The organism is Streptomyces synnematoformans (assembly GCF_039531005.1).
Classification (GTDB): Bacteria; Actinomycetota; Actinomycetes; order Streptomycetales; family Streptomycetaceae; genus Streptomyces; species Streptomyces synnematoformans.
In genome coordinates this window covers 1-57,671 of the sequence record NZ_BAAAPF010000006.1, presented here as the reverse complement: position 1 = coordinate 57,671, position 57,671 = coordinate 1, and the positions used below count along the sequence as shown (strand labels likewise).

Below are 57,671 nucleotides of genomic sequence, written 5' to 3'. Positions count from 1 at the left end.
GCCGTTGCCGGACCCTGCTCACCCCGGTCCGGGACGGATCCTGGTGGTGCGAGCGCGACCGCTGCCGCCGCCACGGTCCCCCGCCGGTCGGGCGGCTGCTGCTTTCCGAGGAGGCCGGCGAGGTGCTCCAGCTCGAGCGCCCGCTGCGGCAGTTCGTGACGGGGCCGGGTCGAGCCGAGACCGAGCTGGAGTCGGCGCTTGCCCGTCTCGGCCTCGCCGTGCGCATGTGGCCCGGCTACGACGCCTATGACCTGCTGGTCACCTTCCCCGACGGCCACCGCTGGGCCGTGGACGTCAAGGACTGGGCCCACCCGGCCTTCCTCGGCCGCGCGGCGCAGCCGATCCCACACGAGCCCCCGTACGACGAGAGCTTCTGGGTAGTGCCGCGGCACAGAACGCGGGAGCACCCCGACTACGTGGCCGTCTTCGAGCGCCACCGGCCCGCCGCCGCCCGGGACTTGCCCCTGCTGATCGATACCGATCTGGTCGCCCTCGCCCGCCGCCGGCTGAACTCCGGCCACCCGACTGAAGACGGAGCCCCACATGCGTGACCCCGAGAGCTGGCACCGCTCCGTCAGCCGGGCGCTGAGCCGGCACTCCGCCGAGCTGGGCGGCGTCAGGCCGGCGCAGCTCTGCCAGATGGAACTGGCCCTGCACCTGCTCGCCCGAATCGCCCCGGGCGAGAGCGCGGCAGGCGCCCACACGCTGCTCAGCGGCTACCCGTACGCCCGAGCCGCCGGCCTGGCCGTCACCGAAGCGCACGAGACGATGCTCACCGCGGCCCGCCATCTGCTGTGGCCGCTACGCAGGCGGCGCATGTGGCAACAGTCGCTGGAGAGCTACTTGCGGATCCCCACGCGGCTGCGCGCCTACGACGTCGCCGGGCCCGGCGGCCCGCCGGTCGCGCTCCAGGCCACCGTTGCTTCCTGGCGCCTCGCCGAGTACGACGCCGCACTGGCCGGCCTTCCCCCGCACGCCCGCCGCCCGCTGCCCGTGGCGCCGCCGGGACGCAGTACCTTCACCGACCGGCGCCGGGACACTTCCGTCACCTTCCCGGACACGCTGCGGCCGGGCCCGGCCACCGGCCACAACGTGGCCGCCGGACGGCCCGGCGACGGTTCTGCGCTCACGGTCACCCGCCAGGAGCTGCTGGCCACGGCCCGCTGGATGGACTCCACCGAGCGGGAGTTCGATGCGACGGACCCCGGCCACTGGGAGGCCCGTCTGGCGGAGGTGCGGCTGGCCCCGCGGGACGCAGACGGCTGCGGCTTCACCGACAGCGACGCTCTCACCCTCGACGGGCTGCTGCATCTCGTCGGTATGGTCGGCGCGGGCAAGAGCACCCTGATGATCCTCATCGCCGTGTGGGCCGCCCGCCGGGGCCTGCGCACCACGCTCGTCGTCGGAGACGTGGCCGAGCAGCTGCGGCACACCGCGCTGCTGCGCTCCCTCCGTCTGCCCGCGACCCCGGTGGTCGGCTCCAGTACCCGCGAGCAGCATGCGCAGCGGCTGCACCGGCGCGAGGCGGCGCAGGGCCTGGAGAACATCCTCGACCACGACCTGCCCGCCTTCGACGACCTCAGCACCGTCTGCGTCGTCGACGCCCTCCGGGGCACCGAAGCCCCGGAACCGCTGCGCTACGGCGACGCGCCGTGCGAGTCGCTCCATCCCGAGAAGCGGAACACGGCGAGTCGTACGACCGACGTCGAGGACGAGACGCCGCAGCCGTACCGGCCCGGCCGCGATGACGCGCCTCCTCCAGACCGGCCGTCGTTCCCCGTCCTCAGCGAGCCGCACGGCTGTCCGCTGTGGAACGCCTGTCCGCGGCACCGCGCGGACCGCGAGCTCGTCGACTCCCTGGTCTGGGTCGCCAACCCCGCCAGCTTGGTGCAGACGGCCGTCCCCCGCCACCTCGGCGACGAGCGGCTTCGGTACCTGGAACTCGTCTGCCTGCGCAGCGACATCGTCATCGTCGACGAGGCGGACGCCGTACAGATGAAGCTCGACGACATCTTTGCGCCGTCTGCCACGCTGATCACGCCGGCCGAGGACTCCTGGCTCGACCGGCTGCATGCCCACAAGATCCAGGAGCTGTCGCGCACCGGGCGGCTACCGCTCACCGACCAGGAGATCGAGCGCTGGTCGGCCGCCATCAGCGTGGCGTCGTTCGCCGCCGACCGGCTCTACAAACTGCTGATCGCCGACGAGGGCCTGCGCGAGTGGGTCGACATCGAGTACTTCAGCCCGTGGACCCTCCAGGACAAGCTACTCCGTGACTGGTTCGAGCCGCGCCCTGCCGACGACGAGAACGGCACCGATTCCGACGGCGTGCCCGACGAGAGACATCTGTACGAGGCGTACGAGGAGGACGCCCCCGAAACCGAGTCCGTCGCGGCGGACGAGCAGTCCCGCCGGGACGTTCTCACCTCGCTCTTCGACGCCTTCCGGGATGATCCGCTCGGTGCCCGCGGGCCGGCGGCCGAGCTGGTGGACGTCACCCACGAACTCCTCACCACCTTGTCCCCGACCACCGCCGCGGACAGTGTCGCAGCCGTCCTCGCCCGGCTGCTGGAGGACACCCCGGCGGCCGGCGACGATGAGGCCACGCGGGCCGGGTACGTCCGCCGGCTGGAGTTCATGCTGCTGCTGTCGGCCCTGCACCACCGACTCGACCGCCTCACGTTCCTGCTGCCAAGGGTGGAGGCCGCGCTGCGGCTGCCCCGGGACGGCAGCCGGCTCACCCGGCGGCCGCCCCTGGACTACGCGCCGCTCGTCCCCGAGGCCCCGATGGGAAACGTCCTCGGTTTCCAGTACCTCCCCGACGACCGGGAGCGCGACGACGACGGGCGGCACAGTGGCACGCTCCGGTTCTTCCGCTGCGCGGGGGTCGGGCGGGAGTTGATGCTCCGCCTACCGGAGATCGGCGCGGACCGCGGCGTCGGACGCCCCGGTCCGCACGTCGTGCTGATGTCCGGAACGAGTTGGGCCGGCACCTCGACCCGCGCCCACGTGGTCGCCCCCGTCGGGGCGGTGCTCAAGCCCTCCGAGGAGGCGCTGGCCGGCGTCGGCCGCACCGTCTTCAGCACGCGCTTCCTGTACGACGACGACCGGAAGCCGCTCAATCTCTCCGGCCTGGACCCGAAGGTGCGCCCCGCCGCGGTACGGCAGATGATCTCCCTGCTCGGCAGCCCGGGTCCTGGAGGCTCTCCCAGCCCGCTGCAGGAGGAGCTCGCCCTGGTCGACGACGACGGGCGGCACCGGGCGCTGCTGCTGGTGGGCAGCTACCGGGAGGCCGCCGTTGCCGCCGACGGGCTGCACCGGATCGAGCGCTGGCACGGCCGTGTCCGTGTGCTGGTCCCCGACGCGGCCGAGCTCGACCCGGGTGGGCGCGGCGGCGGCCCCGACGTCGTCCATGCCGAGTACGCCGCCGCGCTGCGCCGCGGTGACCTGGCCTCGTTCGCTGCCGATCCCTCGGCGGAGGTGCTGGTCGCGCCGCTGATGGCGGTCGAGCGCGGCCACAACATCCTGAACGACCGGCGTGCGGCGGCCTTCGGTACCGCCTTGTTCCTCGCCCGGCCGCACCCTCGGCCCGACGACCTGGACCTGGCGGTCTTCGCCATCAACGACTGGGCCACCCGCCTGGTCCGCGACGAACCCGATCCCGACCGCGGCACCTTCAGCGAGCTGGTCGCCAAGGAAGGGAGCCTTGACGCCGCGGGTCTCGCCCTCCGCCACCGGGCCCGCGGCGAGTGGCGCAAGCTGCTCGCCCGCCGCTACGTCTACTCCCGGCTGTCCCCGAAGGAGAAGCGCGCGTACGCCTGGGACCAACTGGTCGCCATGTGGCAGGTCATCGGCCGGCTCGTGCGCGGCGGAGTGCCCGCGCGGGTCGTCTTCGTCGACGCCCGCTTCGCACCGGTAACCGCCGCCCGCCTGGCGCCGGGAGCGGACGGGCGCCCGGCGGCCGTCCCGCCGCCGTCGGACAACGGCCTGCTGGCCGTCCTTGAGGGCGTCCTCGCCCCCTACTTCTCCGACAGCGTGCCCGCCGACGCCTTTCCCGACCCGGCCGACCCAGCGCTGGTCCGACTGCTCTACGCGCCCTTGTACGGCGCTCTGCGCGGACTCACCCACACTCCGCCCACCGCCCGCTGACACACCGAAACGCCCTGGGAGACGACCGTGCCCGTCAACTACCGCTCCGTCCGCGCCGCAGCCTGGCTCCCGACGTCTGCCGACTCCTCGTATACGGCTCCCTACCGCATCCTTCCGTTCCCCGAGGAGTGGCACGCGCCGCTGCTGGAACTGTGCAACACCGGCCGCCACGAGAGTGCCGAACCCTACCGGACTGTGCCCACATGGCGGATGGACCAGGTGCTCCAGGCTCTCGCGCCGGACATCCTCGTCCGGCCCCGCACCCACCCGCGCCCCGCGGGCGGGCAGGACTTCTGGCTCTGCGTCCCCGCGGAGCTGCCGGATCCGCTCCCCGCCCCGGCCTTCCGGTCGCTGCTGAACGTCTGGCTGCGCGACCTGCGTCCCGAACCGGAACACGCCGCCGTGCGGCGACGGGCCGAGGCCGCCCTTGCCGAGAATGTCCCGCGGTGGGAGACCCGGGACCTGGAGCTGGTGCGGTGCCCGGCGACCGACGGGGGCACCGCCGCGCCGCAGGCACACCAGTACCAGCTCACCAGCGACTGGCTGGCCCGGCGTGTCCTTGCTCTCGGCCCGTACGACTACGGTGCCGGGCAGCTGGCCTTCCGGGCCGCCCCGCGTGGCCCGCGCGACCAGGGCGCCGAGCTGATCTCCGAGCCCGTGCCGTACGAGGAGGACGGGCGGACCTCGTACTTCTCGATGGTGCTCAACATCACCGTGCAGACGGTGCCGTTCGAGCCGCTGCCCCGCTTCCACCTGCACACGCACGTGCGCCGCTGGGCCACCCGCATCCACGCCGGGACCGGACGCCTCTGGCTGCCCCGCCGCCGGATGGCGACGGTGTTCCTGCGCCCGCGGGTACCTTGGTTGCCCGGCGCCCCGGCCAGTGACCGGTTCGCGGTCGCCCGGCTGGGCTGGGCCGGCAGGGGCGTCGACTGGGACGGCCGCGGCCCCGCCAGCATGCTGCGGAGCATGTCCATCACCGAGTCGTTCCCGGACGCGGCCGGCATCCTCCAGGCACCGGTGGAATGGCTCACCGACGACATGCGCGCGGCCGTCGTCCACAGCACCGCGATGGGCAGCCACGGCGTCGGTCCCGGCTGGATGTCCGACCAGCGCTCCCGGATCGTCCACTGGGCCGAGCAGGCGCTGCCGGAGCAGCTGCGCCCTCTGCCGGAGTTGCGCCGCAGTGACAAGGCCCCGCCCACCCCGGCGAACGCCCGCCCCGGCTCGGTCAAGCCGGCGGAGAAGCAGGCGGTGGCGCTGCGGGAGGCCACGGAGCGCCGGGCAGCAGCCGCCTACGCCCTGCGCTCCCTGGACACGTCGATGGAACACGGAGACCTGCCGGTGCTCCGGGCCCGGCTGCTCTGGCAGACGGAGGCGATGCGCCGGGCCGCCATCGCGGCCCTCGCGGAGCACCTCGGCCTCAAGGGAGACGGGCAGGCCCCACCCGAGCGGGAGTTCGAGGCCGCGGCGCCCGGCCGCGCGGCGATGCTGGAGTGGCAGACGCCCGAACTCGTGGTCCGGCTGCGCTGCCTGAAGCTCGGCGGATCCCTCGGCGACGACCTGCCGCTGCCCGACGGCACCCGGCCCGGCCGGGCCGCGGTGACCGCGGCCGCCGCGGTGCGCCGGGCCGAGACAGCCGCGTTCCTGCGCGCCGATGGCGGCGAAGGGCCGCCGTCTCTCGCGCTGGTCGAGATCGACCGCCGCCAGGATTTCACCACGCCCGGCCACGACCCCAAGTTCGCGCTCCGGCTGGGCTGCGCCGACGCCGGTGTGCTGACGCAGTTCATGGTGGTGCCTAAGAAGGCCCACGGCCACAACTCGCAGAAGAACGTCGGCCATCGCGCGCTGAAGGCATGGGATGACGGCCTCCGTCAGCTCGGCGTGCGTGTGCACCCGGAGCACAGCCTCGGCGGGCTGGTACCGCCGGGACTCGGCTTCGCGGCCGTGTGGCGGGTGCAGAAGAACCGCGGCACGAAGACCCACTGGCCTGCCTACGAGCCCGTGGCGGTACGGGTCGTCCCGGAGCCGTCCGGCGACGGACTGGCCCGCGTCGAGGGCTGGGACCGCGATGCCGACGGCGGCGCAGGCGCCTGGGTTCCGTATCCGCGCCTTCTGCTGCGGCTGACGCGGCTCGCCGAGGTCCCGAAGGCCGCCGTCCCGGCCGGCCGCACGGGGCCGGAGGCCGCCGAGGCCGCCCCGGAAGCGGCCGGAAGGCGCCCGTCCTGGCAGCAGGACCGCGAAGTCCAGCGCCGCCGAACCGAGGAGTGGCTCCAGGAAGTGCTGGCCTCGCTGCGCGGCACCCCCACCCTGCTGCTTGCGCACGCGCAGAACTTCCGGTCGCACTGGACCTGGCTGCAGGACGGCCGCACCATACGCGACAAGCTGCGCACCGGGCTCGCCCCGGCCCGCCGCCTGCCGCCGGACCTGCGCCTGGTGCGGGTGCGCACCGCCCGGGGCCGGGAAACCGCCCAGTGGTGGGGCGTGCACCCGAAGGGCGGACCCAACGGGGTACCGGCGGGCATGTGGTGCGCGGGACCCGTCGCCGGGTCGGACGAGTCCTCCGGACCGGCCGGCGGTGACCGGGTGTTCTGGAGCACGACGCCCAAGCCTCCGCAGGGCCGCACGTCGTCCGTCGAGGGCGACAAGCTCACCCCGCGTCCGCTGCGCGCCGGGAAGCGCAAAGGCGAGCTGACCATCGACACCGGCGTGGCGGCCTGGAACCCGGCGCTCGTCGAGCTCGCCGTGCTCGGCTGCCACCCCGGGGACGGCGACAATCCCGAGGCGCTGGCGCTGGCGGTACACCAGCTCCGCCAGGCACCCGACTATCCGCCCGCGCTGAGCCTGCCGCTGCCCCTGCACCTGGCCGAGCGGGCACAGGAGTACGTGCTGCCCACGCTTGCCGACGAGGGGGAGAGCGAGCAGCCCGAGGACGCTGACGTGATACCGGCGTCCGACGCCGACCCGGACGGAGAGGCAGCGGGCGCACTGGAGCCCGAGTCCGAGGAGTGAGCCGGCCGGAACTCCCGTCGCCAGGGTCGGGGTTCACCGAGCAGACGACAGTTTAGGTTCGGGCATCGAAAACCGCGGGTCGGCGGTGGCTCTAGGATCGGGTGGGCCGGCCCGCGGCCGTGGCAACACCGCGGTGCCGGACCGGTTTTTCCGGCCCAGCCATCCACGGCTCTCACAGGAGTGTCATGCATCCGGTCGGCCGCGGCACCGTACTGCGCGACCGCTATCGCCTCCTGGCACCGCTCGGCCGCGGTGCCATGGGCCAGGTCTGGGAGGGGCTGGACACTCACCTGGAGCGTTCGGTGGCCGTGAAGCTACTGGTCGCCGACCTGCTTGCGGACGATGCGGAAGGTTCCCGCGTGCACCAGCGCTTCGAGCGCGAGGCGAAGGCCGCCGCCGCGCTCGATCACGTCAATGTCGCCACCGTCTACGACGCTGACATCACCTCCGGTACGTACTGGCTGGCCATGCAGCTCGTCCGTGGCGCCACCCTGGGCGACCTGCTCGGCGAGCACGCGGCGTTCGGTGTCGACGCGGCGACGGCCGTCGCCGCCCAGCTCTGTGCTGGTTTGTCCGCCGCGCACGCGGTCGGCCTGGTCCACCGGGACCTCAAGCCCGCCAACGTCATGGTGCGCACCGACGGAGTGGTCAAGATCCTTGACTTCGGCCTGGTCAAGCCGCTCGCTGCCGACGCCACACGGCTGACCGTGACCGGCGAGGAGATGGGCACCGCCGCGTACTCCGCACCCGAGGTCCTGACCGGGGAGCACGAAGCGGATGTCCGAAGCGACCTCTACAGCCTCGGCTGCCTGCTGTATCAACTGCTGACGGGAGCGCCGCCGTTTCCGGCGGAGCAGCCTGCCCGCCTGCTGCGCCAACGGCTCACCGGACCTCCGCCGGCACCCGAAGAGCACGGCGTGACCGTGCCCGATGCGGTGGCGCGACTCCTCGCCCGCCTGATGGCCCCGGCGGCACGCGACAGGCCGGAATCCGCAGCCTGCGTCTACGACGCCCTGCGGCCTTTCCTCCCGCGGCAGCAGGACGGAAGCTCACCGGCGACGCACAGTGGTCCGGAAGATCCCCGTCGCCCGTTCACGCTGCCCATGAGTCCGTATCCATATCCTTCTTGACCACTCCGCGCCACTTGCTCGTCACGCAGTGACAGGATGTGCGGCAGCAGAAACCGATGAAGCGATCGAGCCCGAGGCGGGGGCGATGGCATGGCGCAGGCGGACCAGAAGATCCTTGAACGCTACGAGCTCACCCACCGGCTGGGAGCCGGAGGCATGGGCGAGGTGTGGGCCGGCTACGACAAGCGGCTGGATCGGCGCGTGGCCGTCAAGTTCCTCCGGCCGCACGCCTCGCCCGGGACGCTTCGCCGGCTGGAGCGGCGCTTCATGCGCGAGGCCCGGCTGACCGCACGTTTGGAACACCCCGGGGTGCCGGTGCTGCACGACGCCGGCCGGCTGCCGGACCAGCGCCTGTACCTGGTCATGCAACTCGTCACCGGGCACACGCTCGCGACCGTCCTGCGGCGCTGCGAGCGGCTGCCGGCCGACTGGGCCCTGGCGGTCACCGCCCAGGCCGCAGACGTCCTCGCGCACGCTCACGTGGGCGGCGTCATGCACCGCGACCTGAAACCGGCCAACCTGATGCTGACTCCGACCGGAACCGTGAAGCTCCTGGACTTCGGTATCGCCGCGGCTCTCGACCCCGAACCGCATGAGCCGCGCCTGACCGCGGCCGGCGAGATGGCCCCGGGCACCCCCGGCTATATCGCGCCCGAGCAGATGCTGGGCCATCGGGCCACGGCCCGCAGCGACCTCTATGCGCTGGGCTGTGTGCTGTACCAGTTGCTCACCGGTGCCGAGGTGTTCACCGGTGCCACCCCCTGGGTGCTCTTCGACCGGCACCTCAACGACACCCCCCGCCCGGTGACGGAACTCGTGCCGCAACTCCCGCAGGAGGTTGCCGGTCTCGTGACCCGGCTGCTCGCCAAGAACCCGGACGACCGTCCCGCCTCGGCGGAGCGCGTCGCGTGGGAGGCCGCTCACCTTGTTGCCCGGCTGCATCCGGCCGGGAACCAGGCCGCCGAGGACATCGGCGCGGTCATCGGCTCCTTGCCCCTGCCCGCGGGGCCGACCGCCGCCACACCTGATGCGTCCTGGCGTCCGTACGACCCGACCCGGCCCTATATCCGCGTCCCTCCCGAGCCCCGCCCCGTACCGGAAACGGCACCGGAGCGACCGCCCGGTGGGCCCGCCGCGACGGCTCCGGTCGGCCCGGCGGAGCCGCTGCCGGAGAGCGCCGCGGCGCAGGCGCAGGCCGACCGGCTGGCCGCCGAAGGGCGCTTCTCCCAAGCCGCGGCACTCCTCGAAGAACTTCTGGGGAAAGAGACCGGGCCCGCGGGTCGGCCGATCGACGACCCGTGGACGGTCCCGGTGCGCCTGCAACTGTACGACTTCCTCGGCAAGGCGGGATCACTGGCGCGGGCGCGCGACGGCTTCGCCGCTCTCGGAGAGGCACTGCGGCGCACCCGGCTCACCACCGACCGCGACGTCCTCGTCTGCCGCGCCGGCGAAGCGCGCTCGCTGGCAGGTCTGGGGCAGACCACCGAAGCGCTACGGGAGTACGACCGGCTTCTGCCCGACCTCGTTACTGCTTGGGGACCTGCGCACGAGACGGTCTTCGACGTCCGCTACGAGGCCGCCGCGCTGCGCGCGGGCGCCGGTGAGCACCGGACGGCGAGAGACCTCCTGATGCGGCTACGCGACGAACAGCGCGCCGCCCTCCCCGTTGCGGACCCGCGGCATGCGGCGGTCGAGAATCTGCTGATCCGCCTCGACCGGTTGCTGATCCAGAGCCGTTCCACTTTGCCGTGAACTCTGTTCACGCTCGAACTGGGGTAGTAGGTTGACCCACCCGGCAGAGCGGGTGAGGTCCTCCCGTATTGTCTCTTCGGCCCGGTGTGCGTATCCGAGGGAAGGCGTGTCATCGATGACGACCACAGCGCGACGCGACCGCACCGGAACCGCGCCCGACCAGTTGCCGAAAGAAGGCGACCTGGTGGAGGTCCGCGGCCAGACGTGGGTCGTCGCCCGCGTCGAGCACTCCCCGCACCGTGCGGACGTGACCGCTGACCGGGACCCGGCCCGCGCCACCCTGGTCCACCTGCAGTCCGTGGCCGACGGCCGCTTCGGCGACACCCTCACCGTCATCTGGGAGGTCGAGCCGGGTCGCCGCGTGCTGCCGGCCGGCTCCCTCCCCGACGCCTCCACCGGACGGTACGACCCACCCGGCCGCCTCGCCGCCTTCCTTGACGCGATCCGCTGGTCCGCGGTCGCCTCCGCCGACACGAGAAACCTCCAGGCGCCCTTCCGGTCCGGAGTGGCCGTCGAGCCGTACCAGCTGGAGCCGGTATCCCGCGCGGTCGGCGCCCCCCGCGTCAACCTCCTCCTCGCCGACGACGTCGGCCTCGGCAAGACCATCGAAGCGGGCCTGGTCGTCCAGGAACTCCTGCTGCGCGGCCGGGCCCACCGGGTGATGGTGGTCTGCCCGGCGGGCCTCACCCTCAAGTGGCGGGACGAGATGGCCGAGAAGTTCGGTCTGGACTTCACGATCGTCGACTCCGAGCACTGCGCGCGGCTGCGCCGCACCCACGGCAACGCGGCCAACCCCTTCCGCGTCTACCCGCTCACCATCGTCTCCCTGCCCTGGCTGCGCGGCCCCAAGGCCCAGCGCCTGCTCGACGAAATCCTCCCGGCGGGCGAAGCCGAGCCCGGCGCGGCGGCCGGTGGCGGCCGGCGCTTCTTCGACCTGCTCGTCCTCGACGAGGCGCATCACGTCGCACCCGCCGCCCCCAAGCAGGTGTACGCCGTCGACTCCCAGCAGACCAGGCTCGTCCGCCGCCTCGCGCCGCATTTCGAGCACCGCCTCTTCCTCTCCGCCACCCCGCACAACGGCTACCCCGAGTCCTACACCGCGCTGCTGGAGCTCATCGACAGCCAGAAGTTCGCCCGCGGCATGGAACCGGACCAGCAGTCCCTCAAGGGCACCGTGGTGCGCCGCCTCAAGTCGCAGGTCGTGAAGGCAGACGGCACGCCGTACTTCCGTATCCGCCGCACCCACACCCTCGAAGTCGAGTACGCGAACGCGGAACGGGAGGTGCACGGTCTGCTCACCGGCTTCGCCCGGCTGCGCAGGAAGCGCATCGCCCGGGACGCCCGCGGCGGCCGGCGGGCCGCCGACCTGGTGACCCTGCTGCTGAAGAAGCGGCTCTTCTCCTCACCCGCAGCTTTCCTGCACACCGTACGCATCTACCTCTCCCACCTGGAGGACACCACCGGCCGCAGACGAGGCGCCGCCGCCGATGTCCCCGAGTGGCTGGAGGACTACGCCGACGAGGTCGCCGACCTCGACGACCTCGGCCTCGCCGACGCCGAGGACGCCGCCCTGACCCGGTCCACCAGCCTCACTCCCGCGGAAGACGGCGAGGAGCTGTCCCTGCTGCAGGACATGGAGCGCTGGGCGATCACCCACGAGGCCGCCGCCGACTCCAAGGCCCGGCTGCTGCTGAACGAGCTCAAGGCCATCTGCCGCCCGGGCGGCTTCTGGAGCAACGAACGCGTCATCGTGTTCACCGAATACCGCGACACCCAGCAGTGGCTGCTGGAACTGCTGCGTCAGGAGGAACTCACCGACGGCGGGCGGGTCGCCGTGCTGCACGGCGGCCTCACCACCGGCGAGCGCGAGCAGATCCGCCTCGGCTTCCAGGCCCACCCCGCCACCGCCGAGGGCAGGGTCCGCATCCTGCTCGCCACGGACGCCGCCAGCGAGGGCATCGACCTGCAGAAGCACTGTTTCCGCCTGATCAACTACGACATCCCGTTCAACCCCAACAAACTCGAACAGCGCATCGGCCGCATCGACCGCTGGGGCCAGCGTGAAGACCCGCAGATCACCCACTTCATCGGCACCGGCTGGGAACAGGCCGCGGCCGGGTCCTACGAAGCCGACCTGGAGTTCCTCTCCCGCGTCGCCGCCAAGGTCGCCCGCATGGAGGCCGACCTCGGCTCCGTCAACGCCGTCCTCGCCGACGCCGTGCAGCGCCGCATGACCGGCGACACCGCCCCGATCGACCTCGACGAGGCCAGGCCCCGGAAGATTCCCGGCCGTCGCACCGGCGGCACAGTCGCCCCCGAGCAGAACGTCACCGAGCAGGCCCAGCGCCTCGCCGAGCAGTACGAGAAGACCGTCACGGCGCTCGGCCTGACACCTGCAAATGTCAAGCGTGTCGTCGACACCGCGCTGGCCCTCGACCACCAGCCGCCGCTGGCCCCGTACCACAGCGAGGACTTCGACGGCGGCGTGTACACCGTGCCCCCGCTCTCCGGCTCCTGGGAGCGGGCGACCCGGGGTCTGGCTCACCAACTCCGCCCGGACGAGCAGCGGCCCGTCACCTTCGCGCCGGGGATCGCCCGGGACGGCCGCGACGACGTCGTCCTCGCCCATCTCAAGCACCCCCTGATCGCCCTCTCCACCCGGCTGCTGACGGCCGCCGTCTGGAACGCCGACTCGGTGGGCCTCAACCGCGTGACCGCCGTCGTCACCGACGACCCCGCCGTGCAGACCACCCTGGTCTCCGCCTACGCCCGCTACGTGCTGGCCGGCGCCGACGGCACCCGCCTGCACGAGGAAGTCCTCTACGCCGGCGGCTGGTTCGGCGACACCGGACGCTTCCGCCGCTGGGAGTCGGTCCTCGACCAGGGCGAGGTCCTGGCCCGGGCCCTCACCGACGGCACCGAGGCCGCCCCCCACCTCCGCGCGGAGCTCACCGAGGCGTGGCCCCGGCTGCGGCAGCCGCTGTACGACTCCCTCGCTGCCCGGTCCGCCGACCGCGGCCGCTCGCTGGAGAAGGCCCTCGCCGACCGGCAGGCCGAGGAAGAGCGCCGCATCACCGCCACCCTCGACCGCTTCGAGACCACCCTGCGCGCCAAGGTCAAGGAGGAGGGCGAGCGGGCCGGCGAGCAGATGGCCATCTTCGCCGAGCGGGAGGTCACCGCCGCAGAGCAGCGCCAGTACCGCGAGGACCGTGAGCGCTGGCAAGCCCGCCTCGAAGGACTGCCCGCCGAGCGCGAGCGCGAGCTGGCGGCCATCGCCGCCCGCTACCGCGGGCGCCGCCCCCACCTCTTTCCCGTCGCCGTCGTCTTCGTCGTCCCCGCCAAGGAGGCCCGCCGATGAGCAGCCGCCGCCGCTCCCTGCCGCGCGGAGTCGCCGCCGCCCGCGCCCAGGCCATGGACGGCCGCGCCCGGCACCAGGAATGGCTTGACCTCGTCGAGGTGTCGGGACCGTTCCTCACCATGCCGGTGCTGCTGCAGGCGTGGCCCCAGCTCGACTCCCTCGACAAGGCCGAACGGGCCCGGCTGCGCGCCCGCCACGCCGACTGGCAGGCCAACCCGGCGGCCGGCGACGTACGCGACGAGTGGATCGCCTACGTCCTCGGCACACTGCTCGAATGGGGCGACGCGCTGATCCTGCGCCAGGGCGCCGACGACGACCTGGCCCTGGACCACTTCACGCTCGACCTCCACGAGCACGGCGCCCGCGTACGCGCCCACTTCGCCCTCGCCGAGCCGGGGACCCAGGTGGCCGCCGAGCCGGACGCGGAGTCGGCCGCCAAGCGGGTACGCCTGCTCGGCATGACACTGCCGCCCGGCACCGTCCCCACCGCCCGCACCGACTTCGGCGACGACTGGCCCGCCACCCCCGCCGACCGCCTCGCCCGCCTGCTGCGCCACCACCGCGTGCCGCTGGGCCTCGTCACCGACGGCCGCTGGTGGTGCCTGGTCTGGGCACCGCCCGAGAGCGTCACGACCACGGCCCTGTTCGACGCGATCACGTGGAACGAGGCCGCGGAGCGCGGCGTCGTACGCGCCTTCGCCTCGATGCTGCGCCGCCGCCGCTTCTTCGAGTACCCGGAGGACGAGAGTCTCGCCGGGCTGCTGAAGAAGAGCCTGGAGGCGGGAGAAGAGGTCACCGAGGCGCTGGGCGTCCAGGTCCGCCGGGCGGTGGAGCTGCTGGTCGACGCCATCGGCCGCGCGGATGCGCGGGCCATGGAGCACGGCGAACCGGGCTTGCGGGCGGGGGACGTGTCCGCGTCGGAGGTCTATCGGGCGGCGGTCGCGGTGATGATGCGCGTCGTCTTCCTGTTCTTCGCCGAGGAACGCGGCATGCTGCCCGCCGACCGCGAGGTGTACGCCCAGGCGTACTCGGCCCGTACGCTGCGCGCCGAGCTGAGAGCGCGGGCCGACGCGGAGGGCGAGGCCGCGCTGGAGCACACGACATCCGGCTGGCACCGGCTGATCGCCCTGTTCCACGCCGTACACGGCGGGGTCGACCACCCGGAGCTGCCGCTGCCCGCGTACGACGGCTCGCTCTTCGACCCGGACGCATATCCCTGGCTGGAGCGGCGGACACTGCTGCTGCCGATCGACGACCGCACGGTGCTGCACATGCTGCAGGCGGTGCAGGAGGTGCGCGTCGGCACGGGCAGGCAGAGGGAGACCCGCACGCTGTCGTTCCGGGCGCTGAGCGTGGAGCAGATCGGCTACGTCTACGAGGGCCTGTTGTCGTTCGACGGCGAGCGGGCGGTGGACACGATGGTCGGGCTCATCGGGCCCGAGGGGTACGAGCACGAGGTGTCGCTGCGGGAGCTGGAGTCTTTGGCGGCGGGGGCGGGTTCGTCGGTGAAGGACCTGGCCGCGTCGATCCACGCGAGGTGGAAGGACCCGAAGCCGCCCGCGTCGGTGTCGCGGCTGGAGAAGCTGCTCGCGCCGGCGACGGGCGAAGCACAGGCGGAGGCCCGCCGCAGGCTGGGCGCGGCGACCCGGGATGTGGGGCTGGTGGAGCGGCTGCTGCCGTTCGTCGGCATCATCCGCCGCGACCTGCGCGGCCTGCCGATGGTGATCCCCGCGGGCTCGCTGTTCGTCACCGAGTCGTCCCTGCGGAAGAACACCGGCACGCACTACACGCCGGCGAACCTCGCTGAGGAGATCGTGACCCATGCGCTGGAGCCGCTGGTGTACGAACCGGGCCCGCTGCAGACCGCGGACAGGGATGCGTGGGTGCTGAAGCGGCCGGAGGAGATCCTTTCGCTGAAGGTCGCCGACATCGCGATGGGCTCGGCCGCGTTTCTGGTCGCCGCGTGCCGTTACCTGGCGGACCGGCTACTTGAGTCCTGGGACCGGTATGAACACCACGAGGCAGCTGCCAAGTACCGCGGCGAGCGGGCGGCCGGCCTTGCCCCGGCGGCGGACTTGGACCCGGAGTCGGACGGCGTGGTCATCAAGGCTCGCAGGCAGATCATCGAGCACTGCTTGTACGGGGTGGACATCAACCCCATGGCCGTGGAGATGGCGAAGCTGTCGCTGTGGCTGGTGTCGATGGACCCCGAGCGGCCCTTCACGTTCCTGGACGACCGGCTGGTGGCGGGGGACTCGCTGCTGGGTGTCACGTCGTTGGAGCAGCTTGAGGCCGTGCACCTCGATGTGGGTGAGGGCGACCTCATCGGCTCGGCGGCGGACATCGAGCGGTTGGTAGGGGCGCTGGCGGAGGAGCGGCGAGCAATCGCGGAGATCGACGACGACGTGGAGGGCGTGGGAGAGAAGCGCTCGCGGCTGGAGATGGTCCGCGCGCACACGGAGCGGCTGCGGCTGATCGGGGACCTGGTCGCGGGTGCGGCGTTGGCGACGTGCGCGTCGGGGCGGGTGGAGTGGTACAAGGAGGACGGCGGGGAGCGGTTGCGGGATCTGTTCCCCGAGGCGGCCGAACTGGCCCAGCGCATCACGCCGGATGTGGACGGCGAGCAGGACGCGGCGGCATTGCAGGAGGCGGAGGCGGCGGCCCGGGAATGGCTGGCGAGCGAACTGCCGGAAGGTGCCTTGGAGCGGGTGCCGCTGCACTGGCCGCTGGAGTTCCCGGAGGTATTCACGGAGCGGGATGGGTTCGACGCGGTGGTGGGGAATCCGCCGTTCCTGGGTGGAAAAAAACTCACCGGAGCGCTGGGAGAGGCGTATCGCGAGTACCTGGTTAACCATGTGGCGGGGGAGAGGCGTGGCAGCGCCGATCTGGTGGCGTACTTCGCGCTCCGGGCACACGAGTTGCTGAACGCAGGAGGCCAAACGGGGTTGGTCGCCACGAACACCCTGGCGCAGGGGGATACCCGGGAGGTCGGCCTCGACCGGCTCGCGGAGCAGGGTGTCGAAATCCGGCGGGCGGTCAAGAGCGAGCCGTGGCCGTCGGCGTCGGCGGTGCTGGAATATTGTGCGGTTTGGACGAGCAAGGCGCCGGTGGCGATGGAGGTCGAACGTCAGATCGGCGATGTCGTGGTACCCAGCGGCATCTCCACGTCGCTCAACCCAGCGACGCGGGTGGCGTCTTGGGCTGAGCCGCTGGCGAGGAACACGGGGGTGGCGTTCATCGGGGCGTTGGTCTTGGGGCTCGGGTTTACGATGTCGGAGGAGACCGCCCGGGTGTGGATTGCCGCAGATGAGCGGTACCGAGAGGTGCTGTTCCCCTACCTGAACGGCCAAGACATCAACACCCATCCGGAGCACCGCACTGACCGGTGGATTATCAACTTTCGGGACTGGACGCAGGCGAAGGCCGCGGAATACCCGAAGGCGTATGAGAAGGTGCGGCGAGAGGTGAAGCCTGAACGGGAAAATAACAACCGCAAGGTCTATCGTGAATACTGGTGGCAATTTGCCGAGAAGCAGCGCGCAATGGTTAAAGGGATTGAGTCGCTCGACCGGTGTATCGTCATCACTCTCGTGAGCAAGGCGGTCATGCCGGTAATGGTCCCGACCGGTCCTGTATTTGCGCACAAGCTTGGTGTTTTCGTGTCGGACGATCCGGCGCTACTCGGAGCACTGAGCAGTGCGCCTCACTACTGGTGGGCATTGGACCGCAGTTCGACGATGAAGGCCGACCTTAACTACAGTCCAACCGACGTCTTTCAAACCCTTGTCCGCCCGCCCCTTACCGAGGACCTCCGCGCCGTTGGCACTCGCCTCCACGCCCACCGCCGCGATCTCATGCTCGCCAGCGACATCGGCCTCACCACCACCTACAACCTCGTCCACGACCGGGACTGTCACGACCCTGGCATCGTCGAACTCCGCCGCATTCACACCGAGATCGACCGAGCCACCATCGCCGCCTACGGCTGGCACGACCTGCTCGACGAGACCGGCGTCACCCCACCTGCCGATCCCAGCCACCAGACCGTGCCCCTCGACCACGGCTTTCACACGACCGATCAAGGCGACCGGTACACCATCGGTGCCCTCGCCCGGACCGAGATCATCGACCGGCTGCGGTATCTCAACCACCAGGCATACGCCGACGAGGTGTTCCTCGGCCTGCACAAGAAGCCCAAGAAACACCCCGACATGCCCCCGCCGTCCGCCGAAGCGCGCCGCCGCAAGGCGGAGCGGCAGAGCAGCGGCAGCGTGACCTTCGACGGCGACGACGGGCTCTTCCCGCCCGAGGGTGCCCTGTTCTGACCACTGCCGCCGTTGCCGCCTCAGAAGCCGTAGCGCCGCGCGTAGCTCTCAAGGCTCCGGTCGCCGTCCAGGCGGTAGCCCAGGCGACCGCACAGCTGTTCCGCAGCGTCGCGGCTCAGCTCCAGACTGGCGGCCCGGTCGGGGGTTCCCGAGGGGGAACGAACAGCCGCTCGCCGTTGTCGGCGGCGTAGGGCTGGGTCCTGGCGTCGGGCAGGAGCCTGGCCGGGGTGCGGGATGCGTGACCTCCACCGCCTCGCAGACCGTCGTTCTCCGGCGCTTGCGGGTGCGTTGCCTGCATGTGCTGCTTGATGAGCACGCGCGTCCGTCTCCTAGGAGCCGTTGCGCAGCGCGATGGCGTTGCGCAGTTGCACAGCGAGTCGCAGGCATTCCCTGCACCGGTCGTCCGCACTCATGAATTCGCCCATTCTGTCGAACATCGCTTTCTGTGCCCACAGCGTGACCCATCGCGACTAGCCTGTGGTAGAGGCGGCTGGCTGACGTGCCGCGCTTCAAGTGGGGAGGCACCATGCGAACCCTTAAAGGTCCGCGGAAGAAGTACGGCGAGGAGCTGAAGCTCCGGCGGCTGTCCCGGAAGATGACACAGGAGGCGCTGGCCGAGGTGGTGGTGTGTTCCCCCACCCTGATCAGCCACTTCGAAGCGGGGCGGCGGCTGCCGAGCCCTGATGACGCGAAGCGGATCGACCAGGCTCTCGGCACGGACGGGTTCTTCTCGCGCTGGCTCGTCGACCTTGAGAGCCAGTACCCGGATCACTTCGTGGAAGCTGCGGAGTTGGAGCAACTGGCCGTGCTGATCCGGGAGTTTGCCGTGTCGGCGGTTCCCGGACTGCTCCAGACACCGGACTACGCCCGAGCGGTCTTCCGAGCCGTGCGGCCGAATCATACGGCGGAAGAACTTGACAAGCGGGTCGTCAGCCGAAGGGAGCGTGCCCGGATTCTGGACGATTCGTCGTCTCCGGTTCTCTGGGCGATCCTCGACGAAGCGGTCATCCGGCGTCCCGTCGGTGGCCCTGCCGTCATGGCCGAGCAGGTGGATCACATCGCGGCCCTGGCCGAGGCCGGGCGCATCCGGCTGCACGTGATCCCCTTCGCTACCGGGGCACACGCGTTGATGGAGGGCATGGTGAGCCTTATGTCGTTCGACGACATGGCGCCGGTGGCTTACGTTGAGGGAGTGACCACGGGGCAGTTGCTCGACGATCCGGCGCGGGTCGCAGAGTGTGAAACGTATTACAATCTCGCGTTGGGCGACGCACTGCCTCACCTTGAGTCCATCGCTCTCCTACGGGCGGCAGCGGAGGAATACCGGAATGCCTGATCACGTCATCGCCATGGCGTCGACCCTGACGTCGTGGCGCAAGTCCAGCTACAGCGGAGGCAGCGGCGGGAGCTGCATAGAGGTGGCTGACGGCCATCCCGCTGTCCCCGTGCGCGACTCCAAGGACCCTCACGGCCCCGCCCTCGTCTTCACCGGCGACGCCTGGCAGTCGTTCGTGACCGCCGTCAGGGGTGGCGAGTTCCCGGCCACCTGACCAACCGCCAACCCGCAACCCTGCGAGCCGGCCCGGGGCCCGTGGTGACACGCCACCGGCCGGGGGGCCGGGCCGTGCGCGTTCGCAGCCAGGGGTGGTCGACGTCCAGGATCCGCCTGCCCGGCCGGTCGGCAGGGGCAGGGCAGGGAGAACTCCGCGCCGCCCCTCAAACCAGACCGGCCAGCCCGACCAACCCTCCTGCTCACCTCCGGACGGCGGGCCACCGATAGTCGTCGACCACCTCGGCATACGGCTTCAGCCATGGCCCGAGTTCGTTCCGCAGCATGTCGGCGTCGGCGGGCGGCAGCGGCAGCGACGCGCGGCGCAGCCGGACGCTCCAGGACTTCGGGTCGGGAAAGACCTCCAGCCGGTGCACGTGGTCGCGGAGAACGAGACCCTCGCGAAAGGCGGTCAGGCCGTGCACCGTCAGCGTGCAGCCCTCGGTGAAGGCTCGCTCGCCGAAGCGCACCGGTTCGGGGAGGGTGCGCACCGGTGCGGCTACCGTGGCGTGTCCGAAGATCCGGCCGAGGTCACGGGTCGGGTTGGCGAAGCAGCCGCGGGTGGAGTAGAGCAGCACCTCGTCGCCTTCGGCGATCGCGTGGGCGGCTTTGGCGCGTCCGGTCGGGAACGCCATCCGCTGCTGGGTGACGACCCAGCTCAGGGCCTCGCGGTTGCTGATGATGACGAGGTGGGCGGCGGGCATGACAGAACCATAGCCCCCGGCACGGCGGGGGTGGCGGAGCAGATACACGGCCGCAATCCGATGTAGCGCTGAGTCCGCGGCGGAGCCGGGCGGTGGTGCACCGACCACCCGCAGATGCTTTCGGCTGGCACCGTTCGCTCTACCGGCAGTAGAGTAGGCGTATGTCTGCCGACGACACCAGCATCAAGATCTCGAAGGCGACTCGGGAGCGACTGAGCATACTGGCCGAGCAGCGCGGCCGGACGATGCGTGAACTGGTCGAGGAGTTCGCTGCTCAGGCTCTCACCGACGAAGAACTGGCGGCCCGCGAGCAGGCCGCCCGCGCGTACCTGAGCGAGCACATGGGCATCGAGGTCACCGCCGCCGACCTGGCTGCGTCCGCTCGGCTGCGTGCTCAGATCGCCCGCCGGGTGGATGCTGCGTGATCCCCGCACTGCTCGATCACAGCGCCCTCCTTGCGCTTGGCGCTGGTAACCGGGCAATGTCGGCGTTTGTCGTCGATGCCGCGGCCGGCCGGGCGGTTGTCCACGTGCCCGTCCTGTGCCTGACCGCGGCCGAGGCCGAGCGCCGTGGCGTCGCCGCACACATCGGTTCTCTGCCGGGGATCGAGGTGGAGCCGCTGGAACTGTCCGCGTCGATCCCGGTCGGTGCGCTGATCGCCGGGGGTACGGACTGGCGCATTGCGCACGCCGTGCACGCCGCTCGTCCCAGCGTGGTCCATCTTTCGGGCCGTGTGGTGCTGTCGGTGCGCCCGGAGCTGTACGACGGCACCGGCATCAGCCCGATCGATCCCGGCCAGACCGGCTGACTCGCCGGCGTCCGACCCGCGTTCAGCGCCGACCAGCCGGGCATGAGCCCGCGAGCCCGCTACAACGCCGCCGGTCATCCCAGGCCGGGGTCGCTACCGACCGCTGGACGTCTTCGGTGGTACCCGCCGGATGTGCCGCCGCCGACCGCCCCGCGCTGGCCTACCATGCACCTGATGAGGATGACGGAATCATGAGTGACGACGACGCAGAGAGGCAGCCTCCACTTCCCATGCCTGAAGGTCTCTTCGATGTGTCGGAGCCCTCTGCTCAACCGAAGATCAGGGTCGAGCTGGACGACGCCGGTTACAGCACCGACGTCGAGACCGAGGACATCGGCGAGCGGATCGACAACCCTTTCGACCCCGATCTGATCGAGGTCCAGACCCGCAACCCCACGGTCGCTCTTCTCCTCAACAGAATTCGGCGCAACACCATCGACCTCGCCCCGGACTTCCAGCGACGCCCGGGGATCTGGACTCGGCAGGCGCAGAGCCGTCTCATCGAGTCGTTGCTGCTGCGCATCACGCTGCCCACCCTGTACGCCGCCGAGGGCGACGATGACACCTGGGCTGTCGTGGACGGAGTGCAGCGGCTGACCACGATCGCCCGGTTCGTGGCGCCCGAGACAATCGGCGCGGAGCCGTTGCGCCTGACCGGCCTGGAATATCTCACCGAGTACAAGGACTACGCTTTCGGGGACCTTCCCGGCCGTCTCCAGACTCGCATCGAGGAAACGGAATTGGTGGTCCTCCTCATCCGGCGCGGGACCCCGGAAGAGGTCAAGTTCAACATCTTCGCACGCATCAACACCGGCGGTCGGCCCCTCACCCGTCAGGAACTGCGCCACGCCCTCATTCCGGGCCAGGCCCGGGGTTTCCTCGCCGATCTTTCCCGCTCGAAAGCGTTTCAGGAGGCGACCGCACGGAGTGTGTCACCGGAGCGTATGTCGGACAGGGAAATGTGTCTGCGGTTCCTGGCCTTCTCCCTCACCCCTCCGGAGGGGTACAAGGGGCAGGACTTCGACGGCTTCCTGCGCAATGCCATGCACGCGCTCAACGGCCTCGATACACGTGAACTCGGAGGGCTCAGCCACGCCTTTTGGAATGCCATGTATGCCAGCCATGTCGTGTTCGGGCAGCACGCCTTCCGGAAACGGTTCCGCGGTAGCACCCGCCGCAACCCCGTCAACAAAGCCCTCTTCGAGTCGCAGGCGGTCACTCTGTCTCACTACTCGCAGGACCAGATCCGTACCCTTTCCGCACGGCAGGACCAGGTGGCGGAGGGGTTCCTTCGGCTCATGGAGAACACGGACTTCTTCAACGCCGTGTCCGCGGGAACAGGCGACGCCGGCAAAGTGAGACTCCGCTTCCGGATGCTGGACGAAATGTTCCAGGAGGTGCTGAAGGGTGCTTGAGCGCATCGGCATCGCCAACTTCAAAGCGTTCGCCCGCCAGGACATCGACCTGGCGCCCTTCACCCTCCTCACCGGGCTCAACTCATCCGGCAAGAGCACGGTCCTGCAGTCCCTGGCCCTGCTCCGGCAGTCGCACGAGGCCGGATTCCTGGACGAGGCAGACGACTCCGGTGGCTTCCACCTCAACGGTGAGCTCGTTCAGCTCGGCACCGGCCAGGACGTACGCCACGAGTCGTACAAGAAGGGTGATCCCGACATCACGCTGGCGGTCGTCAAGGACGACGTCCGCTACGCCTGGCGGGCCCGGTACGGTCGCGAGGACGACCTTCTCCTCCTCCTCGAAGCCCCGGCGGCCCCCGCCTTTCGCGCCGCCCGCGACCTGCCGGCCCTCTTCGGCCAGGGCTTCCAGTACCTCAAGGCCGACCGTATCGTCCCGGACGTCAGCTACCCCCGCTCCCACGAAGCGGCCGTCCGCCGCAGCTTCCTCGGCGCCCGGGGCGAGCACACGGTCAACTTCCTGCGCGCGCATCAGGACGACACCGTCACCGCCGAGTCGCTGCAGCGACCGAAGGAAGCCTCCACATCGCTCAGCGAGGCAACCGACCACTGGATGCAGCGGCTGTGCCCGGGTGTGAACATCGAGACGGTCGGCATCCAGGGCACCGACAGCGTCCGCCTCAGCTACGGCTTCGGCTCAGGCGTGTCGGCGTCCAACCGCTACCGGCCGACCAACGTCGGCTTCGGTCTCACGTACGCGCTGCCGGTCGTCGTCGCCTGCGTGTCCGCGCGACCCGGTTCGCTGATCCTGCTGGAGAACCCCGAGGCCCACCTCCACCCTCAGGGGCAGACCTGGCTTGCGTACCTCGCCGTCGCCGCCGTATCGGCAGGTGCGCAGGTCATCCTGGAGACGCACTCCGACCACGTACTCAACGGACTGCGCATCGCCGTCAAGGACGCCCGTATCCCGGCCTCCTCGACCGCCGTGCACTTCTTCCGCCGCAACGGGCAGACCGCCGAGGTGATCAGCCCCGCCATGGGAGCGGACGGGATGCTCACCGACTGGCCGAAGGGCTTCTTCGACGAGTGGGAGAACTCCCTGGAACAGCTCCTCGACTGACACGTGAGCTGATCCGGAGCCGGGCTCACCTTGATGATCTGACGACCGCAATGGGGGCGTAGTGCCGCTGCCGCTGTTCCTCAACGAGCTGTCCTGCGCTTCGGAGGCAGGCCCACGACGTGTTGACGAGGCCATGGCATCCTTCGTGGACACGCTCAAGCGCCTCAAATCCTGGCAGAGCCTGTCCTTGACCACACAAAGCCCTTTGCCCAGCGCCGAACTCGCCCGCGGCTACGTCTACCAGCAGTGGGTGAATGCCTCACCGCAGAATCGTGAAAGACACCGTTACCTGCTGGGCCTGCGCAGCCGGCGCTCCCCCTTCGCCCCCGTACTCGAAGAAGCCGGCCATGAACCGCCCGAGATCGAGTATCTGCACGACGGCGTACCCGCGAAGGGCATCGGCGCGGCCCATCTCATGGGCGGCCTTGCCGTCAGCCTCCCCGTGACACCGAAATGGGCGACCTCGTGGCTCGACGTCGACATCCAACGTCTCGGTGAGGATGACATCGAGTACGACAAGGACCGCGTTCGCCACTGCTCCACCCCGGGCGAGGCCGACGAACACGAGTCCTGGGTGCGCAGCACCGGCCTGCACGCTCTCACCAACCCTGCGGCGCTGCTCGCCGCCTGGGACGAGTTCTTTCCCTCCCTGGAACGGCTGCCGCGCTTCGACCGCGATCTGATGCGACTCGATCCGAAGTGGTTCCGGCCCGTTCGCGAGCTGCTCTCGGAACTTCAGGCGACGGCTGCCGACCACTGGGACCTCGACCGTTCCCCCGAACCCGACTGGCAGAACCCGCACACCACCCCCGAATCCCAGAGCCGGCGTCACCTGTGCACGTTCCCCGACCCTGCGTCGGCCGGGCAGTCCCACGTCTTCTCCTGGCACGCACGTATGACACCGGGCAAGGGAAGGCTGTATTTCCGCCTGGTGCCAGAGCGGAAGGTCTTCCGCCTCGCCTACGTGGGCCCGAAGCCGGGAAGTGACCGCGAGTCCTGACGACAGCGGGCCGCCGCCCGGCCACCGTGAGGCGCGGGGGCACTGTCGAGGCCGGTGGGGTGATGCTCCCCCCGTGCTTCGTCGTGCGCCCTGTTGTGACCAACGTCCCAGACCTCAACCTGTCTGGCATCCATGGAGTTGGGGGATATATGCGTGACGGTCTGTATGCCTGGCTGTACGACGCCGTCTCGGAGTTCGGACGCTCGTGCAAGGCGAAGCTCTCCGGCGCGGGCGGGAGCCCGGAGGCGGCCATCCGCGGCCCGCTGGAGGTGCTGCTCAAGGCGGTTGCGGAGCACCACGACCTCGGCGAGCTGACCTGGCACGACGAGGTGCGCCTGCCCGATCTCGGCGTGCGGCCCGACTACGCCTTCCGGAAGTCCGGCGACACGACCGGCTATCTGGAGGTCAAGAAGCCCGGCCTCTCCGTCGATCCGGAGACCTTCACAGGCCGTAACAAGAAGCAGTGGAACCGGCTCCGCGATCTCCCCAATCTGATCTATACGAATGGGGCGGAATGGCGGCTCTTCCGCGACGGGGTGCAGGTGGGCGAGACCGTCCACCTCACCGGCAACCTCCGGAGAGCCGGCGAGCAGCTCGCGCCCGTTGACCCGGCCGCGCTCGACGCGCTGCTGCGGACGTTCGTGGGCTGGGCCCCGCCGGCGATCGCCCACGTCCCCCGCCTCGTCGAGCACATCGCGCCGCTATGCCGCCTGCTGCGGGCCGCCGTGCGCGAGCAACTGGCGGCCGAAGCCCGGTCCACGGCAGACGAGGACGACATGCGCGCCCGTCCGTTCACCGGGCTCAAGAGCGACTGGCGCCGGCTGCTCTTCCCCTCCGCCGACGACGCCACGTTCGCCGACGGCTACGCGCAGACCATCACGTTCTCGCTCCTCCTGGCCCGTACCGAGAACATCCCCCTCACCACGGGGGATCTCCACGAGATCGGGCGGCGGCTGGATGCCGGGCACGCGCTCATGGGCAAGGCCCTGCAACTGCTGACGGACAACGTCAACGAGCGGTTCTCGGTCACCCTGGACCTGCTGACCAGGACCATCAACCGTGTCGACTGGCCCGTCATCCGCCGGGGCAACCGCGACGCGTACATGTACCTGTACGAGCACTTTCTCACCGTCTACGACGCCGAGCTGCGGCAGCGGAGCGGTTCGTACTACACGCCGCGCGACGTGGTGGACGACATGGTCCGCCTCACCGAGGAGGTGCTGCGCAGCCGGCTGGGCAAGGAGCAGGGCTTCGGCGGGGACGACGTACGCATCGTCGACCCGGCCATGGGCACGGGCACTTACCTGCACTCGATCATCGAGCGCGTGGCCGACCAGGCGGCTGCCCGCCAGGGTGAGGCGATGGCGCAGGACGCCATCGCGCGGCTCGCGCGCCGCCTGTTCGGGTTCGAGCTGCAGATGGGCCCGTACACCGTCGCCGAGCTGCGGACGTCTGACCTGCTGAAGCGGTACAAGGCCCCGCTGCCCGATCGCGGCCTCAACCTCTTCGTCACGGACACTCTGGACAACCCCTTCGTGGAGGGAGAGCAACTGGCCTCCACATACGGCATCCTCTCCGACTCCCGCAGGCGCGCGAACATCGTCAAGGGCAAGGTGCCGGTCACCGTGGTGATCGCGAACCCGCCGTACGACGACAAGGCGGAGGACCGCGGGGGATGGGTGGAGAAGCGGCCCCGTGGCAAGGAGGCGCCGCTGCTCGACGCGTTCCGGCTGGCGGGGAACGGCAGGTACGAGCATGTGCTGAAGAACATGTACATCTACTTCTGGCGCTGGGCCACGTGGAAGGTCTTCGACGCCCACGAGGAAGACCGGCACGGGGTCGTTTGCTTCATCACCCCGTCGGGCTTCTCCACCGGGCCCGGTGGACGCGGGATGCGCAGGTACTTACGGCGTACATGCGACGAGGGCTGGGTCATCAACCTGTCTCCCGAGGGCCAGCGGGCGGATGTCGGCACCCGGGTCTTCCCAAAGGTCGCGCAACCGCTGTCCATCTGCATCTTCCTGCGCCGGGCCGACGGGGACCCGCAGCGTCCGGCCCGTATCCACTACCGCTCCGTCCACGGCAGCCGAGAGGAGAAATTTCGCCAGCTCCGCGAGACCCGGCTGGACGACGACGGATGGCGCGACGTGCACGAGGAGAGCACCCGCCCGTTCACACCGGCGTCGCAGTCCGGCTGGGATGACTTCCCGGCCCTGAACGACTTGTTCCCATGGGGCAGCCCAGGGGTGAAGACGAACCGCTCGTGGGTGACGTCTCCGTCGCCTGAGACTCTGCGCCGCCGCTGGGCACGGCTGATCCGTGAGGACGACCCGGCCGTCAAGGCAGAGTTGTTCAAGGAGACCCGTGACCGAGAACTCCCCATGCGGAAGAGTCCGCTCCCTGGTCGCCCGTCCCACCACCTTTCCTTGGCTGAGGAGATCACCGCCGTACCCGAGCTGATACGCGTGGCCCTGCGCAGCCTCGACCGGCAGCGGCTGATAGCCGACAACCGGGTCATCGATTTCGCGCGTCCCGACCTGTGGGAAGCCCGGGTGGAGGGCCAGCTTTTCCTCAATCAACAATCTTCACATCCGATAGCGACTGGCCCTGCGGTGATGGCCACCGCACTTATCCCGGACACCGACCATTTCAACGGGCGAGGAGGGAGAACCATGCCGCTGCTGCACCCCGACGGTTCGCCCAACGTCCCCGCCGGACTGCTCCCGCACCTCACCGGTCGTCTCGGGACGGAAGACCTCACGGTGTCCGACCTGGCCGCCTACACCGTCGCCGTGGCCGGGCACACCCTCTTCACCGAGCAGTTCACGGAAGAGCTTCTCACCCCTGGTGTGCGTGTGCCGCTCACCCGGAACCCGGAGATCTGGCAAAGGGCCGTCGACCTCGGTGCCCAGGTCCTCTGGGCCATGACGTATGGGGAGCGCTTTGCGCACGGGATGGACGTTCCCCGGGCAGGTGTCGTCGAGTTCGGCACAGGTGACCCCCGGCAGGTCGGTTACCTCACCCATATCGGCCCCGACGTTCCAGACACGCTGCGCTACGACACCGGAACGCAGACCCTCCTCGTCGGCCAGGGCGCCTTCGGGCCCGTCCCGCCGGGCGTGTGGACCTTCGACGTCGGCGGCATGCGCGTCGTACGCCATTGGTTCGGCTATCGCAAGTCCTCTCCCCACAGCAAGAAGACGAGTCCGCTCGACGACATCCACGTCGATCACTGGCCGGAGGAATGGACCATCGAGCTGATCGAGCTTCTCTCCGTGCTCCGCCGCCTGGATGATCTGATCCCGGCCCAGCGGGAGTTGCTCGCCGAAGTCCTGGCCGGTCCGGTGGTGACCGAGCACGACCTGAAGAGCGCCAGCGTGCTGCCGGTCCACGACACCGCGCGCAAGGCTCGGCGCCCCCTCGCGGACGGGCTGTTCGGGCATCCTGACGCGGGGTGAGCAGTTGGAGGGCGATCGGTTCAGGCGAGCCAGGCGACCGCTTGATCTAGGGAGAATTCACCCTGCGCCAGTTTCCGCAACGCATACGGAATGCGGTCCCGAGCCGACCCCGAAGCGAGCCCGGCCTCCACGGCGTCGGCGAAGGCTGACACCTCGGCCAGCCGCCTCTCGGCCGCCTCGTGCTCAGCACGGTGGTAGACGGCGGCTCCGAGCGTCGTGATCGAGAGCAGTCCGCCCGCGTCCGAGATCAGCTTCATCCACAGCAGGTCCGGCACATCGGCCGCGACCTGCTGTGGGTCGAGTCCGCGGGCAGCGGCGCCATGAGGTTCACGGCTCGGCACGGGGAGGGTGCTCCGCACCAGCTCGGCCAGGAGCCGGTGCTGCGTGGAGGTCAGGTCGAAGTGGGGGACGGACATGCGCAATGCCTAGCACAGAAGCGCCGTGGCGCCCGCGGATGGCGTGTCTCACGGCGGAATCCCCTCATCGCCCGGCACGGTGCCGGTCTCCGGCACCCGCAGCAGGAACGGGCTCGGGGTGCCGTGGGGAGACCATCAGCGCCTCCCGGGCCCTGGTGCACGCGACGAAGAGAAGGCTGAGTTCGGTCAGCAGGTCCTCCTTGCGTTGCTGCGGATCGACCTCCTCCGGGGTGAGGGCGCTGCGCATGGGCAGCACGCCGTCGTTGACCCCTGCCACGGCCATGCAGCGGAACTCCAGCCCCTTCATGCGGTGCATCGTCGCGACACGCACCCCCTCCTCCCCCCGGCTGTCCGTACCCGGGCCGGGGCCGAGCACCCTGACAGGGATGTCCGCGCGCTTCAGCGCCCGTTCGAGGTCGCGGCCGAGCTGCAGGAAGCGGACGGCGACGCCGATCTCCGCCGGCTCCACGCCCTGTGCGAGCCATGCACCGATCTGGTGGGTGACGGCGGCCAGTTCCTCCGCTTTCGATGTGGTGCGCGACAGCCGGGGCGGCTCGCCGTGCACGTCCGAGCGGTAGCCGGCAAAGGTCTCGGCGCCGCCGTCCATGTCGTCCATGACCTCGCCGGCGAGCAGGCCGACCGCCCAGGTCAGGATCTCGCCCGTGGTGCGGTAGTTGATGCGCAGGCGGGTGGAGCGGCCCGTGACGCCGATGCCGAGGCTGCGCAGCGACACTTTGTTGCCGTAGATGCGCTGGTGCGGGTCGCCGGTGAGGAAGAGGTCGTCGGGCCCGGGCGCGACGAGGGCGCGCAGGAAGCGCCACTGCGCCGGGTGCAGATCCTGGGCCTCGTCGACGATGACGTGGCGGTACGGGCGGGGTGTGTCCGTGGCGTCCAGGGCACGCGCCGCCTCGGCGCAGACCTGCAGGAAAGTCCGCTCGCCCGCGGCCCGCAGCTCCTCGGTGAACGCGCTGACGACCCGCCAGACGTGAGCGCGCTTGAGCGGTCCGAGGGGGGTGCCGCGACCGGCGCGTGCGGCTTTCAGGTAGTCCTCGGCCGAGCTGATGTCCTGGGCGAGTACGACGTGGCGCCACTCCTGGTCCAGAAAGGAGTCAGTGACGTCGAGGTCCAGGCGCCGGGCGATGCGGTCCCAGCGTATGAGGAGGTCCCGCCGGTCGGCCACGATCTTTATCGGGCTGCCGCCGAGCCGCTCGCGCAGGATGTGGTTGGCCAGCGCATCGACGTTGGTGACGTGCACTTTCGCCCGCACGACCGGATCGGGGACCAGGATCTCCAGGCTGCGTTGCAGGTCCGCGGCGAGGTCCCGGGTGTACGTGGTGAGCAGCACGCTGCCGTCGGCGGCGTCCGCCGGCAGCCGCCGGGCCAGGTGCAGCGCCCGGTGGAGAGCGACCACGGTCTTGCCCGTGCCGGGTCCGCCACTGACCCGGGCGGGGCCGGAGAAGGAACGCCGGTAGGCGACGCGGTGCTGACTGGGGTGGAGGAAGACGCGCCAGGCGTCGAAGGGGCGGGAGAGGATGTCGGTCAGCTCGTCGGGGCCGGAGACGAGGGCGATGCGGCCGCGGGAGCGGGACATGGCGGCGGTCAGGTCCTCCGGCGGGGCCGGCCGGCCGCCCCGCTCGGCGGGCAGGGGCTCGCCGGACAGCTGGGCCTGGACGACCTCGCGCCATACTTCCTCCGGGGCCAGCCCGGCGGCGAGTCCTGCCAGCACGTCGTACTGCTGCTCCGGCAGGTACGTGCGCAATCCGTCCAGCTGCGCCTCGTCCGTGAACGCCCTGACGACGGGGAGCACGTTGGCGTCCACCCCCAGCCGGGTCAGGTCGGTGTCGGAGACGTGGGCGAACAGCCGCGGCTTCTCCGGTGCGGCCTCGGCGAGGGTGCGGAAACCGGCCGTGGCGCGCTCCAGGGTGTCGTCGTCCCGCAGTTCGATGCCCTGGGTGGCGCTGTTGAGGGTGGCCCGGCGCCGTACCGCCCAGTCGATGGCGTCGTCGTGCGGCAGGACCTTGAGGAGCAGATAAGCGTCGCCCGATGCGGGCGCGAGGACCACGCCGCGCCAGAACTTGTCGACCCGGATGGTGCGGATACGGTCGTCCCGGGCTCCCGTCAGCTTCTCCAGATGGAGCCCGGCGTGGTGGTGCTGCCGGAACTTGTCGAACACCTCGGTCACCCGCCTCTGGACGGGCCTCTCCAGCGCCGCGAACTCCATCAGGAAGTCCCTGTGCAACCCCAGCGTCGCCATCGGGGTCCTCACTTGTGGTCGAGCCGATGTGAAGTGCGATGCTACCGAGGGCAAGTCGCCGGCGGTGCATCTCCCGGAATCATATTGTGAACGCTGTCAACGGATGCAATACTCTCGTCGCAAGACAGCCCCGGGCACGGCCGAGAGCCGGAAGCACCGCCCCGCCCGGGGCGAAGCCATCCCGAGAGGGGCGATCGCCCATGTCACCTCCGCCCACCCCGGCCCCGACCGTGCCGCACCCCCTCGACGACGTGCCCCTGGACCTCCTGCCCGGCACGTCGTACGAGGTGCGCGACGCTCTCGGCCGCTACATCAGCCGGGATCTGCTGGGGCCCTGGGACGGGGAGAACGAGAAGCTTCCGTACCGATCGGCCGGACCGCAGGACCGCTACCTCGTCGGCATGCTGGGCCCGCGCGTCAGTGACGCCCACACCAGCCGGGAGCTGCGCCGAAGCGCCGCCCAGGCGGCGGAGGTCGAGCCGGGCAGCGACGCCGACGGCCGGGAGGCCGAGCCGGCGGACCGGCTCACACCGCAGGCCGCGGGACGCATGTGGGCGTCCTCGATGGGGCTGTCGTTCGTGGTGCCCGCCTCCATCGGGACCCTCACCGTCAGGGCCTCCTGGGGGCGCTACGCGCGGACCGAGGCGGTCAATGACGAGGGCCGGCCGGTCAGCGTGTGGGGCCGGGAGCAGGTGGACCGCGAGTGCGACATCGACGTCACATCCCCCGGCGACCACGGGCGGGCGCTCGACGGTGACGCCTCGCAGGACCCGGACGCTCCCTGCATCCGGCTCGACGTCCAGGTGCGCCGCCGGCAGGTCGGCGCCGACGGCGAGGACCTGCGCGTGCTGGAGGTCGCGCTCGTCAACGCGCTGCCCGAGGCCCGGGAACTGCGCGACGCGAACTGGCTCTTCCAGACCCGGCTGGAGGTCACCGCGTTTCCCGACGAGCGGGCGGCGGTCTTCCTGCCCATCGACGACCCGCTGGGCCCGGGCTCGGGGCCCGCCCCCGACGACCCGGAGGAGCGACGCCTGCGGCTGCTGTACCGCGACAGCCTGCGCCACGCCCTCGGCCGGAACGTGGCCGTCCATGCCCACGTGCGCGCCGGGGAACGACGGGCGCACAAGCTGGAGACCACCTGGCTGCCCGAGTACGACGTGCCCGTCACCACCGCGCCAAGACCGAAGGACCAGAAGCTGCTGGCCGGGCTGGAGCTCGGCATGGACGAGCTGGCGGAGCTCGCGGTCCCGGACCGCAGCGGTGAACTGGCCGCGGCCCTCGCCCCGCTCGCAGACGGCTACCACCAGTGGCTGCAGGAGCAGCGGAACAAAGCCCAGAGCCTCCCCGACGGCCTGCGGAAGACGGCCGAGGAAGCCGTCGAGGAAGCCGAGGAGATCTGCCACCGGATCACGCTGGGCATCGACCACCTGCGTGCGGACCCGACCGCGCTGGAGGCGTTCCGTTTCGCCAACCGGGCGATGGCGCTGCAGCGCCGCAACACCTCGATCGCCGCCCTGCGGGCCGGCCGGGAGGACGACCCGGCCTCGTACGGCGAGGTGCGTGCACAGGTGTACGGCGAGAACGAGGCCGACGACGCGGCCCGCGCCGCCGCGCGGAGGGCCGGGGCCAGCTGGCGGCCGTTCCAGCTTGCGTTCGTGCTCCTCAACGTGGCTTCACTGGCGCAGCCGGGGCACGAGCACCGCGGCACCACCCGTGAGGCCGTGGTGGACCTGCTGTTCTTCCCGACAGGTGGCGGCAAGACCGAGGCGTACCTGGGCCTCGCCGCCCTCACGTTCGCACTGCGCCGCCTGCAGGGGACGGTCGGCACCGGCGCGGACGCCCACAGCGGGGCCGCGGGCGTGGCCGTGCTGATGCGGTACACCCTGCGGCTGCTGACGGCCCAGCAGTTCCAGCGCGCCGCCGCCCTGGTGTGCGCCACCGAGGTGTTGCGTCGGGAGGCCGTGGCATCGGGCGACGAGCGATGGGGCACCACCCCGTTCCGTATCGGCCTGTGGGTGGGCACCTCGGTGTCGCCGAACTGGTTCGGTGAGGCCCGGGAGCAGATCGCCGGGGCGGTGGACTCGGCCGACGACAAACACGCCCGTGTCATCCAGGTGCTCAGCTGCCCCTGGTGCGGTCAAGGGCTGAGCGCGCACCGCAACATGGACGCGGACGAGGGCCGGCGCCGGGTGCTGCTGTACTGCCCGCGCGGGGAGGGCGAGGACCGCTGCCCCTTCTCCCGACTCGCCGCGCCGGGGGAGGGCATCCCGGTGCTGACGGTTGACGAGGAGATCTACCGGCTCGCTCCGGCCATGCTGATCGCCACCGTCGACAAGCTCGCCCAACTCCCCTGGAACGGCTACGCGGGGCTGCTCTTCGGCCGCGTCACCGAGTGGTGCCCCCGCCACGGCTTCCGGCACCCCGACCTGGACGCCGAAACCGGCTGCGGCAGCCGGCACAACGCGAAGGGCACGCTGCGCGCCGTCCGGTCCCAGCACGTGCCGCGGCTGCGCCCGCCGGACCTCATCATCCAGGACGAGCTGCACCTCATCTCCGGTGCGCTGGGCACGACGGTGGGTCTGTTCGAGGCGGCGGTGGACCAGCTGTGCGGCTGGAGCTTCAGCTCCGCGGACGGCAACCGCCACGAGGTGGGACCCAAGATCGTCGCCTCCACCGCGACCACGAAGCGCGCGGCCGACCAGGTACGCGGCGTCTTCGGCCGCAAGGTAGCCGTCTTCCCGCCGCAGGTGCTGGACGTCGGCGACACGTTCTTCTCCCGCCGGGTCGATCTGAGCAGCGGCCATCCGGGCCGCCGCTATCTGGGAGTGTGCGCCCACGGGACTCGCCTGAAGGCGGCCGAGATCCGTGTCGCCGAGATCATGCTGCTCGCCGGGCAGCAACTCTTCGACACGTACGGCGAGCCGGCCGATCCGTACATGACGCTGGTCGGGTACTTCAACGCCACGCGCGAGCTGGCCGGCATGCGGCGCTATCTGGACGACGACATCACCACCAGGGTGCGGCGGAACGGCTCCCGCAAGGGACACGAGCCCATTGCCGACCGCCTGGTGGGGACCGAGATGCTGAACATCCAGGAACTCACCTCCCGGATCTCCTCCGCCGACATCGGTGCCACCCTCAAGCGCCTGGAGACGGGGTTCGCCCCCGAGTGGCACACCTCGAAGCGGCGGCGGGCGCTGCGGGCGGAATGGGCGGAGGCCTACCGTGACAAGCGCGACCCGCGGGTCGACCCGCCCAGGAGGGCCCAACAGCCCGTGGACGCGGTGCTGGCCACCTCGATGCTGCAGGTCGGCGTCGACGTCTCGCGGTTCGGGCTGATGCTCGTCGTCGGCCAGCCGAAGAACACGGCGGAGTACATCCAGGCGTCGTCCCGCGTCGGCCGCGACGTCCGCCGACCCGGTCTCGTCGTCACCCTCTACAACTGGTCCCGGCCCCGCGACCTCGCCCACTTCGAGGACTTCGAACACTACCACGCCACCTTCTACCGCCAGGTTGAGGCGCTGTCCGTGACCCCGTTCACCCGCCGTGCGCTGGACCGGGGCACCGCTGCCGTCTACGTGGCGGCCTTGCGGCAGGCGGCGTACGAGCACTCCCGCAACACCGACGCCCACACCCTCGACCTGGACGGCGACGTGGCCGCCGAGGTGGAGCGGCGGCTGCTGGAGCGGGCCGAGATCGTCGGCGGCGACCGGGCACGTGGCTACCTCAGCGAGCGCATCGACACCCTGAAGGACCGGTGGGCGGAGCAGCGCGAGGGCGCCAGCGCGCTGCTCGGCTACCGCAAGGAGAAGAAGGACAACATCCTGGTCTCCGGGCTCCTCAACCGGGCTGACGGCGGCAGGTGGGACGAACTGACCGTCCCGATGTCGATGCGCGAGACGGAGAACGAGATCAACCTGCTGTTCGCAGGCGCCGGATCCCTGGTCGACCAGCCGTCGGGCAGCGGCCCGGCCTGGGTCTTCGGCCCGGTCCCCGGGGACGCGGACACCGGCGCCGGATCCGCCGACGCCGCCGTGGACAGCGACGAGCTCGGCCCCGCTCCGGTGGCAGGAAAGGAACGGCGATGACCGGCTTCTACAACCGCCGGGTCGGCTCCGTCCGCCCCAGCCACCTGATGTTCACGGCCGGCATCGGCTCCCTCGTCGACCTGCCCAACTTCTCCGTGCTGATCAAAGGCCTGGAGTTCTGGAACTACCAGGGACTGGCCGGGTACGCCATCGACGAGCCGAGGTTGCGAACCGCCGTCAACCGCTCCCTGCAGCTCTACGGCAACGCGCAGATCACCGAACTCCGCGCCGCGCCCTGGGCCGAGGGCGCGGACAGCCGGCCCAGGGACTGGCCGGCGCAGAACGTGGGAGTGCCCGTCACTCCCTTCCCGCAGTGGCTGCGCTGCACCGCCTGCAACCTCCTCGCGGCCATCGACTCCGACGCCTTCGAGTTCCGCAACAGCAACCCGCATGCGGCGCACGAGGCGAAGTTCGTCCACGAGTGCCGCAGAGGGCGCGCGCGACCGCTCGCCGTCGCGGCCCGCTTCACCCTGGCCTGCACGGCTGGACACCTCGACGAGTTCCCGTACATTTCCTTCGTGCACCGCGGCGGCGACTGCTCCAAGGCGCCGCGGCCTCAGTTGCGGATGCGCGACCACGGCGGTAACCAGGCGGCGAACGTCACCATCGAATGCGTCAGCTGCAAGAAGGAACGGAACATCCGCGACGCCATGGGCGAACGCGGCCTGGTGAATCTGCCGCGCTGCCGGGGACGCCACGCCCACCTGGGCACCTTCGCGGACCAGGGATGCGACCGGGAGGCGACGCTCATGGTTGCGGGAGCTTCTAACCAGTGGTTCCCCGTCACCCTCAGTGCCCTCGCCCTGCCACCGGACCGGTCCGCCGACGCGGCCGAACTGGTGGAGGAGCGCTGGGCCGAGTTGCAGAACGTCACCACACGGGAGCACTACGACCTGGTATCCGCTCTCCCCGGATACGGCTACCTCAAGGAGTACGACGCCCAGGACATCGTCGCCGCCGTCGAGGCCCGGAAAGCCGCCGAGGTCGGCCAGGTCCCCGACGGGCCTGCCGCGCCCGTCGACCTGCTCACTCCTGAGTGGGCCGTGCTTGCCTCGGCCAGTCCGCCGCAGGCCACCACGGACTTCGCCATGCGCGAGGTTGCCGTTCCGCAGGCTCTGGCAGGCCTGTTCTCCCACATCCGCCAGGTCGAGCGGCTCCGGGAGGTGCGCGCCCTTACCGCCTTCACCCGTCTCGACGCGCCCGACCGGGAGACACCCGATATCGCCGACGAGGTGAGGCTGTTCCGCAGTTCTCCGGGCTGGGTGCCGGCGAGCGAAGTGCGGGGCGAGGGAATCTTTCTGCGCGTGCGGCAGGACCTGCTGGCCGACTGGGTGGCGCGCGTCGAGAAGGCCCCGGCGATGGCGGCCCACCGCGACGCCTTCGCCCGCTTCCGCAGGAACCGGAAGTCCGACCGGATCACCGGGGACTTCGAGCCGATGGCCGGCTGGCCCGGCGAGTCGTATCTCGCCCTGCACACCCTCTCGCACGCGCTGATCCGCACCATTGCGCTGGAATGCGGGTACAACTCCGCCAGTCTGGCGGAACGCATCTATGCCGGCACGGACGAGGGGCCGCGCAGCGGCATTCTCATCTACACGGCGGCGCCGGATTCGGAAGGCACTCTGGGCGGGCTGGTCTCCCTCGCCGAGAGCCCGCACTTCGAGCGCATCGTGCGGCGCGCGCTGCGGGACGCGGCGCACTGCTCCTCCGATCCGTTGTGCGCGGAACGACTGCCGAAGAAGCCCGCCGACTATCTGCACGGGGCCGCCTGCCATGTCTGTCTGTTCATCTCGGAAACCACCTGCGAACGCGGCAACCGCTTCCTCGACCGCCGCTTCCTCGTGCCCCTTGGGAGCGACACCGACCGGGTGCTGACACCGACCGATCTGCTCCAGTGAGCCGCCGTCTGTTCGAAGCCGCGGCGGCGGACGCCGCCGCGGTCCTCGGTACCGTTCGCACGATCGATCTCGCCGGACTGCTGGCCCGCCACCGTGGTCTGGAACACGTCCTGCTGGCGCTGCAGGATTCCACTGCCACGGAGACGGTGACGGCGCTGTATGCCGCGGTGGAGCAGGATCGTGTGCCGTACGCCGAGGCCGCCGCCTACCTGCGCGGCTTCGTCGCCGGGGCGTCGCGGAACGCGGGCGAGATAGAGGCCCGCACCTTCTGGAGTGGCCCGGCTACTCCTGCTGTACCCGCCAGGGCTGCGGCCCAGGTGCTGATACAGGTGGTGCGCGAGGCACACGCCGAACTCTTGGCCATGACCTACTCCGCCCGTGCCTATCGACCGCTTGTCGACGCCCTCCGTGACGCTGTGGCCAGAGGGGTCGACATTCATGTCGTTGTCGAGACCTTGGCGGGCGCCCGGGGCCTCCTCAGCGGAGGGGAGCCCGCCGAGGCGTTCACTGCGATCTCCCGTGTGAAGCTGTGGCACTGGCCGATGGACCAGCGCCGTCACCGGCACAGCCTTCAGCACGCGAAACTCGCCGTCGCCGATGGCGCCCTCCTGTGGCTCGGCAGTGCGAACCTGACCGAGTCGGGCGTACGGCGGAACCTGGAGGCAGGGCTCCTCGTCCGCGGCGGATCGGCGCCCCAGCGTGCCGCAGAACACGTTCGAGACCTCCAGCGCAGGGGTGTGCTGCAACGTCTTGATCACCACGGCTGATCACGAGAGTGGCTCACCCATGATGTGGTGCGCCGACCGCACCTCAACTTCCGTTGCACACAGGCACGTTGCGGCCAGCTGAGCGAGCCTTCCCGGTGTTGGCGGGCGGCCTTCGCGATGGCTGGACGGGAGGAGCCTCGTGCGATGCACACATCACACCATCACCCGATCGCACTCGCCGCGGCGCAAGGGCGGACCTCTGAAGGAATATGTTCAATCTCGAACGGATTTTGTCAATTTCACCCGTCTTTGCAACTATCAATCGGTGGCGATGAGGAAGATTGGCAATATACCTACCCTTGGGCTGGGTGGACCTGCATGGCGACATATTCTGCCAGCCCTTGGAGGGCCAACTTTGGAGGTGGATGTGTCAGACGTATTCGATTTGGTGGCGGCGCACGTTCGTGGCGCCTGCGGTGAAGATCCAATTTGCGTTCACGTGGACGACGTGCAGGGGTGTCAAGTCAGACGGCACCCGAACTATGCAAAATTTCACTCCCAGGCTGTAGCCGCACGAGGGGGGTCTAGAAGATCTCACCTCTGGGAGTCCATGGTCTCCATGGGGCGCATGTCGGACATGCGTGGCGACGGGAAGTGGCGCATTATTGTTATGGACTGTCTTATACCCTCTCTCCGGGCGCGCTCGTGGATGATCTCCAGAGATTTTTATCGCGATTTAGAAGATGTTCGATCGGACATGTTCGAAGCCGCTTTAGACGCCTGGGAAGAAACAGCTAAGGGCGTTCCTCCTCGAGATGTTCCAGAGCTGATGGTGAAAGCAGCTATGCGCGTTGCCTATCAACGTGCAAACGGCCATAAAAATGAAAGTTCAGCCAGTGATCTAGAGGCCTTGCTGGCATACGAGGAACCATTTCCAGATCCCCCTGTCAAGGCATCGTCGATCATTCACAGTGCCGATCCGAGGGATCCTGCCGTCGCGGAGCAGCTCCGAGGTGAGCGTACCGGTGCACTATGGCACACGTATGGCCTGGACGGCATATTTGGTCGCCACCATGAGGAGCTTCGTGCGGGGCGCAAATCTGGCTTGCGGACCGTAGCTGCGTCGGATGCGATGCTGGCTCGCACGTTCGTCGCGGGCTGCAACTACTATTACTACGCATCTGACATATATCCCAGATTTGTTGACCTTCCGGCCGCTGCCAAGGCGCTGGGGATCGCTAAATCAACTGCTTACCGAATGGTCAGGGCGGGGACTTTTCCTTGTCCGCCGATACGTATGGGGGGTAGTTACCAGGTGCTCACTCATGCTTTAATGCATTCCCTGTCCATTCCGGATATTGTCGTTCACGCGGATGACGTGGAAAACGGGGCGGCTCACGCCGGCGGATACGGCTGAGGATGCAATCAGAGGTGGGTCGGTTTCGAGATCGTCAGTACGGTGAAGCAGGCACAAGGAGCCCGTGTGCTTCGTCACCGAAGGCATCGGCCTGTGCCAGCGCCGCGGCGGACCGGTGGAAGCCATCCGGCCCGGCGACCGGGTCCTGTTCGAAGCGGATGAAGAGCACTGGCACGGCGCCGCCCCGAATCGGGTGATCGTCCACCTCGCCATCAACGAAGGCGACGCCGACCACGACGTCGTGCACTGGCTGGACCCCGTCACCGACGAGGAATACACCGCAGCACCGGCCACCGGCTGAACCGTAGCGCCAGCCCGCCACGGCCCGCAGACGGTCCCCCCCGGGGACCACCGCGCGCGGTGTGGCACCGGGCCGCCCCGCCGAATAAGGAGAGCCACGACGATGCTCCGCTCCTGACCAGACCCTCGGCCATACGGAGACCGTCCGCGACCTCGGCGGTGCCGGAGCGCGCCCGGGTGCCCGTGCGCTGCGGCAGGGCGGTTTCGGAATCGGGCACGAGCGTCCGGATCATGGGCGGGGCCTCGACGCCGCGCCGCGCCCGGCCGGCGCGCCCGTCACGCCCGCGGCGGCTGCTCAGCGCTCGGCTACCGGCTACACCGCCGGCGAGGGGACGGTCCTGTTCGCCCTGACGGCCGCCGCCTCCGGGGCCTCCGGTGACTTCTCCGCCACCCCGCTGTCGCCGTCGGGCAAGTGGAGCGCCGGGGGCTCCTCCGGCGGCTTCTCCTGGTCGTACGGGCTGGATGTGCCCGAGATAGCGGGCGACGGAACCCGGGTCGAGTTGAGGTCCTCGTCCAAGCGGGCCAACGGTGACAACAACAACGAGTACTGGCGCGTCACCGCGCCCGACGGGGTGCGCTACTACTTCGGCGCCCACCGGCTGCCGGGCTGGCAGGACGGCGACGCCCGGACGCAGTCGGTGTGGACGGTGCCGGTCTTCGGCAACCATTCCGGGGAGCCGTGCCACGCCACCGCGTTCAAGGACTCCTGGTGCCAGCAGGCATGGCGCTGGAACCTCGACTACGTCATCGATCCGCACGGTCAGGCCCTGACGTACTACTGGGGCAAGGAACACAACCACTACGGGCTCAACGTCAACGACGCCACCGGCAAGGCCACGGACACCCGCTTCAACCGCGGCGGCCACCTGAAGCGTATCGACTACGGCCTGGACGGCGACGCGCTCTACGCCACCAACGGCGCCCAGGCCCGGGTCGAGTTCACCGTGTCGGAGCGCTGCCTGCCCACCGACGCCTTCGACTGCGCCGCGAGCAAGCTCAACGCGGCCAACGCCAAGCACTGGCCCGACGTCCCGTACGACCAGTTGTGCGGGTCGGGGCAGGAGTGCAAGACGTACTCGCCGTCGTTCTTCTCCCGTAAGCGCCTCACGGGCGTCACCACCAAGGTGCGGGTCGGCGGCTCGTACAAGCCCGTCGACTCCTGGAAGCTGGAGCACAGCTTCCCCGCCACCGGCGACGGCTCCGACCGGGCGCTGTGGCTGAAGTCCGTCCAGCGCACCGGCCACACCGCCGGCAGCGACATATCCCTGCCCGCCGTCACCTTCTCCGGGCAGATGCTGAAGAACCGCGTGGAGAACGCGGTCGACGAGGTACCGCCGCTGAACCGCTACCGGGTCTACGGCATCAAGACCGAGACCGGCGGCACCATCGGCGTCACCTACTCGGCCGAGGACTGCACCGCCGGCAGTCTGCCCGACCCGGCGACCAACACCAAGCGCTGCTACCCCGTGTACTGGTCGCCCCCGGACGCACCCGCCCCGGACTTCGAGCCCTACCGCGACTGGTTCCACACCTACGTCGCCACCCAGGTCCTGGAGTCCGACGACGTCGCCGGCGCGCCGGTCAAGACCACCTCGTACGACTACCTGGGCGGTCTGGCGTGGGCCAAGGACACCGACGAGCTGACCAAGGCCAAGCTCCGCACCTACTCCGAGCGGCGCGGCTACTCCCGCGTCCGTACCCGCGTCGGTGCCGGCGGCGAGACGAAGTCGCTCGCCGAGAGCCGCTACTTCCGCGGTATCGACGGCGCGAACGTCCCCGACTCCGAGGGCGGCAGCGTCACCGACCGCGAGGCGTTCGCGGGCATGGTCCGCGAGGAGATCAGCTACGAACATGACGGCGGCGGCATCATCGAGGCCACCGCCTACACCCCGTGGCGCTCGCCGGCCACCGCCACCCACGCCCGAGACGGACTGCCGGACCAGAGCGCCCGCTACACCGGCGTCCAGACCGAGGCCACACGCGAACTGAAGAAGGACGGCACCTGGCGCCGCACCGCCACCGAGCGCACCTTCGACTCGTACGGCATGGTCAAGACCGCCTCCGAGACCGGTGACACGGGCAAGACCGGCGACGAGCGCTGCACCACCACCTCGTACGCGCGCAGCACGGGCGCGAACTTCGTCGAGGCCATCGCCGAGGAGAAGACCGTCGCCACCACGTGCGACGCCACTCCGACGCTGCCGAGAGACCTGGTGTCCCTCAAGCGCACGTACTACGACGGATCCACCACCCTCGGCCAGGGCCCCACCAAGGGCGACATCACCCGCATCGACGAGCAGGACAAGGCCGGCACCGGCACCCAGACCGTCGCCACCGCCACTTTCGACACCCACGGCCGCCCGCTCACCCAGACCGACGTACGCGGTAAGACGACCACCACGGCGTACACACCCGCGACCGGCGCGGCACCGACGAAGACGGTGGTGACCAACCCGCTCGGCCACACGCAGACCACCGTGACCGACGCGCGCCGCGGCATCCCCACCAGGACCGTCGACGCCGCGGGCGCCCGTACCGACGCCGACTACGACGCCCTCGGACGGCTGGTCAAGGTGTGGCAGCCCGGCTGGGCCAAGGCCGACTACCCCTCGGCCCCGTCCGCGCACTACAGCTATTCGGTCTCCAAGACCGCGCCCGCCGCGATCGCCACCAGGACCATCCAGCCGGACGGCACCTACACCACGAGTTACACGCTCTACGACGGCCTGCTGCGCGAACGTGAAACACAAGCCCCCGCGCCGGGCGGCGGCCGCGTCATCACCGAGACGCTGTACGACACCCGCGGCCTGGAAACCAAGATCTACCATGCCTACCGCGCCACCGGTGATCCGTCCGCGACCCTGGTCGAAGCCGCGGACAACACGGTGCCGAACATGACCGAGAACATCCACGACGGTTCCGGCCGCGTCACCGCCGCCATCTCGCGGAAGTTCGGCGACGAGACCAAGCGCACCACCACCGCCTACAGCGCCGACCAGACCACCGTCGTCCCGCCCGACGGCGGCACCGCCACCACCGAGATCACCGACGCCCGCGGCAACACCGTCGAACGCCGCCAGTACACCAACGCCGCCCGCACCACCCACCAGAGCACCGTCTACGCCTACGACAAGCACGACCAGCTGGCGAAGATGACCGACCCCGCCGGAAACGTCTGGACCTGGACCCGCGACGCCCGCGGCAACGTCACCGAGGCGAAGGACCCCGACAAGGGCACCTCCACCACCACCTACAACGCCGCCGACCAGCCCGCCACGGTCACCGACGCCCGCGGCGTCACCCTGGCCACGAGCTACGACGCCCTCGGCCGGCCGACCACCGTCAAGAAGGGCGAACAGACCCGCGCCGAATGGGTCTACGACACCCTCGCCAAGGGCCAGCTCACCTCCACCACCCGCATCCACGACGGCAGCCGCTACACCACCGCCGTCGAGGGCTACAACGCCCGCATCCAGCCCACCGCCACCACCGTCACCGTCCCCGACGCCGCCGGAGCGCTCGCCGGCACGTACCGCATCGGCTACACCTACGACCCCGAGACCGGCAAGCGCACCTCGATCAGCCAACCGGGCATCGGCGGACTGCCGAGCGAGCGGACGGCGACCGAATACAACTCCCTGGGCCTGCCCACCGCCACCAGCAGCGGCGGCGTCGCCCTGGTCTCCCAGGTCTCCTACGACAGCTTCGCCCGCCCGGTACGCACCGAGTACGGCACCGGCGAGCGCAAGCTGTACCGCACGCACGAGTACGACGAGCACACCGGCGACCTCACCCGCCAGGTCACCGACCGCACCACCGCCCCCCAGCGCCTGGACGACGTGCGCTACACCCGCGACGACGCCGGCAACATCACCTCCCAGACCACCACCAGCGGCCAGGACGCACAGCAGACCACCGACCGCCAGTGCTACGCCACCGACGCCCTGCGCCGCCTGACCGACGCCTGGACCACCACCGCCGACACCTGCACCAACGAACCCGACCCCGCCGTGGTCGGCGGCGGCCCGGAAGCGTACTGGCACTCCTACACCTACGACGCCGTCGGCAACCGCACCACCGAAACCCAGCACGCCGTCGCCGGCACCGCCACCGACCAGGACGTCACCCGCACCTACACCCAGCCCGCCCCCGGCCAGCCCCGCCCCCACAGCACCACCCGCGTCGACACCGCGGGCGGCGCGGAGGACGGCACCAGCGAAACCCTCGACTACGACGCCACCGGCAACATGACCACCCGCACCGGCGGCACCGCCGACCAGACCTACACCTGGGACGACGAAGGCCACCTCGCCACCGCCACCGAAGCCGGCACCACCACCGACTACGTCTACGACACCGACGGCAACCGCCTCCTGGCCACGGGCAGCGACGACACGGCCACCCTCTACCTGCCCGAAGGCAACGAACTCCACCTCAACCCCGACGGCACCGTCACCGGCACCCGCTACTACACCCACGACGGCGAAACCGTCGCCGTCCGCACCCCCGACAGCCCCGTGCACTTCCTGGTCTCCGACCACCAGGGCACCGCCATGCTCGCCGTCTCCCTCGCCGCCGGCCAGGCCGTCATCCGCCGCAAACAACTCCCCTTCGGCGCCCCCCGCCCCACCACCCCCAGCGGCACCGAACCCGACTTCCCCGGCACCAGGGGCTTCGTCGGCGGCACCCTCGACGACACCGGCCTGACCCACATAGGCGCCCGCGAATACGACCCCGCCCTTGGCGCCTTCATCTCCCCCGACCCCCTCCTCGACCCCGCCAACCCCCTCCAGGCCAACGCCTACGCCTACGCCAACAACACCCCCGTCACCGCATCCGACCCCACCGGTGAGATGCTCTACGACGAAGTCACCAAGAAGGGATTCGGCAACAACAAGGTCCGCAAAAGCTGGTACCGCAACCAGGGCTACACCAACAGCCGAGGCCACACCACCAGCAAATACCGCACCCTCGTCCGCCACAACACCCGCAGCTTCAACTCCTACTGGCGGCAAGTCCGGGTGGCCGCAGCCGTCCGGCAGGCGGAAAATGCAGCGCAGAGAAAGATCCAAGAAGCGACACGAAGGCTGCAACGGAATATACAAACCATCCTAGGCGGTATCTCGCTGCAAGAACAGCTAGACCAGGCGATGTCATCGCCCGAATTCACCGACGAAATGTACCAACAATTCGAGGAATTGGTTGAATCGGATCCTTGCGAAAACTCTTATGCCCGCAAAAGCGGGGCCTGCGGGGTGCGTGGAGGGGACGGTCCTGGAACAAACTTCGTCCGGAACGGCACATCCGGAGTGACGTTCTGTCTGGCTCTGTGCGTGGGATACACCTATGCCGGTGATGGTCATGGGTATTTGTCTGTAGGTGCATTGGGTTTCGGAGGGTTTGGTAGAGCGGCAGGTTTCACGACCGTCGAAAGTGCAAACCAGTCGTGGTTTAGTCTGCAGGCATGCGCCAGCGACATCCATGAGGGTGTGTGACAGGAGGGCCCGTCTCCAATCCGGACCTTCCTGCGTATTCTGTGGATCAGGCGTCGGGCCGGCAATGGTGGGGCGGAGCATCCTACACCCCGGGGTTTGGTGTATTCGTGGGGATGAATTTCTCCTACATGATCCATTGATTAAAGGGGTAAGGTGTGTCGGAAGATGCGGTACTTATGGCTTCAAGATCTCCTGGGCCGCCGCTGGTTACTTTGCTTCTGAGCCTCGTGTTGGTTGCAATCGGCGGAGGTGTTGCATGGAATTCCTTCGGGGTTGCTGAGAAGCTGTTCGAAAATTTGTCAGGTCGGAGTGCGGTCGACCCAAAGATCCCTTTTGGTGGCTCGTTTAGATTTCAGCGCCTCGCGGGTGTTTTCATGGCGATTGGTGGAAGTGTTGGCGTTATTTCCTCTGTGATCCGGATGATTTAGTACTGCAACGACACTCCGTGATGACCTCTGCGTTGGTAATGACTGACGCGGGCTCGGGCCTGGCCTCTTCTTCGCCACATGGACCAGGCGAGTACGTGCTGGATGCGATGACGGATGGGAGAGGATATGCGGTTGAAGAGTCGCCGGGCCTCGTTCATGGTCACGGGTATGAGGGATTGATCGCTGCCGGCGTCCGGATCCCCTTTTTTTGCCTCTGCCCGCAGGACGGCGAGGAAGGCGAGAGCGGCCATGGAGAGGGTTATATGCCGATACCAGGCGGTGTAGGCGCGGACCTGGTAATGATCGAGCCCGGTCTCGTTCTTCGCGGTCTGGAAACACTCTTCGACCATCCACCTCGATCCCGCAATCCGCGCCAGTTCCTCCAACGGAGTTCCGGCCGGGCAGAAGCAGATGTAGTAGGCGATGTCCGCAGGGTCGGTGAGGCTGCGCCAGGCCAGTAACCAATGGTCCCAGCCTTCCCGTCGCCAGGGCCGGATCGGGGCAGCCGCCCAGTCGTACTCGCGCGGCCCGTGGGCTCCGTCACCGCAGCTCAGACGCGCCCAAGCGCCGTCGGGGAGTTCACTGAGCCTCTTCAGCGTTGCAACTCCAGGGTGAGAACCGCCTTGGCGATTGACGTCATGCGGGTGGGGCTGCATCGGGATCTGCGGAAGATCCGCCATGACTTCAGGCGGGCAACGCCGCGTTCGACGGGTGCTCGTGCGGCGGCCAGGGCGCGGTTGCGGGTTCTCTCGGTGGGGGTGAGTGCCTGGAGGGGCCTGCGTTTGATGCCCGTGGTGAGCCAGGGGCCGCCGCCCTGGTAGGCGAGGTCGGCCACGATGGGAACGTCTTGGCGCTCGCAGATTCGGATGATCCGGTGGGTGCGGGCGGCGGTCAGGTCGTGGGTGCGGCCCGGCAGTGTGGGTGAGAGCCACAGCAGTCGGCCGTCCGGATCGGTGACCACCTGGACGTTCACGCCGTGGCGCCGGTGCTTGTGGGAGTAGTCGGCCCGGCCGTCGCCGACCCGGTCGCACTCGGCAAGGGTCCCGTCCAGGAGGACGAAGTCAGGATCGTGGTCGCGTAGCGTCTTCAGCAGGCCCGGTGCACGTGCGGCGAGAAGGTCGACGACCGTGCTGGTGTAGGCGTGTGCGGTGGACTCGCTGATGCCGAACCCGGCAGCGATCTTCGCCAGAGTGGTGTGCTCGCGCAGGTACACCAGCGCCACCATCGCGCGATGAGACGGGCGGAGCTTGCAGCGACGGTCGCCCTCGCGAGTGACAAGCAGCATGGTGACCCACTCGACGAGCGTATGGGGCAGGTCGAGTGCGGCAGGATGGCTGACCAACGAGGCCCCCGAGCAAGGTGATTGAGACGTCAGACATCTCGATCAACAGCCCGGGGGCCTCGCTCGTTGCGGCTCGCGAACCGTCACCTGATCGGTGGCCACCTCGAAGAAGCTCACTGACCAACCTGTGCGCGGGGGCCTGGCCGAAGAATTCCATGGTCATGACCATCTGAGATTTCGGGACGGCGAGGACATGGGGGATGTCGTGTTCTTCCAGCCACATCCGGATCCGGCTCGTCTCGCCGTAGAGTTCATCGACGGTCACCCACCCGAAGGGGATCCCCGATGCCACAGCACGCTGAAGCATGCGCAGGCCCATGTCCGGCTTGGTGGCAAACTCGACATCGTCACCGATACCGGCAGCACGGCAGCGCTCACGGTCCGATATCCACTCCTTCGGGAGATACAGCTCGCGGTCGATCAGGGCCCGCCCCCGGTCGGAACCATAGGCCAGGAACACCCCGATCTGGGAATTCTCGATCCGGCTGGCCGTCCCCGAGTACTGCCGGGCCACCCCCGCCGACCGGATGCCCTTCTTCAGAAATCCCGTCTCGTCGAGGATGAGAATTCCCCGCTCGGGATCTCCGATTTGCTCCACGACCGCGTCGCGGACGTCGTCACGCAGAGCGTCGGCGTCCCACAGGTAGTGGTTCAGCAGTCGCTGCATCCCCTGAGGACCCGTGTCGCCGGCAGCCTCCGCCAGGGTCCAGCCGTTCTTACGTTCTGTCTCACGCCGACTCCGGCGAAGTCCAACCTCTTCTTGACGAGAACAACCCCACGTTCCAAGACCACACCTGCATGGAGATGGACTCCGCTGCATGCGGGAACAACCTGATCGCCCCCGGCTACGAAGTTCCCAAAGACAACTGGGAATACAACGACGAATTCGAAGCCGAGATGCAGAGCTTGGCCGGCGACCTACTCCCGCTGCAGACCGCCAACACCAGCGATCCTGCCGTGGCCGGCGCGCTTAGGTTCTGGACCTGGAAGGCTTGCAACCGGCTAGTGCCGCATCAGACAACGTTCGCCCTGTAGCACCGCTGGAAAACTCGTCGCAATAGTTTCCCCGGCACGGCCGAGGATGGTCCCTTCCTGCCCCACTGATGGGTGCTTGGGCAAATGCCGGGTCGGGATCTGATGGGTTCCTTCCCGGCCCGCTGCGGGGGCCGCAGTAGCCCACTCCACCCATCACCATATGCCGTCTGACCTGGCCTTTAATTCCCGCCGTTCCTATCATCGATCTCTGTCGAAAGGGGGCCGGATGGACCGGACCGTACGCACCGTGGAGGACGTTCTCGCGCTCCTGGACGGACTCTTCACATCTCAATCCGAGGCCGGCCGCTCGGCGACCGGCGACGGCAAGGACTTCTGGGACCGCTTCTACGCCGACCGGTCGAGGCCCGTCCCGTTCTTCGCGGCGAAGCCGGACGAGCACCTGGCTGCCTACCTCGACGAGGGCCAGCTTGCTCCCGGTCGAGCCCTGGACCTGGGGTGCGGGCCGGGCCGCAATGCTCTGTACCTCGCAGCGCGCGGCTTCGAGGTGGACGCCGTCGACCTCTCTCCCATTGCCGTTGCCTGGGGCGAGGACCGGGCTCACGAGGCTGGAGTCGACATCCGTTTCATGTGCGGTGACGCTTTCGCGCTCCATGCCAACGAGTTGAGCGGCCCGTACGACCTGGTCGTCGACTCAGGGTGCTTCCACCACCTACCGCCTCACCGCCGCGTCAGCTATCTGGGCCTCCTCGACCGCGTCCTCGCCCCTGGCGGCCACCTCGCACTCACCAGCTTCGCCGCCGGCGAGGCGGGAATGGGGTCGGAACTCACCGACGCTGACCTCTACCGTGAACGCGAGCTGCAAGGCGGCCTCGCCTACACACCCGAATCGCTGCGCTGGATCTTCTCTGACCTGGTAGAGGTCGAACTGCGCCGCATGCGCGAGGAACCCCCTGAGTCAGCACTGTTCGGCGTGACGTTCCTGTGGACCGCGTTGTTTCGTCGGGGTGCGGCTGTGTCAGGCGACGTTGGCTCTGTCGACGACGGCGCGTAGGCGCCGGTCGTCGGCGTGGCGGTTTCGCCAGATGATGTAGCGGCGGATCATGCTGCCCTGTTCCTTGTGGGTGGCGTGGTCGGTGCCATCCAGGGTGAAGTAGCGCAGGGCGGTGAACTGGGCTTCGATGCGGTTCAGCCAGGAGCTGTTGGTCGGGGTGTAGGCGATCTCGACATTGTTCGCTGCCGCCCAGGTGCCGACCCGCTGGCACCTCTTCGTGGTCAGGTGCGGGGAGAAGTTGTCACAGACGATCGCGATACGGACCTCGGGCGGGTAGAGGCTGCGCAGGTAGCGGCAGAACTCCAGGAAGTGGGTGCGCTTCTTGATCGGCTTGATGTGGCCGTAGAGCTTGTCCTTGGCCAGGTTCAGGGCGGCGAACAGGTGCCGGACTCCGCCGTAGCGGTTGTAGGTCGACCGGCGCCTGCGGCGGGGTTCGCGGTCGGGGTCCTTGTGCTTGCCGCCGCGTTCGGCCCACTGCTTCCCGGGGTGGGGCACGAGGTTGAGCGGGCCGAACTCGTCCATGCAGAAGATGGCTTCGGGCTCGCCGTCCTCGGGTACAACCTCGCCGTCGGCGATCGCGTAGAGGTGTTCGACGCGGGCCTTCTTGGCGGCGTAGTCGGGGTCGCGGGAGGTCTTCCAGGTCTTCAGGCGTTGAAAGGAGACGCCTTCCTCGCGGAGCAGAATGCGCAGGCCCTCGTGGCTGATGTCGTCGACCACCCCCTCGGCGACCAGGAAGTCCGCCAGCTTGGTCAGACTCCAGGTGGAAAACGGCAGGTCGTGTTCGGTCGGCTTGGACTTCGCGATCTTCTTGATCTCGCGCCGCTCGGGCAGCGTGAAGGTCCTGGGCCGGCCGCCCTTGTACTTCGGATACAGGGAGTCGAAGCCGTCGGTGTTGAAGTTGTGGATCACATCCCGGACCCGGTCCGCGCCGGTGAACGTCACCTCGGCGATCTTCGCCACCGGCATGCCCTGGGCGGACAGCAGGACCATCTGGGCCCGCCGCCAGGTCACCACCGACCCGGTGCCCCTGCGGATGATCCGCAGCAGCCGCCCGCCCTCGTCATCGTCGATCTCCCGGACCTGCACTCGTTCTGCCACGGGAACAGCATGGCGTTTCCGCGCCGTCCGGGCCGACACCCGGACGGCGCGTCACAACAGGGCCAACGTTGCCTGATGTGGCACTAGGCACTTTCGGTCTTCTCAGCCAACTGAAGCTCCGTGACCTGCATGTTCACCCTGGCTGGACCTCTAGAACCCCCGAATTACGTCGAACCGGGTTCATGAATTGGAGAAGGCCGCGTACCCGTGGCTCGGGCGGATCCTCGTACGTGTGCAAGGAGCGGGCGGTGGCGCCGCTGGCACGAGATCCGCCACGGGTGACCTGGTGACGCGGACCGGCGGATCCGGCGGCGCGTACCCGGAGTCCGTGATCGAGGTCACGGCCGCGATCATGACCGTTTGTGACGACGTGTCGGGACCCGGTCGCCGTGGAAGCCGCGATAGCCGAGGTCGGGAGGAGCAACGGGCCCGGGAGCGGCTGTGGGAGGTTGCGGAGGCGCTGGCGGCGGGCCGAGGTTTGCGCCGAGGCCGTTTCGTTCCGCGGCCGGGCTCCTGGAACGGGCCGGGCAGGAGGCGGCTCCCGCTCGGCCAGCGCGAGCTGCTGGGCGGGCGAACGCCGCCGTCTCCCACGCCGTGTTCTCCGCACGCCGCCGCCCCTCCTCCCGCGTCGCGGCCGGCGGGACACCGCTCGTGCTCCCCGGCTGCGAAGGCGCTCTCGAATGGTGATGCGCACGTACCCTAGCCACGGTCTTGACACGGAGTTAAGATCCCCTGATCGACTCGCGATTCCGCGACTCCGCTCGTTCACCTGAATCCCGCTCCGGTCCGGAGGCATTGGATGGATCCGCTGAACTCGCTGTGCGCAGAGACCGATGAAATCCGCCGGGACCTCGCCGACCGTGCCTTATTCCGGGATCCGGAGATGCTTACCCGACTCGCCCGTCGCATCGAGGAAATGCCGGGACTGTGCCGGGAACCCGCGGTCCGTGCCTTTCTGGACGACATACGCGACTTCACCCCGGGCCGACGGCTCGCAGCTGTCAAGGAACACATCAACACAAGGCGGGACAACCGGCTGTTCTCCCTGTTCGATGCCTCGTACTTCCCCTCGCTGCGGTTGGAGTTCCTGGCGTACGAAACCCTGCCGACGAATCCGCACCTGGCCGAGCGGTACGCCAGTAATACGATGCCGGTGAACATCGTCGCCCGCTCCGCGGGATTCGGCAGCCGGCCGGTGGTGGCGCTGTTCCCGGAGAATCACATCGACGGGGTGCAGGAGCCGGACGACCAGATCTTCTATTTCATCGACAAGTTCGTGGAGCGACATCGCCGAATCACCCGCCGCATGCTGGGACCGGTCCTTGCGGAAGGCAGTCTGCCACTTGTGCAGAAAGCCACGGACGCGGAGATAGAGATGGCTTCGTCCTGGTGGGTGCGACTGCACGAATACCACCACAGGCAGGGCGATATGCCCATTCCGGAGTTCCTCCCGGCGAAGAAGTCGAAGCCGCTGGCCGGGCTGGAGGAGCTGCGCGTCGACGTGTCCGGCATGCTGGCGCTCCTCGGCGACGCCGCGCTGCCGGCGGAACCGGCGCGGTTGACGTACGAGTACATCCTCGCCGAACGGCTGCTGCGCTACGCGGTCGAGGGCATACCCCGCCCCAACTACGACGCCGTCGCCTCGCAGCTTCTCTTCTCCTATCTCACGGAGCACGGCGGGCTGCGGCTTCGGGACGGCCTGATCTACCTCGACCGGGACCTCCCCGGGGTGCTGGCCGGGTTCCTCGGCGAGATCGAGGCGATCGAGCGCAGGATCCACCAGGAGCCGGTGGCCGCGGTGAAGAAGCGGCTGCTGGAGTTCACCCATGCCTACACGGACTACGACGCCGAGGCCGGCGACTACCGGCACATCCCGTACTTCGCCGCGGTCAAGGCGTCGCTGGGAGTGTAGAGCAAGGGCCCGGACGGGCCCGGCGCCCGCGCGTCACCGCGCGGCGGCCGAAGGAACGGCGCGACCCGCACGGAACGGAAATACAGGAGCACATCCCGACGGACACCCTGGAGTGCATGTGGCTGTTGCAGCGGAACTGCCCGCCGTCGACCGGAGCCGGCTCGACGACCGGGTGGAGGAGCAGATCGACAAGGCGCAACTGCGTCGGACGGACAACCCGTTCTTCGCCGCCGCGCGCAACGCCGGCGCCGTCACCCCGGAGGCCGGGCTCGACATCGCCGTGTGGTGGCGGGCGATGACCAAGAGCTTCATGTTCACCACGCTGGCCGGGCTGGGAGTGATCGCCCGTTCCTTCGCGGCGGACCGCGACCCGTCCCGTACGCTCCTGGGCGCCCTCCAGACCGTCTACCGCGTCATCGGCGACGACCTGGACAACGCCGCCCCCGAGTTCAGCTCGGTCGCGCCCCGCGGGCCGGCCGGCATCCACTACGTCTGGTGGGACGACACCATCACCGCGCCCCTCGCCGCACGCGTGGGCGAGCCGGAGCGCGCCCGGGCGCAGGAGCTGCCGGGCCCGGTGGCGGAGCTGCTCGCGAACATGGACCGGCTCGCCGTTTCCCCGCACGGCGCCGCCGTGCAGTTGCGCGTCGTGGAGACCATCGCGCTCGACATCGCGGTGGCGTTCCGGCGGATGTACGGGAAGGTGACCGCGGGCGGCGAGAAGGTCTTCACCGAGAAGGAGCAGTTCGCCTGGATCGACGCCCACATCAAGGCGGAGACGGTTCACGCCGCGCAGGTCAGCGATGACGAGACCGGCATGACCACGCTGGTCACGGACAACGCGGACGCGGCGGAGTTCCTGCGGCTGGTCGAGGAGTACGCCGGCAGCTTCTCGCGCGCGCTGACGTGCTTCGCACAGCGCCTGGCCGAGCCCGCAACGGCCGGCGCGTAGCCCGGACATGGAGCTGCGGGACCACTACGGCCTGGCGCTCGCCGTGATCGAGCCGGCGGAGCTGGACCGCCGGCCCTGGGCACAGGTCCGGGAGCGGATCGACGTGGTCCGGCTGCCGGAGCCGCCCGCGGGGCTGGCCGGTGAGCTGGCCGCGCGCGGCTTCGTGGTCAAGCCGTCCGCGGTGACGTGGCTGGCGGAGCTGGGTGCGGACGAGGCGGCGTTCCTGGGCCTGCTGGAGCGGGCCGACCGGCAGTCGATCCGCAGGGCGCAGCGCCGCGCCGCCGCGGCGGGGCTGCGGGAGGTGGTGGCCGACCCCGTCACTCCGGAGCTGCTGGACCGCTTCCTCGTCCTGTACGCGGCGCGCGTGGCGCGGATGCGCTTCGGCGTGCCGTTCGCCTTGGACTACCGGGACACGGTCCTGAACGGCCCGGACAAGTTCTTCGGCGTCTTCGCCGTCGCCGGGGACGGCGACGGCGGCGGGGGCGCGGACGGCACCGACGTCGTCGGCGGCGTGCTGGTGCTGGAACGGCCCGACATCCGAACCGCGGTGCTGCGGTTCTCCGCGGTCAGCGCGGGGTGGCGGCGCCGCAGCCTGCCGCGGGCGCTGTACACCGCGGCGCTGCGCATCGCCCGGGAGAAGGGGTACGAGTACGCCACGCTCGGCGACGAGCCGAACCTGTCGGGGCACCTCACCAAGCCGGGCCTGTTCGTGTTCAAGGCCGGGCTGGGCTTCCGGCCGGTGCCCGCACAGGACTTCACCGACCCGGCGGGTACGGACGAGGCCGACCTGGTGCTGCGGCTCGGCGCACTCAGCGACCCGACGCTGATGCTCGGCTATCCGGCGTCCGCGCCGGGCGGCGAGCACACCGGCGCGGGCGGCACGGGCGGCGGGAGCAGCCCTCCGGCCGCCGCCGGCGGTCCGCGGCAGCTCGCGGTCAACCTCGTCTGCGAGTCCCCGGTGAACACCGCGCTGTACGCGGCGCCGTCGCTGGCGCCGACCGTGCTGCGCCGCCCCGGCGGTTGACAGAGCCCGGCGGCGGTGCCCGATCAGCCCGCCGCCATGCTCCGCTCCACCCAGTCGAACACGCCGCCGAGCACCTGCCGGTGCTGTTCTCTGCCGAGCAGCGACAGAAATCCCGGCACCGCGTTGACCTCAAGGATGACGTAGCCGTCGGGGGTCGGCAGGACGTCGAGTCCGGAGAGTGTGAGGCCCATGGCGCGGGTCGCCGCCACCGACAGCTCGATCAGCTCGTCGGGAGCGTCGAAGCGCTCGAAGCTGGAGCCCTCCAGCGTCTTGCAGCGCCAGGACCCGGCCGCCGGCAGCTTCAGCATGTTGATCGGGGCGACCTCGCCGGCGACGGTGATCCGGTACTCACCGCCCTCGGTGGGGTAGTACGGCTGGCACACCAGCGTGCGGTGACGGGAGAGGAGTTCCTCGGCGAGTGCCTTGTCGGCGGCGTAGTCGGCGATCCGCTCGACATCCTGCCCGCGGTAGCCGAACGACGGCTTGATGATCACCTGGCCCCATTCGGCGCACACCGCCTCGACCTCGGCGGTGGTGGTCACCGACCGCAGCGGCGGCACGGGCAGCCCGGCCGCCGCCAGCCGCTGCGCCATCTGGAACTTGCTGTACCCGGTCAGCCACGCCTCCGCGGGGTCGAACATGCGCGGCCCCGGGGTGTCACTGAGCATCGTCAGCCGCTCGACCCGGTCCTGCCAGTCGTCGCCGTACAGCTTGGCCCGGTTCAGGATCGCGTCGAAGGCCGCCGCGGGCTCTCCGCGCAGCGACAGCTCCACGTCGCCGCCGGGCCCGGTGCGGTACGCGATCTCCTCCAGCGTGAAGAACGACATCTCGTGCCCGCGTTCCCGCCCGTACTCCACGAGGCTCGGGCCATCGGGATCGATTCCGGTGTAGTCCCAGCCCAGCAAGCCGATCTTCACGGTGCCTCCCGTCGGGTGCGTGGCGACGCGGCCCTCTGCCTTCCCGTGCCCGGAGCCTCCGGTAGCACGAACTTCCTGTCAAGTCCGAAAGCAGCACAAGGAATTGGCCACACAAGCGGTCTACCGCTGGGCCGGACCGTCCCGTTAGGATCAGCCGCCATATTCGTGCTTGCGTACGAGGGGGATTGCCGCGGTGGGCTTGTGGGGAACGCTCGTCACGCCAGGCCGGGAACAGGCGGACGCGTACCGCACGGCGGGCTGGTGGAGGGACGAGACGTTCCTCGACGACCTTCTGGCGGCGGTCCGTTTACGCCCGGAGCACCCCGCGATCATCGCGTACGAGGGTCGTGATCGCGCCAGAACGCTCACCTACGCCGAGCTTGCGGACGTCGTCGAACGGTTCGCGGCGGCGCTGGCGGCGCTCGGCGTCGGACGCGGCGACGTCGTCGCGCTGTACATGCCGAACCGGTGGCAGCTCACCCCGCTCTTCCTGGCGTGCCACCGGATCGGCGCCGTCACCTCGCCGGTGATGCCCGCGCTCGACGTGCGCGAGCTGGCGTACGTGCTCACGGAGAGCGGCGCGAAGGTCTGCGTCACGGTCGACCGGATAGGCGAGACCGACTACGGCGCCCGGCTGGCCGAGGCCGCGCCGAAGACGCTGGCGCACCGGGTGGTGGTCGGCGACGCCGCCGCGTCCGGGGCGCTGGACTTCGAGGAGTTCTTCGTACGGACCGACCACCCGCCGGTGGCGCAGGCCGCCCGGCTCGGGCCGGACGACCCGTCACTGCTGCTCTACACCTCCGGCACCACCGGCCGGATGAAGGGCGTGGTGCACAGCCAGAACACCCTGCACGCCGCGGTGCTCGCGGTCTCCCGGCCGCACCGGCTGACCGCCGGCGACATCATCTCGATCCCGGCCTTCGCCACGCACATGGCCGGGTTGACCTACGCCTGCTACATGCCGCTGCTGCTGCACGCCACCTGCGTCACGCAGTCCGACCACCTCGACGTGGAGTTCTTCCTCGACCTGCTCGCCGAGCACCGCGTCACGTGGGCGTACGCCGCGCCGGCGCGGCTGGCCGAGATGCTGGAGATTCAGCGCGGTCAGCCGCGGGACACCTCCGCCGTGGTGCAGGTCGTCTCCGGCTCGGCGCCCATTCAGCCGCGGCTGATCTCGGAGATGCGGGAGGTCTTCGACCTGCCCGTGCGTGCGCTGTGGGGCATGACCGAGAACGGCGCGGTCACCGTGACCCGGGACGACGACCCGGAAGGCTGGGCGGCGCACAGCGACGGCCGGGCGGAGCCGTCGATGGAGGTGCGCATCGACGCCCGGCCGGGCGGGCCGGAGCCCGCCGTGGGCCGGCTGCTGGTCCGCGGCGCCTCGCAGTGCCTGGGCTATCTGGGCCAGCGCGAGGTGTACGAGGCGTGCCTGGACGCCGACGGCTGGTTCGACACCGGCGACCTGGCGCGCGACGACGGCCGCGGCGGTATCCGCATCACCGGCCGCCGGGTGGACCAGATCAACCGCGCCAACGGCCAGAAGATCGCCACACTGGAGGTCGAGTCCGTCCTCACCCGGCACCCGAACATCCGGGAGGTCGCACTCGTCGGCTACCCCGATCCTCAGCTGCCCAGGGCTGAGCTGGTGTGCGCGGTGGTCGTGGCGGACGGCGAACCGCCGACGCTGGAGTCGGTGCACGCGCACCTGGCGGCCGAGAAGACGGCCCGGGTGCTGTGGCCGGACCGGGTGCAGTTCGTCTGGGAGCTGCCGAAGAACTCGCTGGGCAAGGTGCTGCGCCATCCGCTGCGCGAGCGCCTCGAGATCGAGTACGCCGCCCGCCGATGACGGCGTCGCCTGGCTCCCCGCCCCCCCGGGGGTCCTCTCCTCCGGCGGGGTCCGCGGAGCCCGGCGACGCCCCCGCGTCGAACGTGGCGCGCAGGCGGCGCTCCGTCGCGCTCCTGGTGATCTCCACGGCGCAGTTGATGTTCCTGCTCGACGCGACCATCGTCAACGTCGCGCTGCCCAGCATGCAGCGCTCGCTCGACCTGTCGGGCTCCGACCTGGAGTGGGTCGTCGCGTCGTACTCGATCGCCTTCGGCGGGCTGCTGATGCTGGGCGGCCGGTGCGGCGACATCCTGGGCAGGCGGCAGGTGTTCACCGCCGGCATCGCGCTGTTCACCGTCGCCTCGCTGCTCGGCGGCATGGCCTGGGAGCCGTGGCTGCTGGTGGTGTGCAGGACGGCGCAGGGCGTGGGCGCGGCGGCGGCGTCGCCGGCCGCGCTCTCGCTGATCGCGGTGACGTTCCCCGAGGGGCCGGAGCGCAATCGGGCGGTGGGCTGGTACACGGCGGTGGCGACGGCGGGCGGTGGCGTCGGCATCATGGCCGGCGGGCTGATCACGTCGTATCTCTCCTGGCGCTGGGTGCTGTTCGTCAACGTCCCGATCGGGGTCGCGATCCTCGCCGTGAGCCGGCGGGTGCTGAAGGAGACGGAGCGGCGGCGCGGCGCGTTCGACGCGGCGGGCGCCGTCACCGGGACACTGGCGGCGCTGCTGCTGGTCTACGGGCTGATCGACGGCGCCGCGGACGGCGGCAACTGGAGCTCTCCCGCAGTCGTCGGCGCGTTGGTGCTCGCGGTGGTGCTGCTGCCGGTCTTCGTGCTGGTGGAGAAGCGGAGCAAGCAGCCGCTGGTGCCGCTGCGGCTGTTCGCCGGCCGGACCAGGCCGGGTACGTACGCGGTGTTCGCTCTCACCAGCACCGCGATGTTCGGCATCTTCTTCTTCCTCACGCTCTTCCTGCAGCGGGTATGGGACTACTCGCCACTGAAGACGGCGTTCGTGTACATCCCGCTGACCGGGCTGCTGGTGCTGGGCGCCAAGGTCAGCTCGCGCCTCGTCGCGGTGGTCGGCACGCGGCCGCTGGTGTGCGGCGGGCTGCTGGTCGCTACGGTCGGCATGCTGTGGCTGTCGCGGATCGGCGATTCCGCCGGGTACGCCACCGGGATGCTGGTTCCCACGGTGCTGACGTACGCGGGTCTCGGTGTGGTCAGCGTGCCGCTGACGATCGCCGCGCTCGCCGACGTACCGGACGAGGACTCGGGCGCCGCCTCCGGCCTGTTCAACATGTCCCGGCAGATCGGCGGCGCCACCGGCCTGGCCGTGCTCGGCACGGTGGTGTGGGCGACGGTGGAGGCGCAGGGCCACGCGGACGCGGAGGCCGCGCTGTCCGAGGGCGTCGGCCGCGGATTCCTCGTGGCGGCGGGCGTCACGGCGCTCGCCCTGCTTCTCGCGCTGCTGACCGTGCCGGGGAGGGCCGAGCCGGGACCGCCGGCGGACGTGCGTACCGCGGCAGGCGGTACCGACCGGCCGAAGACGACGGCCGGGCCGTCGGCCGGCACCGCCGGTCCGGCGGAGCCGGCGGCTCCCGGTCCCACGGGACCGGCGGAGCCGGGAACGGCGGGTGACGGCGGCTGACGTCTTGGTCGTCGGGGGAGGCATTGCCGGTGCCGCGGCGGGATGGTTTTTCGCCCGCCGGTGCGGCGGACGCCGGGTGACGCTGCTGGAGGCGGAGCGGGCGCCGGGGATGCACGCGACCGGGCGCT

At 69.9% G+C, this 57,671-nt stretch carries 36 protein-coding genes and 3 pseudogenes (1 of these 39 running past the window's edge); 30 read left to right on the top strand and 9 right to left on the bottom strand.

What is annotated here, in order from left to right:
• The 9 genes from ABD317_RS03130 to ABD317_RS03090 all read left to right on the top strand — a co-directional run.
• Positions 1 to 551, top strand: the end of a protein-coding gene (locus tag ABD317_RS03130) for a pPIWI_RE_Y domain-containing protein (protein WP_344287575.1). The gene continues 613 nt to the left of window position 1, outside the view; the window shows 551 of its 1,164 coding nt (coding positions 614–1,164); its start codon lies beyond the left edge, outside the window; it ends in the stop codon at positions 549 to 551.
• On the top strand, positions 544 to 4,149 hold the full coding sequence (locus ABD317_RS03125; protein ID WP_344287573.1) for a pPIWI_RE_Z domain-containing protein: 3,606 nt from the start codon (positions 544 to 546) through the stop codon (positions 4,147 to 4,149). Before ABD317_RS03130 ends, ABD317_RS03125 begins: the two co-directional genes overlap by 8 nt.
• 27 nt (positions 4,150 to 4,176) lie before the next feature.
• Positions 4,177 to 7,161, top strand: coding sequence for a pPIWI_RE module domain-containing protein (locus ABD317_RS03120; RefSeq protein ID WP_344287571.1), 2,985 nt, complete (start codon positions 4,177 to 4,179; stop codon positions 7,159 to 7,161).
• 185 nt (positions 7,162 to 7,346) lie between these two features.
• Entirely contained in the window at positions 7,347 to 8,291 is a 945-nt protein-coding gene (locus tag ABD317_RS03115; RefSeq protein ID WP_344287569.1) for a serine/threonine-protein kinase, read from the top strand.
• A gap of 90 nt (positions 8,292 to 8,381) precedes the next feature.
• Positions 8,382 to 10,043: a serine/threonine-protein kinase gene (locus ABD317_RS03110; protein ID WP_344287567.1), complete on the top strand. Its 1,662-nt coding sequence runs from the start codon at positions 8,382 to 8,384 to the stop codon at positions 10,041 to 10,043.
• A 115-nt stretch (positions 10,044 to 10,158) separates the two neighbouring features.
• Complete coding sequence (drmD, locus tag ABD317_RS03105) at positions 10,159 to 13,401, top strand: DISARM system SNF2-like helicase DrmD (RefSeq protein ID WP_344287565.1); 3,243 nt, start codon at positions 10,159 to 10,161, stop codon at positions 13,399 to 13,401.
• The gene (locus tag ABD317_RS03100; protein ID WP_344287563.1) at positions 13,398 to 17,726 is read left to right on the top strand and encodes an Eco57I restriction-modification methylase domain-containing protein; all 4,329 of its coding nucleotides are present in this window, start codon (positions 13,398 to 13,400) and stop codon (positions 17,724 to 17,726) included. Before drmD ends, ABD317_RS03100 begins: the two co-directional genes overlap by 4 nt.
• Positions 17,727 to 18,252: 526 nt before the next feature.
• The gene (locus ABD317_RS03095; RefSeq protein WP_344287590.1) at positions 18,253 to 19,062 is read left to right on the top strand and encodes a helix-turn-helix domain-containing protein; all 810 of its coding nucleotides are present in this window, start codon (positions 18,253 to 18,255) and stop codon (positions 19,060 to 19,062) included.
• Complete coding sequence (locus ABD317_RS03090; protein ID WP_344287561.1) at positions 19,055 to 19,276, top strand: DUF397 domain-containing protein; 222 nt, start codon at positions 19,055 to 19,057, stop codon at positions 19,274 to 19,276. The genes ABD317_RS03095 and ABD317_RS03090 overlap by 8 nt, the downstream gene beginning before the upstream one ends.
• A gap of 202 nt (positions 19,277 to 19,478) precedes the next feature.
• Here ABD317_RS03090 and ABD317_RS03085 read toward each other — a convergent pair whose 3' ends face one another.
• Complete coding sequence (locus ABD317_RS03085) at positions 19,479 to 19,979, bottom strand: hypothetical protein (RefSeq protein ID WP_344287559.1); 501 nt, start codon at positions 19,977 to 19,979, stop codon at positions 19,479 to 19,481.
• Between the two features lie 161 nt (positions 19,980 to 20,140).
• Here ABD317_RS03085 and ABD317_RS03080 point away from each other — a divergent pair, with 161 nt between their 5' ends.
• From ABD317_RS03080 to ABD317_RS03055, 6 genes are all read left to right on the top strand, one after another.
• Entirely contained in the window at positions 20,141 to 20,404 is a 264-nt protein-coding gene (locus ABD317_RS03080) for a hypothetical protein (protein ID WP_344287557.1), read from the top strand.
• Positions 20,401 to 20,787, top strand: a complete 387-nt coding sequence (locus ABD317_RS03075) for a PIN domain-containing protein (RefSeq protein WP_344287555.1) — start codon at positions 20,401 to 20,403, stop codon at positions 20,785 to 20,787. Before ABD317_RS03080 ends, ABD317_RS03075 begins: the two co-directional genes overlap by 4 nt.
• Before the next feature lie 191 nt (positions 20,788 to 20,978).
• The gene (locus ABD317_RS03070) at positions 20,979 to 22,202 is read left to right on the top strand and encodes a GmrSD restriction endonuclease domain-containing protein (RefSeq protein WP_344287553.1); all 1,224 of its coding nucleotides are present in this window, start codon (positions 20,979 to 20,981) and stop codon (positions 22,200 to 22,202) included.
• Complete coding sequence (locus tag ABD317_RS03065) at positions 22,195 to 23,319, top strand: AAA family ATPase (RefSeq protein WP_344287551.1); 1,125 nt, start codon at positions 22,195 to 22,197, stop codon at positions 23,317 to 23,319. Before ABD317_RS03070 ends, ABD317_RS03065 begins: the two co-directional genes overlap by 8 nt.
• Before the next feature lie 61 nt (positions 23,320 to 23,380).
• Positions 23,381 to 24,319, top strand: coding sequence for a hypothetical protein (locus ABD317_RS03060; RefSeq protein ID WP_344287549.1), 939 nt, complete (start codon positions 23,381 to 23,383; stop codon positions 24,317 to 24,319).
• Between the two features lie 149 nt (positions 24,320 to 24,468).
• A complete protein-coding gene (locus ABD317_RS03055) occupies positions 24,469 to 27,777 on the top strand; it encodes a type ISP restriction/modification enzyme (protein WP_344287547.1) in 3,309 nt (1,102 codons plus the stop codon).
• Between the two features lie 20 nt (positions 27,778 to 27,797).
• Here ABD317_RS03055 and ABD317_RS03050 read toward each other — a convergent pair whose 3' ends face one another.
• Together ABD317_RS03050 and ABD317_RS03045 are read right to left on the bottom strand one after the other, a co-directional pair.
• On the bottom strand, positions 27,798 to 28,193 hold the full coding sequence (locus ABD317_RS03050; protein WP_344287545.1) for a hypothetical protein: 396 nt from the start codon (positions 28,191 to 28,193) through the stop codon (positions 27,798 to 27,800).
• 48 nt (positions 28,194 to 28,241) lie between these two features.
• Positions 28,242 to 30,447 (bottom strand): annotated as a pseudogene (locus ABD317_RS03045) (UvrD-helicase domain-containing protein).
• A gap of 200 nt (positions 30,448 to 30,647) precedes the next feature.
• Here ABD317_RS03045 and drmA point away from each other — a divergent pair.
• The 5 genes from drmA to ABD317_RS03020 all read left to right on the top strand — a co-directional run bounded on the left by drmA (position 30,648) and on the right by ABD317_RS03020 (position 38,858).
• Positions 30,648 to 34,535, top strand: coding sequence for a DISARM system helicase DrmA (gene drmA, locus ABD317_RS03040; protein ID WP_344287541.1), 3,888 nt, complete (start codon positions 30,648 to 30,650; stop codon positions 34,533 to 34,535).
• Positions 34,532 to 36,433, top strand: coding sequence for a DrmB family protein (gene drmB / locus ABD317_RS03035; RefSeq protein ID WP_344287539.1), 1,902 nt, complete (start codon positions 34,532 to 34,534; stop codon positions 36,431 to 36,433). Before drmA ends, drmB begins: the two co-directional genes overlap by 4 nt.
• Positions 36,430 to 37,200: a DISARM system phospholipase D-like protein DrmC gene (gene drmC, locus ABD317_RS03030; RefSeq protein ID WP_344287537.1), complete on the top strand. Its 771-nt coding sequence runs from the start codon at positions 36,430 to 36,432 to the stop codon at positions 37,198 to 37,200. The genes drmB and drmC overlap by 4 nt, the downstream gene beginning before the upstream one ends.
• Positions 37,201 to 37,750: 550 nt before the next feature.
• On the top strand, positions 37,751 to 38,557 hold the full coding sequence (locus ABD317_RS03025; RefSeq protein ID WP_344287535.1) for a helix-turn-helix transcriptional regulator: 807 nt from the start codon (positions 37,751 to 37,753) through the stop codon (positions 38,555 to 38,557).
• Between the two features lie 64 nt (positions 38,558 to 38,621).
• The gene (locus tag ABD317_RS03020; RefSeq protein ID WP_425582256.1) at positions 38,622 to 38,858 is read left to right on the top strand and encodes a cupin domain-containing protein; all 237 of its coding nucleotides are present in this window, start codon (positions 38,622 to 38,624) and stop codon (positions 38,856 to 38,858) included.
• Between the two features lie 312 nt (positions 38,859 to 39,170).
• On the opposite strand, the gene ABD317_RS03015 is transcribed toward ABD317_RS03020, so the two are convergent.
• Positions 39,171 to 39,374, bottom strand: a complete 204-nt coding sequence (locus ABD317_RS03015) for a hypothetical protein (protein WP_344287533.1) — start codon at positions 39,372 to 39,374, stop codon at positions 39,171 to 39,173.
• On the opposite strand from ABD317_RS03015, the gene ABD317_RS03010 reads away from it, so the two are divergent.
• Both ABD317_RS03010 and ABD317_RS03005 read left to right on the top strand, forming a co-directional pair.
• Entirely contained in the window at positions 39,358 to 44,352 is a 4,995-nt protein-coding gene (locus ABD317_RS03010; protein WP_344287531.1) for an RHS repeat domain-containing protein, read from the top strand. The genes ABD317_RS03015 and ABD317_RS03010 overlap by 17 nt on opposite strands.
• A gap of 155 nt (positions 44,353 to 44,507) precedes the next feature.
• The gene (locus ABD317_RS03005) at positions 44,508 to 44,780 is read left to right on the top strand and encodes a hypothetical protein (RefSeq protein ID WP_344287529.1); all 273 of its coding nucleotides are present in this window, start codon (positions 44,508 to 44,510) and stop codon (positions 44,778 to 44,780) included.
• On the opposite strand, the pseudogene ABD317_RS37725 reads toward ABD317_RS03005, so the two are convergent.
• From ABD317_RS37725 to ABD317_RS02990, 3 genes and pseudogenes are all read right to left on the bottom strand, one after another.
• Positions 44,777 to 45,358, bottom strand: a pseudogene (locus ABD317_RS37725) (IS701 family transposase); the annotation flags it as partial. The gene ABD317_RS03005 and the pseudogene ABD317_RS37725 sit on opposite strands and share 4 nt — an antisense overlap.
• A gap of 14 nt (positions 45,359 to 45,372) precedes the next feature.
• Complete coding sequence (locus ABD317_RS02995) at positions 45,373 to 46,122, bottom strand: transposase family protein (RefSeq protein WP_344287527.1); 750 nt, start codon at positions 46,120 to 46,122, stop codon at positions 45,373 to 45,375.
• Between the two features lie 157 nt (positions 46,123 to 46,279).
• Positions 46,280 to 46,846: pseudogene (locus ABD317_RS02990) on the bottom strand (IS701 family transposase); the annotation flags it as partial.
• A gap of 74 nt (positions 46,847 to 46,920) precedes the next feature.
• On the opposite strand from ABD317_RS02990, the gene ABD317_RS02985 reads away from it, so the two are divergent.
• On the top strand, positions 46,921 to 47,157 hold the full coding sequence (locus ABD317_RS02985; protein WP_344287525.1) for a hypothetical protein: 237 nt from the start codon (positions 46,921 to 46,923) through the stop codon (positions 47,155 to 47,157).
• Positions 47,158 to 47,383: 226 nt separating this feature from the next.
• Positions 47,384 to 48,169, top strand: coding sequence for a class I SAM-dependent methyltransferase (locus ABD317_RS02980; protein WP_344287523.1), 786 nt, complete (start codon positions 47,384 to 47,386; stop codon positions 48,167 to 48,169).
• Here ABD317_RS02980 and ABD317_RS02975 read toward each other — a convergent pair.
• Positions 48,134 to 49,267, bottom strand: a complete 1,134-nt coding sequence (locus tag ABD317_RS02975) for an IS630 family transposase (RefSeq protein ID WP_344287521.1) — start codon at positions 49,265 to 49,267, stop codon at positions 48,134 to 48,136. The genes ABD317_RS02980 and ABD317_RS02975 overlap by 36 nt on opposite strands.
• A 916-nt stretch (positions 49,268 to 50,183) precedes the next feature.
• On the opposite strand from ABD317_RS02975, the gene ABD317_RS02970 reads away from it, so the two are divergent.
• The 3 genes from ABD317_RS02970 (at position 50,184) to ABD317_RS02960 (ending at position 53,155) form a co-directional block, all read left to right on the top strand.
• On the top strand, positions 50,184 to 51,179 hold the full coding sequence (locus ABD317_RS02970) for a DUF6421 family protein (RefSeq protein ID WP_344287519.1): 996 nt from the start codon (positions 50,184 to 50,186) through the stop codon (positions 51,177 to 51,179).
• Positions 51,180 to 51,297: 118 nt separating this feature from the next.
• Positions 51,298 to 52,131: a DUF6202 family protein gene (locus tag ABD317_RS02965; protein ID WP_344287517.1), complete on the top strand. Its 834-nt coding sequence runs from the start codon at positions 51,298 to 51,300 to the stop codon at positions 52,129 to 52,131.
• A gap of 7 nt (positions 52,132 to 52,138) precedes the next feature.
• Positions 52,139 to 53,155: a GNAT family N-acetyltransferase gene (locus ABD317_RS02960; RefSeq protein WP_344287515.1), complete on the top strand. Its 1,017-nt coding sequence runs from the start codon at positions 52,139 to 52,141 to the stop codon at positions 53,153 to 53,155.
• Between the two features lie 23 nt (positions 53,156 to 53,178).
• On the opposite strand, the gene ABD317_RS02955 is transcribed toward ABD317_RS02960, so the two are convergent.
• Positions 53,179 to 54,072 (bottom strand): ATP-grasp domain-containing protein, encoded by an 894-nt coding sequence (locus ABD317_RS02955; RefSeq protein WP_344287513.1) that lies wholly within the window; start codon positions 54,070 to 54,072, stop codon positions 53,179 to 53,181.
• A gap of 193 nt (positions 54,073 to 54,265) precedes the next feature.
• On the opposite strand from ABD317_RS02955, the gene ABD317_RS02950 reads away from it, so the two are divergent.
• The 3 genes from ABD317_RS02950 to ABD317_RS37720 all read left to right on the top strand — a co-directional run.
• Positions 54,266 to 55,918, top strand: a complete 1,653-nt coding sequence (locus ABD317_RS02950) for an AMP-binding protein (protein ID WP_051438284.1) — start codon at positions 54,266 to 54,268, stop codon at positions 55,916 to 55,918.
• Positions 55,919 to 56,001: 83 nt separating this feature from the next.
• Positions 56,002 to 57,543 carry an MFS transporter gene (locus ABD317_RS02945; RefSeq protein ID WP_344287510.1) on the top strand — a complete coding sequence of 514 codons (1,542 nt, stop codon included), beginning with the start codon at positions 56,002 to 56,004 and terminating at the stop codon, positions 57,541 to 57,543.
• Positions 57,530 to 57,671, top strand: a 142-nt coding sequence (locus ABD317_RS37720) for an FAD-dependent oxidoreductase (protein WP_425582258.1), incomplete at its 3' end; no start/stop codon positions are given. The genes ABD317_RS02945 and ABD317_RS37720, both read left to right, overlap by 14 nt.

Coding starts and splice junctions, on each gene's coding strand:
- ABD317_RS03090 (WP_344287561.1), top strand. CDS start 19,055: ATGCCTGATCACGTCATCGCCATGGCGTCGACCCTGACGTCGTGGCGC.
- drmA (WP_344287541.1), top strand. CDS start 30,648: ATGTCACCTCCGCCCACCCCGGCCCCGACCGTGCCGCACCCCCTCGAC.
- ABD317_RS02960 (WP_344287515.1), top strand. CDS start 52,139: ATGGAGCTGCGGGACCACTACGGCCTGGCGCTCGCCGTGATCGAGCCG.
- ABD317_RS03110 (WP_344287567.1), top strand. CDS start 8,382: ATGGCGCAGGCGGACCAGAAGATCCTTGAACGCTACGAGCTCACCCAC.
- drmD (WP_344287565.1), top strand. CDS start 10,159: ATGACGACCACAGCGCGACGCGACCGCACCGGAACCGCGCCCGACCAG.
- ABD317_RS03050 (WP_344287545.1), bottom strand. CDS start 28,193: ATGTCCGTCCCCCACTTCGACCTGACCTCCACGCAGCACCGGCTCCTG.
- ABD317_RS02970 (WP_344287519.1), top strand. CDS start 50,184: ATGCCGGGACTGTGCCGGGAACCCGCGGTCCGTGCCTTTCTGGACGAC.
- ABD317_RS03085 (WP_344287559.1), bottom strand. CDS start 19,979: ATGCCCGCCGCCCACCTCGTCATCATCAGCAACCGCGAGGCCCTGAGC.
- ABD317_RS03055 (WP_344287547.1), top strand. CDS start 24,469: ATGCGTGACGGTCTGTATGCCTGGCTGTACGACGCCGTCTCGGAGTTC.
- ABD317_RS03095 (WP_344287590.1), top strand. CDS start 18,253: ATGCGAACCCTTAAAGGTCCGCGGAAGAAGTACGGCGAGGAGCTGAAG.
- ABD317_RS02985 (WP_344287525.1), top strand. CDS start 46,921: ATGGAGATGGACTCCGCTGCATGCGGGAACAACCTGATCGCCCCCGGC.
- ABD317_RS03115 (WP_344287569.1), top strand. CDS start 7,347: ATGCATCCGGTCGGCCGCGGCACCGTACTGCGCGACCGCTATCGCCTC.
- ABD317_RS03100 (WP_344287563.1), top strand. CDS start 13,398: ATGAGCAGCCGCCGCCGCTCCCTGCCGCGCGGAGTCGCCGCCGCCCGC.
- drmB (WP_344287539.1), top strand. CDS start 34,532: ATGACCGGCTTCTACAACCGCCGGGTCGGCTCCGTCCGCCCCAGCCAC.
- ABD317_RS03125 (WP_344287573.1), top strand. CDS start 544: ATGCGTGACCCCGAGAGCTGGCACCGCTCCGTCAGCCGGGCGCTGAGC.
- ABD317_RS02980 (WP_344287523.1), top strand. CDS start 47,384: ATGGACCGGACCGTACGCACCGTGGAGGACGTTCTCGCGCTCCTGGAC.
- ABD317_RS03025 (WP_344287535.1), top strand. CDS start 37,751: ATGGTCTCCATGGGGCGCATGTCGGACATGCGTGGCGACGGGAAGTGG.
- ABD317_RS03070 (WP_344287553.1), top strand. CDS start 20,979: ATGAGTGACGACGACGCAGAGAGGCAGCCTCCACTTCCCATGCCTGAA.
- ABD317_RS03080 (WP_344287557.1), top strand. CDS start 20,141: ATGTCTGCCGACGACACCAGCATCAAGATCTCGAAGGCGACTCGGGAG.